This window comes from Glutamicibacter sp. HZAU (genome assembly GCF_004100365.1).
GTDB classification, from domain to species: Bacteria; Actinomycetota; Actinomycetes; order Actinomycetales; family Micrococcaceae; genus Glutamicibacter; species Glutamicibacter nicotianae.
The window spans coordinates 291,390-349,060 of sequence record NZ_SCKZ01000004.1 but is presented as its reverse complement, the minus strand read 5'-3'; the positions used below and the strand labels follow the sequence as shown (position 1 = coordinate 349,060).

The 57,671-nt window shown below is 54.4% G+C and carries 48 protein-coding genes and 2 tRNA genes (2 of these 50 cut by a window edge); 39 read left to right on the top strand and 11 right to left on the bottom strand.

All coding sequences use genetic code 11. The features are described 5' to 3' along the window. Together EKH49_RS08350 and EKH49_RS08345 are read right to left on the bottom strand one after the other, a co-directional pair. A protein-coding gene (locus EKH49_RS08350) for a response regulator (RefSeq protein WP_128470456.1) crosses the window boundary here: on the bottom strand, nucleotides 1–82 show its start. It extends 611 nt beyond the left edge of the window; only the first 82 of its 693 coding nucleotides appear in the window; it begins with the start codon at nucleotides 80–82; its stop codon lies beyond the left edge, outside the window. Nucleotides 83–89: 7 nt separating this feature from the next. Further along, nucleotides 90–1,325, bottom strand: coding sequence for a sensor histidine kinase (locus tag EKH49_RS08345; RefSeq protein WP_128470455.1), 1,236 nt, complete (start codon nucleotides 1,323–1,325; stop codon nucleotides 90–92). Between the two features lie 183 nt (nucleotides 1,326–1,508). Between EKH49_RS08345 and EKH49_RS08340 the strand changes: the two genes are divergently transcribed. The 11 genes from EKH49_RS08340 (at nucleotide 1,509) to thiL (ending at nucleotide 14,227) form a co-directional block, all read left to right on the top strand. Then, on the top strand, nucleotides 1,509–2,567 hold the full coding sequence (locus EKH49_RS08340; RefSeq protein ID WP_128470454.1) for a 3-isopropylmalate dehydrogenase: 1,059 nt from the start codon (nucleotides 1,509–1,511) through the stop codon (nucleotides 2,565–2,567). Between the two features lie 114 nt (nucleotides 2,568–2,681). Continuing rightward, the gene (locus tag EKH49_RS08335) at nucleotides 2,682–3,776 is read left to right on the top strand and encodes a branched-chain amino acid aminotransferase (protein ID WP_128470453.1); all 1,095 of its coding nucleotides are present in this window, start codon (nucleotides 2,682–2,684) and stop codon (nucleotides 3,774–3,776) included. Nucleotides 3,777–3,981: 205 nt separating this feature from the next. Then, a complete protein-coding gene (locus tag EKH49_RS08330; protein ID WP_128470452.1) occupies nucleotides 3,982–6,195 on the top strand; it encodes a hypothetical protein in 2,214 nt (737 codons plus the stop codon). Nucleotides 6,196–6,233: 38 nt separating this feature from the next. Continuing rightward, nucleotides 6,234–6,998 (top strand): fumarylacetoacetate hydrolase family protein, encoded by a 765-nt coding sequence (locus tag EKH49_RS08325; RefSeq protein ID WP_128470451.1) that lies wholly within the window; start codon nucleotides 6,234–6,236, stop codon nucleotides 6,996–6,998. Between the two features lie 98 nt (nucleotides 6,999–7,096). After that, nucleotides 7,097–8,602, top strand: a complete 1,506-nt coding sequence (gene gltX / locus EKH49_RS08320; protein WP_128470450.1) for a glutamate--tRNA ligase — start codon at nucleotides 7,097–7,099, stop codon at nucleotides 8,600–8,602. A gap of 18 nt (nucleotides 8,603–8,620) precedes the next feature. Further along, nucleotides 8,621–9,325 carry an HAD family hydrolase gene (locus EKH49_RS08315; protein WP_128470449.1) on the top strand — a complete coding sequence of 235 codons (705 nt, stop codon included), beginning with the start codon at nucleotides 8,621–8,623 and terminating at the stop codon, nucleotides 9,323–9,325. A gap of 173 nt (nucleotides 9,326–9,498) precedes the next feature. Further along, nucleotides 9,499–9,570: transfer RNA gene (locus tag EKH49_RS08310), tRNA-Gln, on the top strand. Between the two features lie 48 nt (nucleotides 9,571–9,618). Continuing rightward, nucleotides 9,619–9,694, top strand: a tRNA-Glu gene (locus EKH49_RS08305). Nucleotides 9,695–9,794: 100 nt separating this feature from the next. Beyond that, nucleotides 9,795–11,561: a GTPase gene (locus tag EKH49_RS08300; protein ID WP_128470448.1), complete on the top strand. Its 1,767-nt coding sequence runs from the start codon at nucleotides 9,795–9,797 to the stop codon at nucleotides 11,559–11,561. Then, nucleotides 11,561–13,204: a GTPase gene (locus tag EKH49_RS08295; RefSeq protein WP_128470447.1), complete on the top strand. Its 1,644-nt coding sequence runs from the start codon at nucleotides 11,561–11,563 to the stop codon at nucleotides 13,202–13,204. The genes EKH49_RS08300 and EKH49_RS08295 overlap by 1 nt, the downstream gene beginning before the upstream one ends. A 6-nt stretch (nucleotides 13,205–13,210) precedes the next feature. After that, nucleotides 13,211–14,227, top strand: coding sequence for a thiamine-phosphate kinase (gene thiL / locus EKH49_RS08290; RefSeq protein ID WP_128470446.1), 1,017 nt, complete (start codon nucleotides 13,211–13,213; stop codon nucleotides 14,225–14,227). A 27-nt stretch (nucleotides 14,228–14,254) separates the two neighbouring features. Here the strand turns inward: thiL and EKH49_RS08285 are convergent, their stop codons facing one another. Beyond that, nucleotides 14,255–14,980 (bottom strand): IclR family transcriptional regulator, encoded by a 726-nt coding sequence (locus EKH49_RS08285; RefSeq protein ID WP_038991426.1) that lies wholly within the window; start codon nucleotides 14,978–14,980, stop codon nucleotides 14,255–14,257. Between the two features lie 122 nt (nucleotides 14,981–15,102). On the opposite strand from EKH49_RS08285, the gene leuC reads away from it, so the two are divergent. From leuC to EKH49_RS08255, 6 genes are all read left to right on the top strand, one after another. Then, the gene (leuC, locus tag EKH49_RS08280) at nucleotides 15,103–16,542 is read left to right on the top strand and encodes a 3-isopropylmalate dehydratase large subunit (protein WP_066138945.1); all 1,440 of its coding nucleotides are present in this window, start codon (nucleotides 15,103–15,105) and stop codon (nucleotides 16,540–16,542) included. Nucleotides 16,543–16,556: 14 nt separating this feature from the next. Next, nucleotides 16,557–17,162, top strand: a complete 606-nt coding sequence (leuD, locus tag EKH49_RS08275; RefSeq protein WP_066137887.1) for a 3-isopropylmalate dehydratase small subunit — start codon at nucleotides 16,557–16,559, stop codon at nucleotides 17,160–17,162. Nucleotides 17,163–17,418: 256 nt separating this feature from the next. Continuing rightward, nucleotides 17,419–18,738, top strand: a complete 1,320-nt coding sequence (murA, locus tag EKH49_RS08270) for a UDP-N-acetylglucosamine 1-carboxyvinyltransferase (RefSeq protein ID WP_128470445.1) — start codon at nucleotides 17,419–17,421, stop codon at nucleotides 18,736–18,738. Nucleotides 18,739–18,833: 95 nt separating this feature from the next. Further along, nucleotides 18,834–19,517, top strand: coding sequence for a lysophospholipid acyltransferase family protein (locus EKH49_RS08265; RefSeq protein ID WP_233125279.1), 684 nt, complete (start codon nucleotides 18,834–18,836; stop codon nucleotides 19,515–19,517). Between the two features lie 27 nt (nucleotides 19,518–19,544). Continuing rightward, complete coding sequence (locus tag EKH49_RS08260; protein WP_269088430.1) at nucleotides 19,545–20,585, top strand: NAD(P)H-dependent glycerol-3-phosphate dehydrogenase; 1,041 nt, start codon at nucleotides 19,545–19,547, stop codon at nucleotides 20,583–20,585. Then, complete coding sequence (locus tag EKH49_RS08255; protein WP_128470443.1) at nucleotides 20,585–21,697, top strand: D-alanine--D-alanine ligase family protein; 1,113 nt, start codon at nucleotides 20,585–20,587, stop codon at nucleotides 21,695–21,697. The genes EKH49_RS08260 and EKH49_RS08255 overlap by 1 nt, the downstream gene beginning before the upstream one ends. Nucleotides 21,698–21,771: 74 nt before the next feature. On the opposite strand, the gene EKH49_RS08250 is transcribed toward EKH49_RS08255, so the two are convergent. Further along, a complete protein-coding gene (locus EKH49_RS08250; RefSeq protein ID WP_128470486.1) occupies nucleotides 21,772–22,221 on the bottom strand; it encodes a DUF3515 domain-containing protein in 450 nt (149 codons plus the stop codon). A 141-nt stretch (nucleotides 22,222–22,362) separates the two neighbouring features. On the opposite strand from EKH49_RS08250, the gene EKH49_RS08245 reads away from it, so the two are divergent. From EKH49_RS08245 to rsmD, 4 genes are read left to right on the top strand one after another with little or no spacing between them, the layout of a single operon-like run. Continuing rightward, the gene (locus EKH49_RS08245) at nucleotides 22,363–23,406 is read left to right on the top strand and encodes an LCP family protein (protein ID WP_128470442.1); all 1,044 of its coding nucleotides are present in this window, start codon (nucleotides 22,363–22,365) and stop codon (nucleotides 23,404–23,406) included. Between the two features lie 23 nt (nucleotides 23,407–23,429). Continuing rightward, a complete protein-coding gene (locus tag EKH49_RS08240; protein ID WP_128470441.1) occupies nucleotides 23,430–24,398 on the top strand; it encodes a DAK2 domain-containing protein in 969 nt (322 codons plus the stop codon). Then, a complete protein-coding gene (locus EKH49_RS08235; RefSeq protein WP_128470440.1) occupies nucleotides 24,391–26,577 on the top strand; it encodes an ATP-dependent DNA helicase RecG in 2,187 nt (728 codons plus the stop codon). Before EKH49_RS08240 ends, EKH49_RS08235 begins: the two co-directional genes overlap by 8 nt. 19 nt (nucleotides 26,578–26,596) lie before the next feature. After that, nucleotides 26,597–27,181 carry a 16S rRNA (guanine(966)-N(2))-methyltransferase RsmD gene (rsmD, locus tag EKH49_RS08230; RefSeq protein WP_128470439.1) on the top strand — a complete coding sequence of 195 codons (585 nt, stop codon included), beginning with the start codon at nucleotides 26,597–26,599 and terminating at the stop codon, nucleotides 27,179–27,181. On the opposite strand, the gene EKH49_RS08225 is transcribed toward rsmD, so the two are convergent. Together EKH49_RS08225 and EKH49_RS08220 are read right to left on the bottom strand one after the other, a co-directional pair. After that, nucleotides 27,158–27,940, bottom strand: coding sequence for a spermidine synthase (locus EKH49_RS08225; RefSeq protein WP_128470438.1), 783 nt, complete (start codon nucleotides 27,938–27,940; stop codon nucleotides 27,158–27,160). The genes rsmD and EKH49_RS08225 overlap by 24 nt on opposite strands. Then, nucleotides 27,937–29,148 (bottom strand): aminotransferase class I/II-fold pyridoxal phosphate-dependent enzyme, encoded by a 1,212-nt coding sequence (locus EKH49_RS08220; protein ID WP_128470437.1) that lies wholly within the window; start codon nucleotides 29,146–29,148, stop codon nucleotides 27,937–27,939. The genes EKH49_RS08225 and EKH49_RS08220 overlap by 4 nt, the downstream gene beginning before the upstream one ends. 112 nt (nucleotides 29,149–29,260) lie before the next feature. Here EKH49_RS08220 and coaD point away from each other — a divergent pair, with 112 nt between their 5' ends. From coaD to EKH49_RS08205, 3 genes are all read left to right on the top strand, one after another. Next, nucleotides 29,261–29,731, top strand: coding sequence for a pantetheine-phosphate adenylyltransferase (coaD, locus tag EKH49_RS08215; protein ID WP_128470436.1), 471 nt, complete (start codon nucleotides 29,261–29,263; stop codon nucleotides 29,729–29,731). A 55-nt stretch (nucleotides 29,732–29,786) separates the two neighbouring features. Beyond that, nucleotides 29,787–30,683, top strand: coding sequence for a UTP--glucose-1-phosphate uridylyltransferase GalU (galU, locus tag EKH49_RS08210; protein ID WP_128470435.1), 897 nt, complete (start codon nucleotides 29,787–29,789; stop codon nucleotides 30,681–30,683). A gap of 969 nt (nucleotides 30,684–31,652) precedes the next feature. Next, nucleotides 31,653–32,366, top strand: coding sequence for a DUF6270 domain-containing protein (locus EKH49_RS08205; protein WP_128470434.1), 714 nt, complete (start codon nucleotides 31,653–31,655; stop codon nucleotides 32,364–32,366). A 444-nt stretch (nucleotides 32,367–32,810) separates the two neighbouring features. Here EKH49_RS08205 and EKH49_RS16880 read toward each other — a convergent pair whose 3' ends face one another. Continuing rightward, nucleotides 32,811–33,218 (bottom strand): integrase catalytic domain-containing protein, encoded by a 408-nt coding sequence (locus EKH49_RS16880; RefSeq protein WP_236641089.1) that lies wholly within the window; start codon nucleotides 33,216–33,218, stop codon nucleotides 32,811–32,813. A gap of 288 nt (nucleotides 33,219–33,506) precedes the next feature. Continuing rightward, nucleotides 33,507–33,650 carry a hypothetical protein gene (locus EKH49_RS16875; RefSeq protein ID WP_236641088.1) on the bottom strand — a complete coding sequence of 48 codons (144 nt, stop codon included), beginning with the start codon at nucleotides 33,648–33,650 and terminating at the stop codon, nucleotides 33,507–33,509. 380 nt (nucleotides 33,651–34,030) lie between these two features. Between EKH49_RS16875 and EKH49_RS08195 the strand changes: the two genes are divergently transcribed. From EKH49_RS08195 to EKH49_RS08155, 9 genes are all read left to right on the top strand, one after another. Continuing rightward, on the top strand, nucleotides 34,031–35,161 hold the full coding sequence (locus EKH49_RS08195) for an LCP family protein (RefSeq protein WP_236641087.1): 1,131 nt from the start codon (nucleotides 34,031–34,033) through the stop codon (nucleotides 35,159–35,161). Nucleotides 35,162–35,297: 136 nt separating this feature from the next. Continuing rightward, complete coding sequence (locus tag EKH49_RS08190; RefSeq protein WP_128470433.1) at nucleotides 35,298–36,146, top strand: ABC transporter permease; 849 nt, start codon at nucleotides 35,298–35,300, stop codon at nucleotides 36,144–36,146. Beyond that, complete coding sequence (locus tag EKH49_RS08185) at nucleotides 36,136–37,023, top strand: ABC transporter ATP-binding protein (protein ID WP_236641086.1); 888 nt, start codon at nucleotides 36,136–36,138, stop codon at nucleotides 37,021–37,023. Before EKH49_RS08190 ends, EKH49_RS08185 begins: the two co-directional genes overlap by 11 nt. Before the next feature lie 7 nt (nucleotides 37,024–37,030). Continuing rightward, nucleotides 37,031–38,068: a glycosyltransferase family 2 protein gene (locus EKH49_RS08180; RefSeq protein WP_128470432.1), complete on the top strand. Its 1,038-nt coding sequence runs from the start codon at nucleotides 37,031–37,033 to the stop codon at nucleotides 38,066–38,068. A gap of 2 nt (nucleotides 38,069–38,070) precedes the next feature. Beyond that, nucleotides 38,071–38,889: a CDP-alcohol phosphatidyltransferase family protein gene (locus EKH49_RS08175; RefSeq protein WP_128470431.1), complete on the top strand. Its 819-nt coding sequence runs from the start codon at nucleotides 38,071–38,073 to the stop codon at nucleotides 38,887–38,889. Between the two features lie 40 nt (nucleotides 38,890–38,929). After that, nucleotides 38,930–39,820 (top strand): glycosyltransferase family 2 protein, encoded by an 891-nt coding sequence (locus EKH49_RS08170; RefSeq protein ID WP_128470430.1) that lies wholly within the window; start codon nucleotides 38,930–38,932, stop codon nucleotides 39,818–39,820. A gap of 66 nt (nucleotides 39,821–39,886) precedes the next feature. Then, the gene (locus EKH49_RS08165) at nucleotides 39,887–40,348 is read left to right on the top strand and encodes an adenylyltransferase/cytidyltransferase family protein (RefSeq protein ID WP_128470429.1); all 462 of its coding nucleotides are present in this window, start codon (nucleotides 39,887–39,889) and stop codon (nucleotides 40,346–40,348) included. Nucleotides 40,349–40,396: 48 nt separating this feature from the next. Then, a complete protein-coding gene (locus EKH49_RS08160; RefSeq protein ID WP_128470428.1) occupies nucleotides 40,397–41,674 on the top strand; it encodes a CDP-glycerol glycerophosphotransferase family protein in 1,278 nt (425 codons plus the stop codon). A 299-nt stretch (nucleotides 41,675–41,973) separates the two neighbouring features. Beyond that, nucleotides 41,974–45,486: a CDP-glycerol glycerophosphotransferase family protein gene (locus EKH49_RS08155; protein WP_236641085.1), complete on the top strand. Its 3,513-nt coding sequence runs from the start codon at nucleotides 41,974–41,976 to the stop codon at nucleotides 45,484–45,486. A 76-nt stretch (nucleotides 45,487–45,562) separates the two neighbouring features. On the opposite strand, the gene EKH49_RS08150 is transcribed toward EKH49_RS08155, so the two are convergent. Further along, on the bottom strand, nucleotides 45,563–46,450 hold the full coding sequence (locus tag EKH49_RS08150) for a CDP-glycerol glycerophosphotransferase family protein (RefSeq protein ID WP_161567478.1): 888 nt from the start codon (nucleotides 46,448–46,450) through the stop codon (nucleotides 45,563–45,565). A 749-nt stretch (nucleotides 46,451–47,199) separates the two neighbouring features. Between EKH49_RS08150 and EKH49_RS08145 the strand changes: the two genes are divergently transcribed. Genes EKH49_RS08145 through mutM form a run of 4 tightly spaced genes read left to right on the top strand, consistent with a single transcriptional unit; the run spans nucleotide 47,200 to nucleotide 49,569 of the window. Next, nucleotides 47,200–47,721 carry a YceD family protein gene (locus EKH49_RS08145; RefSeq protein ID WP_174787660.1) on the top strand — a complete coding sequence of 174 codons (522 nt, stop codon included), beginning with the start codon at nucleotides 47,200–47,202 and terminating at the stop codon, nucleotides 47,719–47,721. Nucleotides 47,722–47,723: 2 nt separating this feature from the next. Continuing rightward, nucleotides 47,724–47,927: a 50S ribosomal protein L32 gene (gene rpmF, locus EKH49_RS08140; RefSeq protein WP_013348816.1), complete on the top strand. Its 204-nt coding sequence runs from the start codon at nucleotides 47,724–47,726 to the stop codon at nucleotides 47,925–47,927. A 3-nt stretch (nucleotides 47,928–47,930) separates the two neighbouring features. Beyond that, nucleotides 47,931–48,629, top strand: coding sequence for a ribonuclease III (gene rnc, locus EKH49_RS08135; protein WP_128470426.1), 699 nt, complete (start codon nucleotides 47,931–47,933; stop codon nucleotides 48,627–48,629). Nucleotides 48,630–48,639: 10 nt separating this feature from the next. Beyond that, on the top strand, nucleotides 48,640–49,569 hold the full coding sequence (gene mutM / locus EKH49_RS08130) for a bifunctional DNA-formamidopyrimidine glycosylase/DNA-(apurinic or apyrimidinic site) lyase (protein WP_128470425.1): 930 nt from the start codon (nucleotides 48,640–48,642) through the stop codon (nucleotides 49,567–49,569). Nucleotides 49,570–49,595: 26 nt separating this feature from the next. Here the strand turns inward: mutM and EKH49_RS08125 are convergent, their stop codons facing one another. After that, nucleotides 49,596–50,411 carry a serine hydrolase domain-containing protein gene (locus EKH49_RS08125; RefSeq protein WP_128470424.1) on the bottom strand — a complete coding sequence of 272 codons (816 nt, stop codon included), beginning with the start codon at nucleotides 50,409–50,411 and terminating at the stop codon, nucleotides 49,596–49,598. 149 nt (nucleotides 50,412–50,560) lie between these two features. Here EKH49_RS08125 and smc point away from each other — a divergent pair, with 149 nt between their 5' ends. Continuing rightward, nucleotides 50,561–54,133 (top strand): chromosome segregation protein SMC, encoded by a 3,573-nt coding sequence (gene smc / locus EKH49_RS08120; RefSeq protein WP_128470423.1) that lies wholly within the window; start codon nucleotides 50,561–50,563, stop codon nucleotides 54,131–54,133. Between the two features lie 74 nt (nucleotides 54,134–54,207). Further along, entirely contained in the window at nucleotides 54,208–55,653 is a 1,446-nt protein-coding gene (locus EKH49_RS08115; RefSeq protein ID WP_128470422.1) for a glycosyltransferase family 2 protein, read from the top strand. A gap of 132 nt (nucleotides 55,654–55,785) precedes the next feature. Here EKH49_RS08115 and EKH49_RS08110 read toward each other — a convergent pair whose 3' ends face one another. Further along, nucleotides 55,786–57,671 carry the 3' portion of a cell wall-binding repeat-containing protein gene (locus EKH49_RS08110; protein ID WP_161567477.1) on the bottom strand. Its footprint extends 94 nt past the window's final position, so 1,886 of the gene's 1,980 nt are visible here — the last part of the coding sequence; the start codon falls outside the window, past its right edge; it ends in the stop codon at nucleotides 55,786–55,788.

Genomic DNA, 57,671 nt, shown 5'->3' with positions numbered 1-57,671 from the left:
AATTGATAAGCATTCTGAAACCACTGCGAACCAGTAGTTGATCATCGACCAAGGCAACCTTGATGGCTTCGGGTTTAGGCATTTGAATATTAGTCCTCGGTGTATGGGATGGAAACATTAACAGCGAAACCGCCCCCAGCCCGGGGGAGCGCAGTACAGGTACCTTCATATAAGGCTACGCGTTCTTTCATCCCCTGCAGGCCCTGGCCCGTGCCTTCGAGGACGATGGATCCAGCACCTCGCCCGTCGTCATTGACGGTCAAATTCAAGCCCCGGGAAGTCCATTCGATATGGACTAGGGTCTGAGTGTCCGGGCCAGCATGCTTAATGACATTCGTGAGCGATTCTTGAATGCATCGATAAATAGTGAGCTCCGCACCTGCAGGCAGTTCTTTCCGTGGGTTTCCCGAAGTATCCAGCTGGACATTCAGCCCGGACACGGCAACGCTTTCTACAAGTTCAGGTATGTTTGCCAAAGACGGAAGAGGGCGATTCTCCAGCTCCTCATCTTTTCGCAGAACGCCCAGGAGCCTGCGCATCTCTTTCAGTGATGCGCGGCCAGTATCTGAAACTGTCTTTAGAGTCTCGATGGCGATCTCCGGGTCTTTGGCTGCGGCATATCGTGCCCCGTTTGCCTGGGTGATGATGACGGAGAGTGAATGCGCGACGATGTCATGCATCTCGCGAGCAATGTGGTTTCGTTCATCTGATGCAGCCAGAGCACGCTCTATGAGACGCTCCTTTTCCAGCCGCTCGGCATGCTCACGCAATGATTTCATTGCCAGTCGTCTCGTGCGGGCCAGATCACCGAAGGTCCACGACAGGGTGACAACTAATGCAAGGCCCACGAAGGAAATCATCTTGTCGAAAGTGATGGCAGGCGTCGGATCAGGTGAATTCCTTGACGCGCCGAACATGCTGAACGTTGCCAGTAACGCGCCAATTAAACCAAGCCCCAGAGTACTGAAAGATTGCCAGCGTTTCCCGTACACAGCCATGGTGTAGACCAGAATCGGCACCGAGACCTGAGAGAACAGAATGAGCCCATCAAACGCAAGCTGCATAAGGTGGCCGGAGGCTACGACGAGGGTGACGGCCCATGGAAATCGACGCCTCAACATCAGCGGCGCGGATTGTACGACCGACAGCGTTAGCACAGCTACAAAGGATGCAGGAGTCGACATTGATGATGCCAAGCCGAGAGCTGTCGGCATGCAAAGTAGCGTATACAACAGACCGGTGATGAAATCGACTCGTCCGGGATTCTCGCGGATCCAACCATCGATACGACGGTGGGGATTGGCAAAGATCAAGTTTTCCTGCAATTCAACGTGTTAGTAACAGCCGATCCTGGTAGTGAAGCCATGGACCTTTGTATCCAAGGTTATCGGTAGCGAAGGCTGCGCGACCTCATGCCCAGGGAGGAAATTTGTCGTTTCAAATCGAAGCAATCTCATTATATGAGATGAACTCTCAAATAGCGGACGCTAGTCGATAGAATCTTTGCCATGGGAAATGTAATTGATATTGCGGTCATTCCGGGTGACGGTATTGGCCCAGAAGTTGTTGCTGAAGCCGTCAAGGTTCTGAAATTCGTCACTAACGGAGGCAAGACCGAGGTCAAGCTGACTGACTACAAGCTTGGTGCGGAGCATTGGTTGGAGACCGGGGAAACTCTGCCGGAAGAGACCTTGGAAGCTATCAAGAAGCATGATGCAATTCTCTTCGGTGCTGTTGGCGCAGCTCCCGGGGATACCCGAATTCCGTCCGGCATCATCGAGCGCGAGATGCTATTGAAGCTCCGCTTCTCGCTGGACCATTTCGTGAACCTGCGTCCGGCGAAGCTGTATCCAGGAATTGAAAGCCCTCTGGCTAACCCGGGTGAAATCGACTTCGTAGTAGTTCGTGAAGGCACCGAAGGACCGTATGTCGGCAATGGTGGCTCGGTTCGCACGGGCACCGCGCATGAAATCGCTACCGAAGTATCCGTGAATACAGCCTATGGCGTAGAACGTGTTGTCCGGGACGCATTCCGTCGCGCAGCGGAGCGTGAACGCAAGCATGTCACGCTGGTCCATAAGCACAACGTGCTGGTGCACGCTGGACACTTGTGGAAGCGCACCGTCGAAATGGTTGCGCAGGAATTCCCCGAGGTTACCCATGACTACCTGCACGTGGATGCGGCAACCATTTTCTTGACTACGGACCCTTCGCGCTTCGACGTGATTGTCACCGATAACCTCTTCGGCGACATCCTTACGGACCAAGCCGGCGCCATCACCGGTGGTATCGGCTTGGCTGCCAGTGGCAACATCAACATGGACCGCACCTACCCTTCGATGTTTGAACCAGTTCATGGTTCTGCACCGGATATTGCGGGGCAGCAGAAGGCGGACCCAACGGCAGCAATCTTGTCGGTGGCGCTGATGCTTGACCATCTCGGATTGGCAGACGAAGCGCGGACAGTTGAGCAAGCTGTTGAAAAAGAGATCACTTCACGTCAAGAATTGACCGATAATCGCACCACCAGTGAAATTGGCGATGCAATTGTCGCGTTACTGGCATAAGCTGAAAGTGACGTTTCTGGTTAGCCACTAACCAGTAGCAAATCCACGAACGGATGTTCCGCAGAGGCGTGGAGCATCCGTTCTTTGTTTATTGAACTAGGAAGTCCAGGGTAGATGGAATTCACCGAAAATCTCTCAACGAATCGCAAGAGCGAGCAGGAGCGAGCTGACGTCTTGGCTAATCCTGGGTTCGGAGACTTCTTCACTGATCACACCGCAGTCATTGACTGGTCGGCGGACGAAAGCGGACGTAACGGTGAATGGCATGACGCTCGCATCGAGCCATACGGCCCAATCGCCATGGATCCAGCCGCTTCGGTACTGCATTACGGCCAGGAAATCTTCGAAGGTCTCAAGGCTTACCGCCATGCAGACGGTACAGTGTGGACATTCCGTCCGCACGCCAATGCTGCCCGCTTGAACAAGTCCGCACAGCGCCTTGCACTCCCGCAGCTGGATGAAGAAGTTTTCGTCGAGTCGCTGCGTAAGCTGGTGGCGACTGATATCGATTGGGTTCCGACCGGTGACGGGGAAGCCCTGTATCTGCGTCCGTTCATGATTGCTACCGAAGCATTCCTCGGGGTGCGCGCGGCCCGTGAGGTTTCCTACCGAGTCATCGCATCGCCTGCAGGCAATTACTTCGGCGGCGAACTCAAACCGGTTGCCATCTGGGTCTCGAAGAACTATGCGCGTGCAGGCCGAGGCGGTACCGGTTCGGCCAAGTGTGGTGGCAACTATGCCGCTTCGCTCGTGGCCCAGCTGGAAGCTGAGGAAAATGGCTGCAAGCAGGTCCTGTTCCTCGACTCTTTCAACGACAATGCCGTTGAAGAACTCGGCGGGATGAATGTCTTCTTCGTCACCAGGGACAACAAGTTGGTGACTCCGGCGTTGACCGGAACCATTCTGCAAGGAGTGACCCGTTCATCGGTCATCCAGCTAGCGAAGGACCGCGGCATGGAAGTTGAAGAACGCAAGATCACCCTGGATGAATGGCGTGAAGGGATCGCCTCGGGCGATATCGCAGAAGTTTTCGCTTGCGGTACTGCAGCTGTGATCACCCCAATTGGTGTGCTGAAGAACGGCGAAGAGCTTATCGGCGATGAGAACGCTGCCGCCGGCGAAGTGACTATGTCCATCCGCGAAGAACTGCTGGGAATCCAGCTGGGCACCGTGGAAGACCGTCATGGATGGCTGGAACGACTGGCATAGGAATTTAATGATCTGCGACTGCGCCCGTTTCAATGTTTGACGCAGTCGCAGATCGTTTTGCATTAAACTCGAGTGCGCCATTAGTGTCACAGTGTGAGCAAATGAATTTCACTCATCATCAAGACGCAATTTAAGCGATGGTCATTCGGAGAGCAGTCCAATGTGTGCCAAGGTGATAGGCCATCGCTGAGTTGAGGACTATAGGTTGTCGGAGAGTTCATCAAATTCAGCACGAACGATTTCTCGTAGAGCTTTCTTGGCGACGGTTTTGGCGTCTGCTGCAACGATCAGTAGTACGGCAGAAGTCGACGAGGGCACATTCGTATCATCGAGAAATGCGCTGCGCGGTGTTCACAAGCACGGAGTAGCGTGGAGCAACGAAGAAATCGATCTCTTAGGTGACCTTGAGCAGACGAGCGATACCGGGGGAGTACTACGACAACATGAGGACGCTTTCCCTGTTACAAAGCTGGATGACGTTTTAGAACTGCCTGGATACGATGAATCTGCAGGCTCGTGGTTCGCGGTCACAATCTCTGGAGTGTCGAACCAACTGCAAATCATCGCCCCGGAACAAGGCCGCCCTCAACATACTATTGATATTCCAACCGGTCACAATGGCGGAATTGGGTCATTGGCATGGGATCCATCTGAGCGGCACATCTTGCTAACGAGCGCCAACCACGTCTACATATGGGAAGTCGCGAAGCCGAATGAGCTCCGGAAAGTTCTGACTATTGAGGAAGCTGAATATCTGTATGGCCTGACCCTGGATTCCAAAGGTACCGCATGGGTTGGAAGTTTTCCTACAGGGTCCGTCTTCGGACTTGATATCAAGAGCAAATCCATGAAAACCACGGGTTTGCTTGCCGAAGACACTGAGTACGCGCGAAAAATTGCGATCGACGATGAAGACAATATTTGGGTTGGTACTGGGGCACAAAAACCGAGACTATTTGTGTTTCCATCCGAAGATGTTGAGCAAATAACTGAGATCAATCTAGGCATTGAGGCAGATACCGGATTTATCAGTAGCTTGCATGCATTCGGTTCTAGAATCTTCGTAAGCGTCAGCGGCTTGTCTGAACAGCTTGTTTTCCACCGCAAATCCCACAGGCCGATTCGCAGGCTTCGTCGTGTTTGGTCGAGAAGAATTGCTTCAAACGTAGTCAGATCAGAGGAAAACTCGGTTTTCTATACCGTTACAGACGGATCACTGTTTGAAACCGATGTGCGTACACTCAAAGACGTTGAGCTCGGCTCAATCCCCGAGGGCGGGTTCGATGCGTTAATTGCTCGTGAAGACAGGGTACTTGTAGTTCAAGGCACCTCGTCAGGTGTCTGTATAACCAGTATTGATTTAGCGACGAGGATGCCTGCTGCACCGTATGAGGTGAAGCTTCAAAGCGGTAGTTTTGCCATTCAATCATTGTTGGGCGCGACTTCAGGTGAGGTGTACGTAGGGGGATTTATGGGAAGAGGGATAGCTTCAGTCAATGCCGATACGGGCGCACGTTGGACGTCACCCTCTGAACAAAGTGTTGTGCATCAAATTGAGCAAATGATTGAAGTGAAGCCATCGAAGCTATATCTGGGGTCCTATGGGCATGCCGATATTGTGAAAGTTGACTTGGAAGATCGAGACTCGAGTGATTCATACGACCTGCTGGAGCGTCTATCAAGGAAGTACCGGCAGTCACGTCCCTTTGGTTGGGCGGCGAACGCTACCTCTGTATTCTTCGGCACGGTTCCAGACTATGGTCGATCGGGTGGGGCCCTTGGCATGATTTCTCTGCGAAGCGATAAAATTTCATGGGTCCTTGACGGCGATGGCAAAGGGTTCATTAAAGGTCACTCGATCATTGGTTTGGTCGCCGATGAGCAATACCTATACGGGACAACGTCTGTACGAAACGGGTATGGAATTGCTGATACGGATGGGCCGGCAACGGCGTTTAAATTCGATATTGAAGCTAAGGAATTAGTTTGGGTTACGAAGCCAGTCGCAGACACGGGGGCCTTGTACTCTCCGAAATTGCTTAGTGGAATGCTCGTGGTTGCTGACATCGAAGGAATCAATATCGTAGATCCTGCGGATGGAACACTGCTCAGAAAACATCACTTGAGCGGAATTAAAAACAAATATCGCCGTGCAGGGTGGGCAAACGCAGATCTCGCTATTGCTGCGGGGAACCGACTTGTCCATAGTTCGTCTGGGGCCGCGACTGTTATTGATTTCGTGGCAAGGACTAAGGCGACCATAGCTAGCAAAGACGGTGAGTTCAGACTAGGAAGCCGCCTCACGTCGTTACCAGACGGAAGAGTATTCGGTGTATCGGGGGACTCAAGTTTGGCAGAACTGGATTTGAAACCTCGCGGAGTAGGGTTTTCCGCGAGAACCGATCGCCAGGATTTTTGAGCGCTGAATTGCAAGGGTCATGCCTTAGGCTTGTACTCATGCGCATTGCACGATTTGTAGTAGATGGCGACCCGATATATGGCGTCGTCGACGGTAACGATATTCATGTTCTGACCGGAGACCCATTTTTCCAGGGGATCAAGACGACTGGTGCTACGCACTCCTTGGACGATGTTCGGTTGGTAGCACCGATCATCCCTCGTTCAAAGGTTGTTGGCTTTGGCCGCACCTACCGTGAGCACGCCAAAGAGCTTGGCAATGAAGTTCCAGCCGAGCCGTTGATGTTCTTGAAACCTAATACCTCTGTGGTGGGTCATGGAGATCCTGTCACATTGCCAGCGTTTTCGAATGAAGTCTCCTTTGAAGGCGAACTTGCCGTAGTCATTGGCCGTATTTGCAAGGATGTTCCGGCCGACAAGGCGCAGGATGTCATTTTCGGCTACACGGTAGCCAACGACCTGACCGCTCGTGATGCCCAGCGCACTGATCCACAGTGGGCTCGCGCCAAGGGCTTTGACGGATCTTGCCCCCTCGGTCCGTGGATTGAAACTGAAATCGAAGATGCCGACGACCTGACCATCGTCAGCCGCGTCAATGGCGAGGTTCGCCAAGATGGAACTACCAACGACATGATCTGGCCAGTCAACGAACTGGTGGCCCGAGCTTCCGAAGCGTTTACCTTGCTGCCTGGAGATGTCATCATGACTGGCACCCCTGCGGGCGTCGGGCTGGTTACCGAAGGAGACGTTGTGGAAGTGGAAGTCCAGGGAATCGGCTCGCTGCGGACCGTCTTCCGCCGTTAGGAAACAATGCTGGAGACTGTGAGGCTCTTGATAATGTGATCGGGAGCCTCGCGGTTTAACTGCAAGTTTCCCTGCACAAGGCATAGAATGAAAGCATCATGACTGATCTATCGTTGATTCCCCTTGTTACCGAAGATACTCCGGTACGCGTTCGCTTTTGCCCATCCCCAACCGGAACCCCTCACGTAGGCTTGATCCGCACGGCCCTGTTCAACTGGGCTTATGCACGTCATACCGGCGGCAAGATGATCTTCCGCATTGAAGACACCGATGCCAAGCGCGACTCCGAGGAAAGCTACAACCAGCTTCTGGATGCCCTGGCGTGGCTGGGCATTGATTGGGACGAGGGCGTCAACGCGGGCGGTCCTCATGAGCCATACCGCCAGTCGCAGCGTGGTGACATCTACCAGGATGTCATTGAGAAGCTTCGTGCAGCTGGCCATCTCTACGAGTCCTACTCGACTCCAGAAGAAGTCGAAGCTCGCCACAGGGCGGCTGGGCGTGATCCGAAGCTGGGTTATGACAACTTCGATCGCGAGTTGACCGAACAGCAGAAAGCCGCGTTCAAGGCCGAAGGCCGCGAACCGGTATTGCGTGTTCGCATGCCGGATCACGACATCACCTTCAATGACTTGGTGCGTGGCGAGATCACCTTCAAGGCGGGATCCGTTCCCGACTACGTTGTCGTGCGCGCGAACGGCAAACCTTTGTATACCCTGGTCAACCCAATTGATGATGCTCTGATGGGAATTACCCATGTGCTTCGTGGCGAGGACCTGCTGTCCTCGACTCCGCGCCAGGTAGTCTTGTACGCATTGCTGCATGACATCGGCGTTGCCCAGTACATGCCACGCTTCGGCCACCTGCCGTACGTCATGGGCCAGGGCAACAAGAAGCTTTCCAAGCGTGATCCGGAATCCAGCCTGTTCCTCCACCGCGACAATGGTTTCATCCCGGAAGGCCTGCTGAACTATCTGGCGCTGCTGGGTTGGTCGCTGAGCGCTGATGAAGATATCTTCTCGCGTGAACAGCTGGTTGAAGCCTTCGACGTAAAGGACGTGCTGTCCAACCCTGCCCGCTTCGATGTGAAGAAGGCAGAAGCAATCAACGGCACTCACGTGCGCATGCTGGAGCCACAGGACTTCCGCGATCGTTTGGTCCCATACCTGCAGGCCGCTGGCCTAGTGGGCGAAGTGCTTACAGAACGCGAAAACGCGATCTTGGATCAGGCGGCGCCATTGGTTCAGGAACGCATTGCGCTGTTGGGCGAAGCAACCGACATGCTTGAGTTCCTCTTCAAGGCTGATGACGAAATTGCCATCGAAGAAAAAGCACTCAAGGGAATGCCTGCAAACCTGGTTGAAGTGATCAACGCTAGTGTCCAGAGCCTTGAAGGCCTTGCCGAATGGAACGCTGAAACCATTCAGGCAGCCCTGCGCACGAAACTTGTAGACGAACTGGAACTGAAGCCTCGTCAGGCCTTCGGTCCAGCCCGCGTTGGAATCTCCGGGAAGCGCGTTTCGCCACCGCTCTTCGAGTCCATGGAAATTCTTGGACGCGAGTCGAGCCTAAAACGACTTCGTGCATTCGGCGAGTCCCGCTAGAGAATCTCCAATAACTCGATGAGAAGCGCTTTGAACGCCTCGGATGGAACCAGTCCTGCAACTGTTCCAATCCGGGGCGTTCTCTTCGATATCGATGAGACCCTCGTGGATTTGCGCTCCGCCGCTATCCAAGGCTTCTCATCCTTGTCTGCTCCGGCGTTGGCGCACCTGAATGCTGAACGAATAGCTGCGATCGCAGCTGATTTCGCAGACGATGGCGCGCAGGCCTATGACAGGTACATGGCAGGCGAGCTGACTTTCCTTGGTCAGCGAGAAGTGCGGCTGCAGCGCGCGTACAGGTTGGCAGGGGCCACCGCCCCCAGCGGCCAAGCATATGCACGTTGGGCTCATGAATATGAGACGAAAGTTCGCGAGTCGTGGAAGCCCTTTGGTGACGTGCCGACATTCTTGGACCAGCTGGAGTCTCTGGGGATCCCGTATGGCGCGGTTAGCAACAATGTAGAGTCATACCAACGTGACAAGCTGCAGGCCGCAGGGCTCGCCGGATTCCAATGCGTCATTGGTTCCGATTCCGCTGGGGCACCAAAACCACACTCGGCCCCGTTCCTGGCCGGGTGTTCTGCATTGAAGAGCCTGCCGGCTCACACGCTGTACATAGGGATAACCCGATTAATGACCATCAAGGGGCCATTGACGCTGGACTCCAATCAGTGCTCCTGGACCGTGCTTCATTTCACAAGAATTTTCCTGGATGGCGGGTGAAGGATTTGGCGTTGCTCACGACTGTTCTGTCCTGATTTTCCGCGGATCGCTGGTGGAAAACGGGCCGCGGTGCTCGATTTGTGTGCTGGTCATTTGGCCGGTATAGTTTTATCTCGTGCTACGGCAGTGGCCGGAATGATAATTAGCTGAATTCCTGAAACGCCAAGTCACAATGGGATATGGTGTAATTGGCAACACAACGGTTTCTGGTTCCGTCATTCTAGGTTCGAGTCCTGGTATCCCAGCGCTTCATCAAAGAAATTTGATGAGTTGAAGGTAGCTCTTCAACATACGGCCCCATCGTATAGCGGCCTAGTACTCTGCCCTCTCACGGCAGCAACACGGGTTCGAATCCCGTTGGGGTCACCAATGGAAAACCGCGGAGAAATCCGCGGTTTTCGTGTTTTCCCGGACAAAATCAGTACTGGGCTAGCGAAATTACCTGTTGGCATGAGGCAAGATAGTTCTCATGGAGTCGAATTCAGATCTGGATAAGAGCTCAGGGCAGGAAACCGCTTCGCCAGCCGGAACCGGCAGCGAAGCCGTGAAGCATTTAAACGAGCTTCAGGATCTGCTCAGTGAGCTGTCCTTTGTTAACCCTCAGCCACGAGATGCATCCGGATTCGAAGTGCTGCGCAACAAGGTATTGCACCAAATTTCGGACTACCTGATACCTCGAATTTCGAACCTAGGCGCACCGCTATTGGTGGTTGTCGGCGGATCTACGGGCTCAGGAAAATCGACTCTTGTAAATTCCCTGCTAGGGGAACAGGTAAGCCTTTCCGGCGCGGTACGCCCGACGACGCGAACTCCGGTTTTGGCGTTCAACCCGGTTGACCAACCCTTCTTTGAATCTGACCGGATTCTTCCCGAACTTAAACGTGTAGCTGGTGGTGGATTCAATGCGCAGTGCGGAGCATCCACCAACCAAGCACTATTGATGACACCCCGCCAACAAGTACCTCAAGGGTTGGCAATACTTGATGCCCCGGATATCGACTCGGTTTCCGACGAGAACAGGGAATTAGCTGGCCAGCTTCTGAACGCAGCGGACCTCTGGATTTTCGTCACGACGGCCAATAGATACGCTGACGCTCTTCCCTGGGATCTGCTAACAGAGGCTGGCGCACGCAAAATAACCGTCTGCGTCGTATTGAACAGGGTTCCTCCTGGAGCCGAGAACGACATCGTTCCGGACCTGAAACGCCTATTGCTTGAAAAGGATTTGGATCCCTCACTGCTGCATGTGCTCAATGAGACGCAACTCGGTGAAGAAAAATTGATTCCCAGTGAGCATGTGGAACCGTTGCTTGCGTGGCTGCACTCACTGGCAGCGGATTCCGCTCAACGTCAGCGAATCGCGGCCCAAACCCTTGATGGAGCGTTGCGCCGCACCGCCGCCGATGTCAGTGAACTAATCGCTGAACTGCAAGAGCAGGAAAACCAGCTCGGTGAACTACGCACGTTGACCGACGAACGCTTCGCACAAGCCTTGGCCAGGATCAACGATTCGCTCAATGACGGCTCATTGCTGCGTGGCGAAATCCTGGCACGATGGCAGGACTTCGTCGGAGCCGGCGAGCTGCTGCGCGGAATCGAAGGTGCCATCGGACGGGTGAGAGATCGTGTAGGCGCGTTCCTCACGGGGAAGCCTCCAGCGACCCACAGGGTTGAACAAGCCATTGAATCAGGCCTGCATACAGTCTTCATTGCAGAAGTCACCAAGGCCTGCCATGACATCGACAGGTCGTGGCAGAACACGTCGTTCGGCCAGGCGCTACGGGCAAATTTGCCAACGCCGCGTCCGCCGCAGGATCTCAACGAGCAAGCATCAGAAAGCATCCGGCTCTGGCAAAAAGACGTCCTGGACATGATCCGCCAGGAAGGCGCTGGAAAGCGCAAAACCGCCCGGATGGCCGCATTCGGCGTCAACGGTGTGGCCGTGATCTTGATGGTTGTGGTCTTTGCATCAACGGCAGGTCTCACTGGATTGGAAATCGGTATTGCCGGGGGCTCGGCATTGGTGGGGCAGAAACTGCTGGAAGCAATATTCGGAGAGGACGCGGTACGCCGTATGGCCACCCGGGCACGAAAGATGCTTGATTCCAGAGCACGCGATCTCTTGGCGAAGAGCTCCTCAATCTATCTGGATGAGCTCTCTGCCACTTCGCAACCGGAGCTTGCTGAACGGCTGGGCAAGATTACCGCAGGCTTGAACGGCAAGGGGGCTCACTGATGTCCGAACGCAAGATCCTGCGGGCCGTCAGCGGCCTCAACTCGCAAATCAACAGCATCGTGGAAGCGATGCAGCTTGCCGAGCCATACCTGGAACCAGAAACCATCGATTTGGCCGCAGACGTTATCGCCCGCGCTGAATCTCGACGCCAGCTTTCCGCGGAGCATGTCGTGGTGGGACTTTTCGGTGCCACCGGCAGCGGAAAGTCAACATTGTTCAACGCGCTGATTGGCCAGGAACTTGCCACCACGGGTGTCATCCGCCCGACGACTACCGACACTGTTGCTGCCATTTGGGAACCGGATGGCGCTGGCGAACTGCTGGACTGGCTGGAAGTGTCAACTCGCCACGTCATTGAGGATCGGGACGGCCAAGCGGACTCTGCAAAGAAAAGAACGTTCGACTCCGGGCTCCTGCTGTTGGACTTGCCCGACATGGACTCGACAGCAGTTGATCACCATAAAATTGCTGCCCGGTTGGTGGGCCAGGTGGATTATCTGGTGTGGGTGCTTGATCCCCAGAAATATGCCGATGCTTCAATCCACCACGGGTATCTCAATTCCCTGCGTAGCCAGCAAGGCAACCTGTTGATCGTCCTGAACCAAATAGACACGATTGCCGAGCGCGAGCGAAAACAAGTTGTCGATTCATTGCGCGGCATCTTGGCCACCTCTGGGTTGGAGAATCTGCCCATCATCTGCGCCTCGGCCGCTACGGGTGAAGGAGTCGCGGACGTGCAGGCCAAGATTGCGGCCGCGGCCAAGAATAAGGCACTTTCCACGCGTCGACTCCGCGCAGATGTTGATCAGGTCATCCAGCACTTGAGCGAGGAACTCCAAGTAGAGAAAGTGCGCTTGCCCAGCCAGCTGCACCAAGCCGAGCTGGAGCGCGTGATCGCCAAAGCGCACGGTGCCCATTACATTGCTGATGCAGTGGAAACCTCTTACTTGCTTCGTGGCGCTTCGCGCACGGGATGGCCGTTGACCACCTGGCTGGTCAAGCTGCGCAACGATCCGCTCAAGAGGATGAATCTTGGACGGCAGCATGAAGACCCGGAATTGTCATTGACTTCTCGTCCAGAGCTGTCCATCGCAGAAACTGCGGCTATAGAACATGGCATCAATCAGTATGTCTCCGAAGCTTCTGCAGATCTTCCGGAAAGCTGGAAAGAGCCGCTCCGGGAGAAAGTGCACGCAAATACGGCGGTGCTGGATGACGGCATTGATGCGGCGATTGCCGGCACTCCGTTAGGTGTTGAACGCTCTTCATGGTGGTGGCCCGTAGTCAAGGTCATCCAATGGATGGCACTTGTTGCGGCCTTGGGTGGTGCTTTGTGGCTCGCCGGATATCCGGTTGCCGGATACTTCCAATTTCAGCTTCCGGAGGCTCCGCGAGTCGAAGGTATCGCTGTACCAACGCTGCTGGTTTTCATTGGAATACTGCTGGGCATTGTCCTGGGATTGGCGTGCTCGTTTGTCAACCGAATAGTCGCTAAAGTTAAGCGAAGGAAAGCGTTGAAGAATATTGAACGCTCGGTATCCCAGCTGGTGAGGCAGGCAGTCATTGAGCCCGTTGACCAGCGTCTGGACACCTACAACAGCTACTCAGCATTGATCACCTCAGCAGCCAAGAAAGCCGATTAGAACTCTGTGACTACAAACCAACCAAAAGTCGATGCAACAGTGGGTGACCTAGGCGAGCAAGGCATCCTGGACGCGATCTTGCCGCTGCTTGATTCAGCGCAGGCAAGTCTCGGGCCGGGCGACGACGCAGGTGCGTTGAGGGTGAGCGGGAACGAAGTTCTCGTCTCGGTAGATACCCTGGTTGAAAACCAGGATTTTCGGCTCCTCTGGCCCAGCGGTTTGGAACACAATGCTTATGACATCGGATGGAAGTCCATTGCCCAAAATGTTTCAGATATTAATGCGATGGGTGGACACGCCACTGGCGCTGTGATTTCGCTGTCCCTGCCGAAGTCCACGTCCCTAGAATGGGTGAGGGACTTCAGCCGTGGCGTTGCCGAGGCTATCGCGGAGCTTGGCGCCAAGGAACTGACGATTCTCGGGGGAGACCTCGGGAAGTCGCAAGAAATTTCCGTTACCACGACCGTTCTTGGCGAATGCGAGCATGGGAAGGTGCTGAGGAGCGGAGTCCGAGCCGGAGACCGCATAGCGGTGGCCGGACGTGTTGGCGCCGCCGGGGCAGGACTCTCTGTGCTTGAACACGAGCATGACAATGAAAGTTGGAGCAGAGCGGTACGCCGTCTGGTCCAGGCACAGTGCCGTCCCGTGCCGCCGCTGGAATCTGGCCCACGCGCTGCCGAAGCGGGCGCGACAGCCATGATGGATCTATCCGATGGGCTGATCCGCGACGCCGGACGCATGGCCAAAGCCAGCCATGTCAATCTCGAGTTGGAATCTTCCGCTCTCCAGGACTTCGCGATTCGGCTGGAGGCTGCCTCAGAACTGACGGGCACCGATCCGATGTCATGGGTACTCTATGGCGGTGAGGATTTCGGACTCCTGGCAGCCTTCCCTCAGGGAGTTGAAATCCCCGGAGAATTTAATGTTATCGGTGTTGCCAAGCCGGCCAATGGGCGTCGCGCAGTGGTGAAAGTTGATGGCAAGGTCGCAAAGCCCGAGACGGGCTTTGACCACTTCGCTTAGCTCCTTGGCTGCTGATTCGTGTGCTGGCTACGCACGGTCATTTTGAACGCGCAGCAGTTCAGAAAGTTCGTGGGCGGCGCTCGTCACGGCTTCATGGTGGATCTTGCCTGGTTGGCGGGTGAGGCGTTCAATCGGGCCCGATAAGGACAGAGCCGCGATGACGCGTCCGGACTGCCCTCGAACTGGTGCGGAAACGGAAGCAACACCCGGCTCGCGTTCTCCCAGCGACTGAGCCCAACCGCGTCGGCGGACTCCGGCCAGGATTGTCGGTGTGAAGCGCGCATGGTGCAATCCTTCCACCATGCGCTCATTGTCTTCCCACGCGAGCAGGATCTGGGCTGCTGAACCGGCCTTCATTGACAGCTGGGTTCCCACAGGAATGGTGTCGCGCAGGCCGATTGGACGCTCGGCGCTGGCAATGCACACACGGTAGTCACCCTGCTTGCGGAAAATCTGCGTGCTTTCACCGGTGAGGTCGCGAAGCTTGATGAGCACCGGCCCGGCTGCGCTGACCAACCGGTCTTCGCCCGCTGCGCTGGCGAGCTCCACCAGACGGTTTCCCAGCTCAAAGCGGCCATGCATGTCGCGTCCAACTAATCCATGATGGACCAAAGACTGGGCAATGCGGTGCACCGTGGGGCGCGAAATTTCGGTGAGTTCCACCAACTGGGAAAGGGAAGTGGGGCCATTCTCCAATGCATTGAGAATGGCTGCTGCCTTATCCAGTACGCCTACGCCGCTGCCTGTTGTCATAGTCCAAGTATCACGTCTCAGTATTTGAGATTCAAGTCCGCATACTGGAAAAGTCGCTCTGTGAAGTGTCAAAGTTGGAGTATCAATTGTTCGTAGCTTGAGGAGTGTGTCGCATGTCCGCCATGCAGTCGCCCCAGACGTTGGCAGAAAAAGTCTGGAATGCACATGTTGTGCGTCGAGGAGAAGGCGAAGGCGAAGCCCGCCAGCCGGACTTGATTTACATTGATCTCCACCTGCTGCATGAGGTGACCTCTCCGCAGGCCTTCGAAGGGCTGCGCCTCGCTGGCCGTCCACTGCGCCGCCCGGACCTGACCATTGCGACAGAGGATCACAACACTCCGACGCTGGACATCGACAAGCCCATTGCCGACTTGACCAGCCGCACCCAGATCCACACCCTGCGCGACAACTGCAAGGAATTCGGCGTCCGACTGCACTCCTTGGGCGACAAGGAACAGGGCATTGTCCACGTCGTCGGTCCGCAGCTGGGACTGACTCAGCCGGGCATGACCGTTGTCTGCGGCGACTCGCACACTTCGACCCATGGCGCCTTCGGCGCCCTGGCCTTTGGCATCGGCACCTCGGAGGTCGAACATGTCATGGCCACCCAGTCTCTGAGCCTGAAGCCGTTCAAGACCATGGCCATCAACGTCGAGGGCACCTTGAAGCCAGGCGTTACCTCCAAGGACATCATCCTGGCCGTGATTGCCAAGATCGGTACCGGTGGCGGCCAGGGTTACGTGCTGGAGTACCGCGGCTCAGCGATTCGCTCGCTGTCCATGGATGCCCGCATGACCATCTGCAACATGTCCATCGAAGCCGGTGCCCGCGCCGGCATGATTGCACCGGACGAAACGACGTTCGAATATGTCAAGGGCCGCCCGCATGCTCCGGAGGGCGAAGACTGGGATGCCGCTGTTGCAGACTGGAAGCAGCTGCACACCGATGAGGGTGCACGCTTCGACGCCGAAGTCTTCTTGAACGCTGATGAACTCGAACCTTTTGTCACCTGGGGCACTAACCCTGGCCAGGGCGTCTCGCTGTCCGAGAATGTGCCTTCGCCAGAAGACTTCGAAGACGAAAATGACCGCAAGGCCTGCGAGCGAGCATTGACTTACATGGGACTTGAGGGCGGTACACCAATGAAGGATATCCGGGTGGATACCGTGTTCCTGGGATCCTGCACCAACTCCCGCATGGAAGACCTGCGTGCGGCTGCCCAGGTCATCAAGGGCAAGGAAAAAGACCCTAATGTCCGCATGATCGTGGTCCCGGGCTCGGCGCGAGTTCGCTTGGAAGCCGAAGCAGAAGGACTGGACCAGATTTTCAAGGACTTCGGTGCTGAATGGCGCTTCGCGGGCTGCTCCATGTGCCTGGGCATGAACCCGGACCAGCTGGCCGAGGGGGAGCGCTGCGCATCAACCTCGAACCGCAACTTCGAAGGACGCCAAGGCAAGGGCGGACGCACCCACCTGGTCTCGCCACTGGTTGCCGCGGCTACCGCAATCCGTGGAACCCTCTCGTCGCCTAGCGACCTCGTCAACGCACCGGTTTCGGTCTAGGAAGGATCACCGTCATGGAAAAGATTGTCAGCCACACCGGCATTGGTGTTCCACTGCGGCAGAGCAATGTGGATACGGACCAGATTATTCCCGCCGTATACCTCAAGCGCATCACCCGCACCGGTTTTGAGGACGCGTTGTTTGCAGGTTGGCGACGGGATGAGAACTTCATCCTGAACCAGGAACCATTCAACACCGGCTCCGTACTGGTGGCGGGCCCCGACTTCGGCACCGGTTCCTCGCGCGAGCACGCTGTCTGGGCGTTGAAGGATTATGGATTCAAGGCCGTGATCTCGTCGCGCTTTGCCGATATCTTCCGTGGCAACTCGGGCAAGCAGGGACTGGTCGCCGCCGAAGTAGCCCAGAGCGACATCGAACTGATCTGGAAGGAACTGGAAAACAATCCAGGCACCACGGTGACCGTGGACTTGGAATCGCGTACGGTTCACTGCGGTTCCATCTCGGCCCCGTTCCAAATTGACGACTACACCCGCTGGCGCTTGATGGAAGGCCTGGATGACATCGGCCTGACCTTGCAGCACGAGGAAGATATCACCGCATACGAGGCCAAGCGCCCTGCACACAAGCCGAGAACTTTGCCCGCACGTACTGCGGGCTAGCACCGAGTTCAAGGTAAATGGAATGGTCCGCTCATCCCTGGCGTTGTTAGGGGTGAGCGGACCATTGCGTTCCCAACGCAATGTTTTTCTGCAGGGCATCATGGTTCTGTCTGAAAGCATGCTCACAATGTGTGCGCCACGAGATGATCTGGGCGTACTGGCAGGTATAGAGGCGGTATGCTTACTTAGTCCTGCCAGTTCGAAAGCCTTGATGCTTCGGCGGGCGATAACGACTACGCGATGAGGTAATTCATACATGGGTAAGATCCTGACGATCCATGGTGGTGTTCCGCTAAAGGGCACCGTACGAGTCGGCGGAGCGAAGAACCTAGTGCCAAAAGCCATGGTCGCGGCTCTGCTGGGCGACAGCCCTTCGGTACTGCGCAACGTACCGGAGATCAAGGACGTAGCTGTTGTCCGCAGCCTGCTTGAAATCCACGGCGTCAAGGTGGACCAGGATCCCGAGACTGGTGATCTCACCATGGACCCTACCCAGGTCAAGACCGCCTCGAACCAGGCCATCGATGCCCACGCCGGCGACTCGCGTATTCCCATTCTTTTCTGCGGACCGCTGATCCACTCCCTGGGCGAAGCCTTCATCCCGGATCTGGGTGGCTGCCGCATCGGTGACCGCCCAATCGACTTCCACCTTGAAGTATTGCGCGACTTTGGTGCCATCGTGGACAAGGCAGCCGACGGTATCCGCATTTCTGCCCCAAACGGGCTGACCGGAGCCAAGCTCGAACTGCAGTACCCAAGCGTTGGCACCACCGAGCAGGTGCTGCTCTCGGCCGTCCGCGCCAAGGGCGTCACGGAAGTCAGCAATGCAGCCATTGAGCCGGAAATCCTGGACCTGATCTCGCTGCTGCAGAAGATGGGCGCCATCATCTCGGTGCACCGCGACCGCGTGATCCGCATCCAGGGTGTCGAGAAGCTCTCGGGCTTCGACCACTCGGCTCTGCCGGACCGCAATGAAGCCGCATCTTGGGCCTCTGCCGCTCTGGTCACCAAGGGCGATATCTTCGTCCAGGACGCCACCCAGCGTGACTTGACTGCTTTCCTGCATGTCTACCGCCAGATTGGCGGCGAATTCGAAGTCAAGAGCGATGGCATCCGCTTTTACCACCCAGGTGGAGATCTTAATCCGCTGATCCTCGAAACCGATGTGCACCCGGGCTTCATGACCGACTGGCAGCAGCCGCTGGTGGTTGCCTTGACCCAGGCCAAGGGCGTCTCGGTCATTCACGAAACCGTGTATGAGAATCGCTTCGGATTCACCGATGCACTGGTCCGAATGGGCTCCACTGTCCAGGTGCACACCGACTGCCTCGGATCCACCCCTTGCCGCTTCGGGCAGCGCAACTTCAAGCATTCAGCTGTTGTGGTGGGCCCCGCCAAGCTCACCGGTGCCGACATCGATGTTCCGGATCTTCGTGGTGGTTTCTCCCACCTGATTGCCGCACTGGCTGCCGAAGGCACCAGCAAGGTCACCGGAATCGAGATCATCAACCGTGGCTACGAGCACTTCATGGAAAAGCTGCAGGCCCTGGGCGCAAACGTCGAGCTGAGCAACTAAAGGGGATCAGATTCGTGGTAAAGATTCTGGCCCCTGGCGAATCCGCAAGGACCAAGCGGGTTTTCTCAGTATTGGCGGGCGTTGTCCGTACTTCCATGAACGCTTTGATTGGCAAGACGTGGAAGGGTTTCGAGACGCTTCCGCAGGGCGGGTACATCCTCTGCCCCAATCACCTCACGGAAATTGATCCGCTGGTTGTAGGCCACGCTATTTACAGCAACGGCCGGCTGCCACGCTGGCTGGCCAAAGAGTCCTTGTTCAAGATTCCAGTGCTTGGCTGGCTGCTGCGCGAGACCGGCCAGGTCCCGGTATCACGCAGCGCATCCAATGCCGGCGAATCGCTGTCCGCGGCCAAGAAAGTGCTGGATGCCGGCGGTGTCATTGTCATTTACCCGGAGGGCACACTGACCCGCGACCCCAATTTGTGGCCAATGGTTGGACGGACTGGCGCCGCACGGTTGGCCTTGCAAACCGGTGCACCAGTGGTGCCGATGGCACACTGGGGCGACCAGGAACTGCTGCCTCGCTATTCCAAGAAGATGTACCTGTTCCCGCGGAAGCACGTCACCGTGTCCGTCGGCCAGCCAGTGGATCTCGACGATCTGCGTGGAGGCCCGCGCACTCGTGCAGTGCTGCAGGAAGCCACAGATCGCATCATGGACGGAATTACTGCACTGACCGCGGAGCTGCGCCAAGAAGAAGCGCCGGCTGTGCGTTGGGATCCCAGCAAGCACGGCCAGTCGAAGACTGGACGCAATTTCGATACCCCGGAAAATTAATTACTTTCATCATCACCTTCCAGAGGACTGACTTTGACTAAGCCGCTACCACGAAAAATCGCCGTCATGGGCGCTGGCAGCTGGGGGACCACCTTCGCCAAGGTGCTTGCCGATTCAGTTGCAGACAAGGGACTCGCGGTTCAGATTTGGGCACGTCGCGAAGACGCAGCCAATGAAATCAACGAACGCCATACCAATTCACGCTACCTGCGCGAAACCAAGCTTCCTGCCAACGTCACGGCATCATCGGATCCGCAGACCGTGCTTACCGGCGCCGACCTTGTGGTCTTGGCAATTCCGTCGCAGTCCTTGCGCCAGGAATTGGGGAAATTCAAGGAATTCTTTGAACCAGATGCCGTGCTGCTTTCCCTGATGAAGGGCCTTGAACGCGGAACTGACCTGCGCATGAGCCAAGTGATCGCTGAAGTGACCGGGATGCCCGCTGAGCAAATTGCCGTGCTGTCCGGGCCGAATCTGGCCATGGAGATTGCGCGCGAGCAGCCCACCGCCTCTGTTGTTGCCTGTACAGATTCCGATACTGCACAGTGGATTGCTGAATTGTGCTCCGCGCCGTACTTCCGTCCCTACACAAATGATGATGTCCTGGGCGTGGAACTTGGCGGTATCGTCAAGAACATCATCGCGCTTGCCGTCGGCATGTGCGACGGCATGGGGATGGGCGACAATACCAAGTCCACCGTGATCACTCGCGGTTTGGCCGAGACGACTCGCTTGGTCCTTGCCCTGGGCGGCCGTTTGGATACCTTGGCCGGCCTTTCTGGTTTGGGTGACCTTGTCGCTACCTGTTCTTCCTCGCTCTCCCGCAACAATACCGCCGGACGTCTGCTTGGCCAGGGGCTCTTCTTGGAAGAGGTCAATGACCGCATGTCGCAGACCGCGGAAGGCATCAAATCAGCACGTGCCGTATTCGACCTTTCCCGTGCCCATAACGTGGAAATGCCGATTACCGAAGCAGTGGTGATGGTGCTCGAAGGCACCTTGAGCGTTGAGAACATGGCCGCACGCCTGTTGTCGCGTGAATTGAAATCCGAAGGAGAACGTCACTAATGACTGAACGCAAATTACGCGTCCTCTTGCTCTTCGGCGGCCGATCCTCAGAACACTCCGTTTCTTGCGTGACTGCTGCCGGAGTCATGCACGCTATCGACCGTGAACGCTTTGAAATCGTTCCGGTGGGGATCACCCGCGACGGAGGCTGGACCCTGCTGGATGAAGATCCGGAAGGCTGGGCTCTGAACACCGGCAAGCTGCCGGAGATTTCCTCGGTGGATCATCCGGTGCACCTGTCTACCGATGCGCAGAAGACATCATTGCTGTCCTACTCGGATTCCGCTGTGGCGGACCTGGGCGAGATTGACGTGGTCTTCCCGTTGCTTCATGGTCCATTCGGTGAAGACGGGTCAATCCAGGGCATGCTTGAAATGGCAGGTGTGTCCTATGTTGGCTCCGGTATCGCAGCCAGCGCCATGGGCATGGACAAGCACTACATGAAGGTGGTTTTCGAAGGGGCCGGCTTCAAGGTGGGCCCGTACGAAGTCATCACCAACAAGCAGTGGCTGCGTGATAGCGAAGCTGCCATGAAGCGTTGCGAAAACCTGCAATACCCGTTGTTCGTTAAGCCGGCCCGCGCAGGGTCTTCGGTAGGCATCACGAAGGTTGCTGATCCTTCCGAGCTGCGTGCTGCTATTGAAATCGCCCGGGCCGAAGATCCCAAGGTGATCATCGAGCAGGGGATCGTCGGGCGGGAAATCGAATGCGGCGTTCTTGAAGGCCGCGGCAGCGGACCATCGCGCGCTTCATTGCCAGGAGAAATTGCGGTGGCGGACGCTCAGCACACCTTCTATGATTTCGAAGCCAAGTACGTTGATGGAGCCGCAGCTGAGCTCAGCTGCCCTGCAAACTTAAGCGATGAAGCCACGCGCGAAATCCGTGAGCTGGCAGTCAAGGCCTTTGACGCCATCGACGCAGAAGGCCTATCCCGAGTTGATTTCTTCTACACTCCCGAAGGTGAGTGGATCATCAATGAAATCAACACAATGCCCGGCTTTACTCCGTCCAGCATGTACCCGCAAATGTGGGCGAAGACGGGAATTGAGTACCGTGAACTCATTGATGAGCTGATTGCCCTGGCGACCGAGCGGAACATCGGTTTGCGCTAGGCCAACGAGCATTGGTGGAACCTCGGGGTGTGTTGAAAATTCAGCACACCCCGAAACTTTTGTCGACGAGTTGTTTACAAGTCCACCGATTTGTCAACGCTGACGCACTTCTTGGAAGCTGGGATCTTTTGCGCAGCATCTGAAAGTGTAGCCAGAACTGTGCTTGACGGGATCACGTTAGGGTCGAGAATGACTTCGGTTGCCGGAGTCCGGCCATAAGTGGTCAAAGTCCAGATGCTCGTTGCTTCGTCCTCATGCGCTACCCAGTCAACGTTATTCACCGACACGCAAGGGTCCGTTGTCGGCCCGGGGACTTCTACACCGCAACGCAGAACGACCTTTGACGGGTCGCCCCAGGCTGCCGTTGCTTGGGACGTGGTGGAACGGCGTTCCGCATCATCGATGGCTTCGGGCAGGACAACCATCATTTCCGCACACAGCGGGTTTGCCGCATCTGGGGCAGCATCCACGGAAGCAACTGAAGAACAACCTGCAAGTACTGGAAGCAAAAGAGCACCGCTCATCACCAAGGCCGAACTTTGGACAAGTTTTCGGTTAAGTTTTGGTGACGGTCGGGCTTTCGAACTGATTTTAGACACGTTATAAGCCTACATGGGCAGTCTGAAAGATAAGATGTACAGAGTTGAAACTGTGAAAGGTAGCAAATGTCATTTGAAGAGCATCCAGTGCGACCGCGAAAGAAGAAGCGCACGGGTCGAGCCATCGTCTTGAGTGTGCTTGCCCTTGTGGTGGTCGCTGGACTAGTCGCCGGCGGTTACCTCTGGAACCTTGGCCGAACTTTCGATTCCGAAAGCCAGACGATTACCAACGCTTTCCCTGCGGAAGAAACTCGTCCTGAGGTCAAGGAAGAGTCCAAAGACGCGGTGAACATCTTGCTGCTTGGCAGTGATACTCGAGCAACGCGTGACACGGACGAAGACAGCGAGGAATTCGGTACCTTGCCCAATGGCGGTCGCTCGGACACCATGATGCTGGTCCACATCCCTGCAGACCGCAAAAACGTGTTTGTCACCTCCGTCATGCGTGACACCTGGCTTGATATTCCGGGCGTAGGCACGGCAAAAATCAACCGTGCATTCGCCAGCGGTGGAGTGCCGAAGGCCGTTGAGACCCTCGAGGGTCTCTTTGGCGTTCGCATTAATCACGTGGCCTCCATCGATTTTGAAGGATTCAAGGGACTGACCGATGCTGTAGGGGGAGTGACAGTCAATAACCCTCGTGCCTTCAAGCAGTCGATCGTTAATGGCATGTACTTCCCAGAAGGTGTGCAGACACTGAATGGCGAACAGGCACTGGCTTTCGTCCGCGAACGCAAGTCCTTCCCGGGAAGCGACTATGAGCGCGTCAAGAATCAGCAGCTTTTCGTCAAGGCGCTGCTGGGACAGTTGATGTCCAAGGAAACCCTGACCAACCCCGGCAAGGTTTCCGAAGTCGTTTCCCAAATCGCCCCGTTCATCGCAGTTGACGAAACACTGGACGCTGCCAAGGTTGCTTCCTACGCCTCTTCAATGCTCGACTTGCGTCCAAGCGACATGGAATTCTTCACACTTCCAAACAAGGGCCCGGGACGCTCCGCCGACGGCCAGTCCATTGTTATTCCTGACATGGACGTGATCGAGAAGTTTGGCCAAGCACTGCAAGAAGACAAGATGGCAGAGTTCGTAGAAACTACTGACTTGTCTCGCTAATTCCACCGAAGGACCGACTTTCCATGACTCCCCAAAAACTCGATACCTCAGTGCGTGCCATCAGGGAATGGCTAGCACGGAGCGTCAAGAGTCTCGGGAACCACTCCGACCGGCTGAACGCTATCAATGTTTTCCCCGTTGCTGACGGCGATACAGGCAGCAACCTCTACCTGACGGCACGGGCCGGGCATGATGCGGTGAGCAAATTGGAAAGCGACGACATCGGTGGCTTCTTGGAAGTTGCCGCGCGCGCTTCCATGGAATCGGCGCGCGGCAATTCCGGAACCCTGTTGGCTGTTTTCCTCAGCGGACTGAGCGAACCATGGAACGGATGCGAACGGCTTACTGCGCCACTTTTGGCGCTGGGACTTGAACGTGCCAAGGTGCGCTCCTGGTCAGCGTTGAGCGAACCGGTCGAGGGCACCATGCTTTCGGTGATCAATGCCATTGCTTTGGCCGCAGGATCGACTCTTGCACACCTGAAGAGCGATTTGGAAAGCCGCGCAGCTTTGGATTCGGTTTTGACCCAGATGAGCCAAGCGGCCCGATTGGCAGTGAAGGGAACCGAAACGGAGCTACCGTCCCTCGTGGAAGCTGGTGTGGTAGATGCTGGTGCAGTGGGCATGTTGATCATCATCGATGAACTCTGTGCTGCCATTCGAAGCGACGCCACTGATTTTGATTCCTACGAGAATTTCCATGGCTATCAGGTTCAAGATCCCCATATTCACCTGAATAAGGACAATGAGACTGGTGTAGAAGTGATGTGCACCGTAGCTCTGGATGCCTTGGGTGCCGCTACTCTGCGCGGACAACTGGATTCAATGGGCAATTCAGTGATCATGTCGCCAGTTAATCAGTTGGAGGAAGACACCTACAGATGGCGCGTTCACGTCCACGTTCCTGATGCCGAACCGGCACTGGAACTCATCAGAAAACACGGTGACCCGGTGAATATCAGTGTCACTGATCTGTGCACCCACGATGGCTGAAACAACGCTTAGTTCGTTTGAGAGTTCAGAGCTCTCAGCATTCCTGGGAAAGAAGAACTCCACCGCGCTGGAAAAGGCATTCGGCTATACGACGGTGGGGGAGTTCTTATGGCATTTTCCGCGTCGGTATGTTGAGGTAGGTGAGCTCACTCCAATTTCAGAGCTTCCCTTCGATGAGCATGTTACAGTTGTCGCCCAGGTTGTCAACGTCAGCCAGCGGCAGATGCACTCGCGACGCGGTTTCATTCTTGAAGTGACCGTCAGTGATGAGCTCAGCGCAGGCGGCCAAGAGCTGAAGATGACCTTCTTCAATGGCTATCAAGCACGGACAGATCTGCACATTGGAACTATCGCGATGTTTAGCGGCAAGGTCGGTTGGTACCAGGACCACCTGCAGCTGAGCCAGCCTGAGTACGCGATCCTGGACGAGGCAGCCCAAGCAGATCCGCGTCCAATTCCGATCTATCCTGCTTCGGCAAAGATGCCCAACAAGCGCATCCGGGATCTGATGGGGCTGTTGCTGGAGCACTTCACAGATCAGAAGCTTCCTGAGTTTCTTCCAAGGGAACTTCTTCGCACGCATCATTATCCACAACGCCATCAAGCGTTCTTGGATCGCCATTTCCCCAAGGAAATTAAGCACGCCTACGTCGCTCGACAGCGCTTTGCCTTTGAAGAAGCATTTATGCTGCAGTTGGCGTTAGGCGAACGCGGGCGCCAGCTGGGCGCGCAGAAAGCAATTGCACGCCCACCGGTGCCGGGCCGCTTAGCTGACAAATTCGATGCCCAGCTGCCGTTTAGCTTGACCGAAGACCAGCTTGTCGTCGGCGAGCAAATTTCCAAGGACCTGGACCAGTCGCATCCAATGCATCGCTTGCTGCAGGGCGAAGTCGGCTCCGGCAAGACCGTTGTCGCGCTACGAGCCATCTTGCAGGTGATTGATGCCGGAGGACAAGCGGCACTCCTAGCGCCAACAGAAGTCCTGGCCGCACAGCACTACGCCTCGATCAAGAAGATGCTTGGCAAGCTCGCTGAACCTGGGCTTTTCGGCGAAGACGAAGGAACAGGCGTCGCGCTTCTAACCGGGTCGGCAAAAAGTGCCCATCGCCGTGAAGCATTGCTGGGTATTGCCAGCGGTGAGACTGGACTGATTATTGGTACGCATGCCCTCTTGAGCGACCATGTGCAGTTTGCAGATCTCGGCCTCGTCGTCGTGGACGAACAACATCGATTTGGTGTTGAGCAGCGCGACGCCTTGAGGTCTAAAGCAGTCGACTCGGTTCCTCATACCCTGGTCATGACTGCTACTCCGATACCGAGAACCGTCGCCATGACCGTCTTTGGTGATTTGGACACCTCCACAATTAAACGCTTGCCCGCCGGCCGCGCCGCGATCCACACGCATATCGTGCCAATGCAGCTGACCGGTTTCCGCAACAGGCTATTCACCAGAATTGTTGAAGAAGTGGAGAAGGGCCACCAAGCATATTTGGTGTGCCCAAGAATTTCGGACACTGCCGCGGAACAAGGCGTTCTTCTGGCGTCCTATGAAGAATCCTCCGGTCAGCCCATGAGTGTAGAAGCCATGCAGGAGATGCTCGCTGGGATGCCTGAATTCGCTGGGATACGTACCGAGGCGTTGCACTCGCAATTAGATGTGGCAGACAAGCAGGCAACCATGGATTCCTTTGCCCGTGGTGAAATTGACGTGCTGATTTCCACGACAGTCATTGAGGTTGGAGTTGACGTCCATAATGCGACCTTGATGGTGATCATGGATGCTGAGCGCTTCGGCATCTCGCAGCTCCATCAGCTGCGCGGTCGAGTAGGCCGTGGCGGACTGCCTGGTACGTGCCTCATGACGACATGGTTGGACGCGGATCATCCGTCGGTTGGACGCTTGAAGACCATCGAGTCAACCATCGACGGTTTTGAGCTAGCCGAGGCAGACTTGGCTGAACGCAAAGAAGGAAATATCTTGGGTGTTCAGCAATCAGGCAGCCGGTCGACGTTGCGGGAACTGAGCATCATCAAGGATCGCTCGCTCATTGAGCAGGCGAGAACCGATGTGGGCAGGCTTCTTGCCGATGCCAACTGGGGAAGCAACTACCCGGGGCTTCTGAGCGCAGCCGGGAATTGGCTTGATGAGTCCACTAAAGAATTTTTGAATAAGAACTGATTGAAGGTATTGCTAGGCAATGAGCCGTATTATCGCTGGAGCTGCCGGTGGGCATCCACTGAAGTCCGTACCAGGCGATGCAACGCGCCCGACAACGGATCGTGTCAAGGAGGCTCTCTTCTCCCGTTTGGATAGCTGGGATATTCTTGCCGGCGCCCGAGTGCTGGATCTCTTCGCCGGTTCGGGGTCGCTGGGAATCGAGACGGCCAGTCGCGGTGCGCGGCAGGTTGTTCTGGTAGAAAAAGCCCCTAAAGCGGTTTCTGTTTGCCAGCAAAACGCGTCCCTGGTGAACAAGGTGTTGAAGGACAATACGGTGACGGTACAGCGTGGAACTGTTGATAGTGTCCTAGACGGCTATTACAACGCAATTTCGGGCGTGCCCAGCAAGACCTTTGACATTGTCTTGCTGGATCCTCCCTACCCGCTGACTGAAGAAGAACTGGCTGTCACCCTCGAGAAAATATCCAGAATCCTGGCTGAGGATGCCACAGTCATTGTGGAGCGTTCCGGACGCTCACCGGAACCTACATGGCCAAGCAACATGGAGAAGTTCGCCGACAAGAAATACGGCGAAACGCACCTATGGTTTGCAGAACCCATCTAGATCCATCGAATGGCGAACTTCTGACGGGTACGGTCCGGCTGCCTGGCACTGGACTATTTGGTCTTCGCTAAAGTGTTGGCGCGACGCTGTGAGAATCAAATTCCCGGGGAAGCGGTTGGTAAACATTTCCGGACTCGAACTCAGCATCACGAACTCAAAGCTGGAGTTCGCCGCCTCGACTTGGGTGCAAGTGAAATTCAAGGGCGGATCATCTCCAATATTCACGAAGAGCAATCCGTCATTGGCCAAAGAGTTCTTGAGTTCGGCGTAATAGTCCTCCGTAGTCAGGTGTTCAGGGGCTTCCGGGCCAGAGAAAATATCCAAGACAATGACGTCAAACTTCTCACCGGCCAGTTGTTCGGCAAGTACACTCCTCGCATCGGCGACAATCGGTGACAAGTGGCAGTCATCCGGCAAAGGAAGATGCGTGAGAACGAAATCAAGAAGTTCGCGCTCAATGTCTACAGCCACGTGGGTACTCGATGGGTAAACGACACTCGCCCAACGGGCCAAGGTCAATGCACCTGCACCTAGATGCAGCATCTTCAATGGGCGAATTTCTGGGCGCAAGACCTTCAGATGGTTAGCTATGCGTGCGAGATACTCGTAGAACACTTCTTCCGGATGGGAAAGATTCACATGGGATTGAGGCGCATCGCCGATCGCTAGTATTTTTGACCCGGGAATCAAATCATCGTCGTAAATAGTGGCGTGTTCCTGGATGAATCCGAGCCACCGTTTAGCAGGCTTGCGCGTCATTGGGAAAGCAACCTTGGCAGGAGGCGCAAGTGCTCGACGGCATCGGCAATAACCTCACGCTTCTTGCAGAAAGCGAAACGCAACAGTCCTTGGTAGTCTTGCTGATTCTCGGGATGGACAAAGGCAGACATCGGAATCGCAGCTACGCCTACGCGCTCGGGCATCATGCGCGCTACTTCAGCAGCGTCGTTCAGATCAAAGCTGCGTACGTCAGCAACCAAGAAGTAGGTGCCCTTTGGACGTATAACCGGGATCCCAGCTTGTTCCAGGCCTGATGCGAGAATTTCTCCCTGCTGTCCTAAATCAGCAGCGAAGCGTTCGAAAAAGGCATCAGGAAGATTCAAGGCTTGTGCGACAGCAGGTTGGAACGCAGGGCCCGAGGAATAGGTAAGGAACTGTTTTACCGTACGGATGGCAGTGATCAGTTCGCGGGGGCCGGTTGCCCATCCAACTTTCCAGCCGGTAAAGGAGAAGGACTTGCCTGCCGAAGAAATGGTGATGGTTCGCTCGAATCCACCTGGCAAGCTCGCGATCGGAACATGCCGTATGCCAAAAGTGAGGTGTTCGTAGACCTCGTCGGCGACGATGATGCAGTCATGCTGATGTGCTAAAGCAATGATTTCCTGGAGCACCGAGACATCTAGAACTGTGCCCGTTGGATTGTGGGGATTGTTCACGACGATTACTCGGGTCTCATCGGTGACCGCACGTCGAAGGTCATCCATATCCGGCTCGAATTTCGGAGCCTTGAGCTGAACGACCTTATGCACTGCATTGGCCAACCCGATCATGGCCGCATATGAATCGTAATACGGTTCAAAGGTCACTACTTCATCGCCGGCTTCCAGGAAAGCAAGTAAAGAAGCAGCGATAGCTTCGGTTGCGCCGGTAGAAACAACGACCTCGGATTCGGGGTCGAGCTTCAATGAATAGAAGCGCTCCTGGTGGGCCACGATGGCTTCGCGGAGCATAGCAGTCCCTGAACCTGGGGCATACTGGTTAGCGCCATTTCGGATGGCATCGATGGCAATTTGCTTGATTTCTTCCGGCCCCTCGGAATCTGGGAATCCTTGTCCTAGATTAATCGCCTGATGACGATTGGCTAATCCGGTGATTTCTTCGAAGATGGTCACTCCCGGCCGGCCAGTGGAATCTAGTAGGTTGGCACCGTGGGCGGTCCGTTGCCATGGAGGGTATTCAATGCTCATGGTTCCATTATCGTCTTGTGTATAGGCGAGCATGGGCATTAAGTCATTGAATCTTTACGAGACATTCATACCAGTTCGCTGAATTGGCGAGAGTTCTTGATAGATTCAGATCATGCGAAGAGCGGTATGCCCGGGTTCTTTTGACCCAATTCACAATGGACACGTCGAGATCATTGCGCGCGCAGCGAGCCTTTTTGATGAGGTGATCGTGGCTGTGTCTACGAATTACTCCAAAAAGTACCGCTTCAGTGAAGAAGAACGCGTAGCGATGGTTGAGGAAACTGTTGGGGGACTGCGTGGGGTTTCCGCTGTTCCTATGGGGCAAGGCCTGCTGGCTGATTTCTGCAAGGAGCAGGGCGCCGAGGCAATCGTCAAGGGATTGCGCAGCACTGTTGACTACGCATACGAAATTCCCATGGCCACGATGAATCGGCATCTGACTGGAGTTGAAACTGTTTTCCTTCAGGCCGATACGCGCTACACGCATTTGTCATCTTCGTTGCTCAAGGAAGTTCAGGCACTTGGTGGGGACGTTGATGAATACTTCCCGCGGGCTGTTATCAAAAGACTTACTCATCCATAGGTCGTTGCGCATAGCTATCGCGAACGACTAATCCGAAGATAGGGAATTTACCTTTATGTCTACCTCTCGCTCCATTACCAAGGCAGTCATTCCGGCAGCCGGTTTAGGGACACGTTTCCTTCCTGCGACAAAAGCAATGCCCAAGGAGATGCTCCCAGTTGTAGACAAACCAGCGATTCAATACGTTGTCGCAGAAGCGGCTCGTGCAGGGCTGAATGATGTCTTGATGATCACTGGCCGAAACAAGCGCGCACTTGAAGACCACTTTGACCGTGTCCCGTCGCTTGAAGCGACCCTAGAAGCGAAAGGCGACGCGAAGAAGCTCGCTTTGGTGCAAGATGCTACCGCATTGGGGGATATCCATTACGTGCGGCAACGTGATCCGCGTGGTCTAGGACACGCAGTTTTGTGTGCTGAGCAACATGTGGGCGATGAGCCATTCGCAGTTCTTCTAGGGGACGACTTGATCCATGAAGATGATGATCTGCTTTCCTTCATGATTGATGTCCAGAAGCAGACTGGCGGTTCAGTAATTGCATTGATGGAAGTCGATCCAAACCAAATAAGTGCTTACGGATGTGCCGATGTAGCCCGAGTAGCGAATGCTGACTATGTCAAAGTGAATGGATTGGTGGAAAAACCGAGCATTGACGAAGCACCCAGCAACCTAGCTGTTATTGGCCGTTATTTACTGCATCCTCGTGTGTTCGAAATCTTGAGGCACACTGCTCCAGGACGGGGCAATGAAATTCAGTTAACGGACGCTCTCCAAGAATTGGCGACTGCCGACGCTGAGGGCTCTGGTGTCCACGCTGTAATTTTCAGAGGTCGACGTTACGACACAGGGGATAAATTGAGTTATCTGCAAGCGAATATTGCACTGGCCGTAGAGAATGAAGAACTGGGCGATAACTTTAGGGTTTGGTTGAAAGAATTTGTAAGTTCACTCTAAGAGCTTTACACCCGACTTTGGTAACGCAAACCGAATGATTGAGAATTTCTCCTATGTTGCGTTTGCTACGGAGTCTCGTGCTGGATCGGCGTCAGGCGCATCCTGAACCTGATTGGTGGTGTGCGCCTGCCGGTAGAACTCTCGTGCTTTGAGCCCGGGTAGAAGCATGGCCTGCGCGGAATCATACGAGAACCGTGGATTGTTGCTTCGAACACGAGTACTAGATTTCAACTTTTCACTCCTTAATCCCACGTCGGCACCAACGTCTGGAGTAAAAGATCATATTGGTAGGAAGTGAAGCGCGATGGAGCTCGTGCATGAGCGTGCTGCAGAAATCGACATCTCCTAGCGGGGCGCTAAAGTTGCCGTGTGGAAGCTGGGGCAGCGCCGCGGAACCTGCCGGACCGAGGTGAAGTCCTTCGCAGCCGCCACTACCCAGATCCGCGAACTTAGCGGCCACCTGAATGCGTTATGCGTTCCCTTTCAAGAACCACTTACAACCCCGATCCACGACGCTAACTATCCCAGAATTTGATTCTTGCCTGAAGCCTGGACGAGGGCTTGTTACCTGTTGACAGAATCGGAAAGAGCGGATCTTTTCGTTCTTACGTAGTAGAATTTAGTCAAGTGAGATCATGCCACAAGATGCTTGAGCAGCTGGTAAGAAATAACTGGTGAGGGATTGCCAGCTGTCTACAACAGGCTCTAGGTTCTCCGTTGATCCAAGAAATTAAAACGAATTTTTTGCCTTGAATGATTGTAAAAGTCTGAACTGATGTAACGCCATAAATGTTAGGAATCATTGACGATACGGTACGCTTGGAAAGTCAAAGAATTTTTCAATTCGTTACAATGATAAATTATTCCTTGTCTACGAAACCCATGAATCAGTAAGTATTAGTAGAGCTTACTATCTGAACCTGTGAATATTCGAATTAGTCCCTATCCAGTCAGATAAGGTGTATGATCATGACCCGAGTTTTCATTTACGGTAGCTGCGTCACACGAGATTCTGTCACGTGGTTCAAAGATTACGGGCTGGAAATGGTGGGCTATGTCGCTCGTCAATCGCTAATTTCTGCCTACAGACCATCTAATTCTTCTGAGTACGATTTCAGTGCGATTAAATCGAACTTTCAGAGCCGAATGTGCAAGGGGGACGTTGAGGGAAATCTTCGCTTTGAGATTCAGCGTTCTGCACCTGATGTCATTTTTTGGGATCTGTGCGACGAGAGGCTAGGCGTTCGCATCGTTAAGAGTGGTGGCATGGTGACCCAATCACGTAATCATGTTGCTGAAGGGCTACATCCAGGACCCTTTGGTCGCGCATTGTTGTTTGGGGCAGATGATCACTTCGAATTGTGGAATAGGGGCCTCAAACAATTCATGTCGACACTTGATCGCTTGGGTCTGTCTGATCGACTTTATCTCAACGCAACGCCGTGGGCGATGAAAGACGAATTTGGAAACGAACAAAGCGCCCTTGCGAAACGTGCTAAGGACTTTAATTCTAAGGCGGAACGGTACTTGAATCTTGCGGGAGAAAAGGGCGCTCAGGTAGTGAGAACTCGTCAAGATGATGCTGTTTCGCAATCCGTAGGGCATAAATGGGGCGCTGCCCCGTTCCACTACACAGAAGGCACATATAAGGCGATGCTGAGCAATCTGCGGGACGCGATGTAGGAGCTAAAATACTAATGACTGTGTGTTGGGTCTGTTGCTTCGTGTCAAAACTTCCGGGAACCTTGATACGTTGCCTCAAATGAAATCCTCCGCGAAATAACTGGTTCATTGCACTGCCTTCCTCGCCTGCCGGGCCGAAGACCCGGACTTCGCAACAGATAACTTCTCAAGACTTCCGGTCAGTTCCAGGATTTGCTGGGACAACGCCATGACCCGGATCTTCTTGAACGCCGCATTCATCCGGATCACCGGCATCTTCCGCACCGCAGGATGCGCCACCGCCCGCTGATGAGGCGTAGCCGGCCGATCATGGACCTTCGTGACCTTCGCGTCATGGCGGGTTTTGGAAACCAGCTTCTGCTGCGGCAGAAGATAGTTCGTGAAAATCCGGTCCAGCTCCCAGATCTGGTTGAGCAGCTCCAGTTCCTCGGGGCTGTCGTAGCGCTAGTAGCCAACCAGCTCACGGACCCGCGACCAGTTCTTCTGCTCCACGTGTGCGCCGTCATTCTTGTTCCCCGACCGGGACCGGGTGAACGTGATCTGCTGCTCTTGGCAGAAGCGCAACAGTTCCTGGTTGATGAACTCGCTGCCGTTGTCCGAATCAATGCCGATGATCGGGAACGGGAAGACCTCCATGACGTGCATCAACGCGGCGAAGACGTGCTTCTGGGCTTTGTTGCGCACCGACCGGTTCACCGTCCATCCGGTGCTGATATCTGTGACGGTCAAGGTGAAGCAGAACTCGCCGTGGCTATGGCCGCCTTCGTGGCCCACCAGATCGATCTCCACGAAGCCAGGAACCGCGTCATCCCATTCGGCCCAGGTCCGCACCGGGATCTGGGGCTTGAGCAAGGAACCGAGCTTGGTATGCTAACGACCCCGAAGAACCATCTTCTCCCGTTCGCCAGCCAGCCTCCGGTCAATAGTCGAGGCACTCATCCGCAGCAGCAAGGCGGCATGCTCGTCAGTGACGTCCAAGACCGTCTCGGCACGCAACATGGGCACGAGGTGGGGCATGGAAGCTACCAGCAGTTTGGAGGCAGGGCCACGCAGCACCGCCCAGCACAAGATCAGTGCTGGCTGCAGGTCTGCCGGGTAGGTCGGTATCCTGCGGCTCGCACGATGCGTGGCTTAGCTGGCTTAAGCGCTTCGCGCAGCGCGGGCGTAGTCGCGGTGCCAGCCGGTCAGCGCCGTCAGCTCATCCAAGATCCGTGATTTCGTTGCCTTGTCACCGAGCCGGTAACTATTGGCAAGTTTCTTGGTGACTTCTTTGCACGCACTCATTGTCAGTCTCAAGATGCTGAGCAGATGCCCGAAGAGACCGAGAATCAAGAGCTGCTGTGCCGGAGGTTTCTTATTAGCCGACGCGACGGGTTACTTTATGAAGTTCCGGAGCTGAAAATGGCTTGACTATGAATTTGGGTACCGCCGGAGATATCGACAAAAGGCAACAGGGTAAACCGAGCCAACTTACAAGACCTGTGGTTGCATCGATATCGCCGGTTGCTTACATCACTCCGTGTAGAGAGCCAACCAGCTAATGCACCATGAATACAATTGAATAGACCTTCGACTCTAACCTCACAGCGGCCGTGAGGAAGGATCTGAGGACCAAGGCCTAGGCTACTCAGGATAATCACATTTATCTTGGGTAGTCTTTTTCATTGCGCGAAGTCACCTCGGCTGCTGTTGGCTTTTGGGGATCGTTGCCCGGTGGAGTAGGAATGAGAAAAGTGCAAGACCAAGATTCAGTCTTTACGTCGCGGAGTGCGCGAACTAAATCTGAACGTCGGAAGAAGAAGCGAACCCAGGGCATCGTGGTGTCTGTGGTTGCAGTGCTACTGGTAGCAGTGCTCAGCGCCGGCTATGTGTTGTTTGATTTGCAACGACAGTTCAACGCAAAATCTAACACCGTAGCATTGGGTTTTTCAGATGCCGAGGAACAGGCCCGTCCCGTAAAGGATCCGGACGATAAGTCCCTGAATATTCTGTTGCTGGGTGTAGACCATGCCGATGAAGATACAGCTGAATCCGCAGCTTTGAATGAGGCGGTATCGCAGCGGAGCGATTCGATGATGCTTGTCCATATCCCGGAGGACCGCTCTCAGGTGTACGTGATGTCGATGGTTCGAGACATGTACGTGGAGATTCCCGGCCATGGAATGAACAAGCTGAACGCCGCGATATCGCTTGGCGGAGCTCCACTGTTGATGCAAACAATCGAAGGCATTTTTAAGACCAAGCTAGATCATGTAGCCATGGTTGATTTCGAAGGATTCCGTGAACTGTCAACGGCTTTGGGTGGAGTGACTTTAAACAACGAGATCCCTTTCACTGCGAATGATACTGACTACTTCTACCCTGTAGGTGACATAAAGCTGCAAGGCGACCGAGCGCTTCGGTATGTCCGAGAACGGAAGTCGTTCACCAATGGTGACTATCAACGTGTTGCGAATCAACGAAAATTCATCGCTGCAGCTGCCAACCAGGTGCTTTCATCAGAAACACTGGCAAACCCGGTTAAGCTTTACGATATCGTCGACAAAGTTTCTCCCTATCTCACTGTTGACGACAGCTTTGATGCTGCAACGCTGGTTGGATTAGGCTTGCAACTCAAAAACGTGGACACAGATAATATGGCGATGTTCACGATGCCAACTGCTGGCGCATCGATGAGCGCTGATGGGCAATCAATAGAATTGGCTAGCGAACTCGCCATCACTCAAATTAGCGAAGCGTTGCAAAGCGACAAGATGGCTGATTACCTTCGTGAAAACCCGCCCGAGGAACCGTAACCACGTGATGTGGGATGAACAACATCATGCTGATGAACGAAAGCCAGAAGAACAGCACTGCATCTACTAGACTTTGAACATCTATGCTTAGCCGATAATGCATCAAGTAGCATTCGAACAAGAGGACATAATTCGCATGACAGTTGCAGATGAAGCCGAAAAGTACGGCTTGCACCGAGTTGGTGCAAGACCTACTCTGGCTAACTATCTGAAACAGACTTGGCAGCGCAGGGAGTTCATTTATGAACTTGCGAAGGCTCGAGTCCAGTCGAGAAACCAAAAAAATCGTCTGGGGATGGTTTGGATTGTTCTCAAGCCAACTTTCAATGCGTTGATGTACGGAGCGATCTTTGGCGTCCTTATGGGTGGTAATCGCGGGCCGGATTATCCGGTGTTCGTCATTATTGGGGTTTTCCTTTTCGAATTCTTCAGCGCTTCGTTGACTAACGGCGCCAAGTCTATTACCGGAAATAAGTCACTGGTACAGTCTCTGGCGTTCCCTAGACTTTCGCTTCCGGTCGCCGAAGTGACCCAGAACTTTTTGACTTTGATGCCAATGTTGGGAGTTATGTTCGTATATGCCATGATTCTAGGGACAACGCCTAAATGGAGCTGGCTAGGCATAATTCCATTACTGGGAGTGTATGCCGTGTTGAATATGGGGTTGGCACTGATTTGTGCCAGGATTACCGTTCACATTCGAGACTTCTCCCAGATACTCCCGCTTTTTACACGTGTCATGTTCTACACATCGGGTGTGCTCTTCAGTGCTGATCGATTGTTGAGTCACTGGCCGGGTTTGATCGCCGTGTTTAACGTCCACCCGATTTACCAGACCTTGCAGATAGCGCGCGGTTTAGTTATGGACAATTACCAACATGATCCGTGGGCTTGGCAAGTAGTGTCATTGTGGGCATTGTGCATTTTTGTAATTGGAATGATTTACTTCTGGAAAGCAGAGGAGCGTTACGGTCGTGCGAATTAGTTTTGATGACCTGATCAATCCGGAGTTGCATCCCGAATACGAGCCGGCGCCGATTTTTTCCGACGACACTTCCTTTATCGATGTGGTTAAACCGGAAGATATTAAGACTTCGCAATTAGATATCGACAGCACTCGCAATCCGGTGGTGATAGTCGATAATCTACACGTGAAATATGAGGTATTTTCCAGTGGCAAAGCTGTTGGAAACGCTGGTGCACGTCGATTGTTGCGTCCCAAATTGAAAGGTGTTCGCACCGTCCACGCTCTCAAGGGAATTACGTTCGTAGCCTACGAGAATGAATCAATCGGAGTTATTGGTTCAAATGGTTCAGGGAAATCCACGTTGCTCAAGGCGATTACGGGTTTGACGCCACCTTCAAGTGGTGCCGTTTACGCACGTTCTCGCCCGAGTCTACTAGGCGTTGGAGCAGCTTTGATTCCTGACCTGTCGGGTGATAAGAACATCACCTTGGGGGGGCTTGCACTTGGATATAGCCGCGAAAAGGTTGAAGAAATGCGTGAAGATATTACGCAATTCGCAGAACTTCAAGAATTTATTGACTTGCCAATGAGCACTTATTCGTCGGGTATGAGCGCCCGACTTAAGTTTGCGATTGCCGCATCTAAAAAACACGATATTCTCATAGTTGACGAGGCTCTTGCGGTAGGCGACGCTAAGTTTAAGAAACGAAGTGAAGCTAAGATTCGAGAAATCCGCGACAGTGCGGGAACCATTTTCAATGTTTCCCACTCGATGAACTCCATTAAGCAAACTTGTGATCGCGTTATCTGGATCGAGAAGGGCGTTCAAATGATGGACGGTGATCCAACGACAGTGATTAGGGCCTATCAACAACATCTGAAGGCGAAGAAGTAAGGGTCGAATGTCTAATTTCCCGGGTGTCTCCTATGTAATGCCAGTGCTTAACGAGGCAGATTATCTGGATGAGGCTGTGACCTCGATCCTGGCGCAGGAGTACGAAGGTGACAAAGAGCTAGTACTAGCGTTAGGGCCTAGCACAGATAATACGAACGCGGTTGCCATGCGATTGGCCGAACGGGACAAGAGAATAATCCTAGTCAACAATCCCAAGGGTAGGACTCCTATTGCCCTGAACCTTGCCATTCGCGCTTCAACATTACCCATTGTGATCCGAGTAGATGCCCATAGCGAGCTACCTGTGGACTATACAAAACGGGGAATCGAAACGCTTTATCGAGCAAGCGCCCATAATGTCGGTGGTCTAATGGACGCCAAAGGGCGTACACCTATCCAGCGAGGAATTGCGGCGGCATACCATTCGAAATTTGGTTTTGGTGGGCCTGCTTATCACTCAGGCGCGCCCGAGGGACCAGCTGAATCGGCGTACCTCGGAATCTTCCGTCGCGAAGTATTCGACGAAGTCGGCTACTACAACGAGGAATTGTGGCGCGCTCAGGATTGGGAACTCTGTCTGCGCATTCGCCAAGCAGGCCATACCGTTTGGTTCGACCCAGAATTGAAAGTCGGCTACTATCCGCGTGATAACTTCAAATCTCTAATTAGTCAGTCAATGGCTTCGGGCACTTGGCGGGCAGAAATTGCTCGACGCTTCCCGGAAGGGAAATCGTTGCGTCATGATCTTCCACCTATTTTGCTTTTGGGTATCTTTGCCGGAGTGGCAGTGACGGTAACTGAGCCGCTCGTTCGCAAAGCAGTACCAACTCCAGCGCACATAGCTATAAATCTGGCGAAATTTATCCCTGCCATTTACGCAGTGATTGCATTGGTTGCTGGGATGGCGAGCAACGCTAGAGGCTTGAAAGACAAGCTGTTGGCAGCGTGTTCTTTTCCCGCGATCCATTTGCCTTGGGCCGTCGGATACCTCAAAGGTCGCATCTTCGGTGCATCCGGGACCGTCGACAAGGGCCGCGTGAAGTAGTCATGGCCGAACGTCCAAAGAACCCAACGCTTGACCATCTGCGAGAGGTCTGCCAACCTCCGGAAGTTCGTGCGCGAAAAAACGCCGAGCACTGGACCGCTGAACTGTACCTGCGTCATATCTCGATTTACCTCACCGCAGTACTGGTGCGTACGCGAATCAGCGCCAACGGCGTTACCGGGCTGATGATCCTTGCCGGTTGGGGGATGTCTCTAGCGCTATTGATCCCTGGCATCTGGGGGCCGCTGCTGGCAGTGCTCCTGTCTCAGGTCCAGTTGTATTTCGACTGCTCTGACGGAGAAGTCGCGCGCTGGAGGGGAACGCAATCTCCCCGCGGTATCTTCATCGACATGGTTGGACACCACACAACTGAGGCGTTGATTCCAATTGCCTTGGGGTACCGGGTCTTCACGGAACTCTCGACAGAGAATTCAACTGTCGAGCAGGCGTGGCCTACATTGTTCATGGCCGCTTGCCTGTCGGTGCTTCTGGTCCTGAATCGTTCGCAGTCGCTCATGGTTCATGCAGCCCGAGGCATGGCCGGGCTTGAAAAATTGCCGGATACGGCTGCCGCCAGATCTGTTCCAACAACGTCACTCGTTGGAAAATTGCGTTCGCTGGCTCGCTTCTTACCGTTCCATAAGCTCCTGCACGCTGTGGAACTGTCGCTGATCATCCTAGGATGCTCGACTATCTCCATGATTGCGGGTGCACCAGCAATTGCTGAAAAATGGATGATTTGGATCCTGCTGCCTGCATGCGTCCTTGTGAACATCGGGCATTTCCTGTCCAACATGGCTTCATCCCGCCTCAAAGCATAGTTTGACCGTATTGCCTGCACCCGACCGCCTTAGAGGACAAATGCCTGCAGAGATTAAACCGACTATCGGTGTAGTTGTGTTGACCATGGGTAATCGCCCGGTTGAGCTCCAGCGTGCCTTGGAATCTTTGCTAGCCCAACGATCAGTGTCGATTGATGCTGTTGTTGTCGGCAACGGATGGGATCCAACAGATATCCCGGAAGGCATCAAGACTCATTTTCTTCCGGAGAATTTGGGCATTCCGGCCGGCCGGAATGCTGGAGTGAAACAGGTGCAAGGTGAGTACCTGTGCTTCCTTGACGACGATTCATGGTTCATTGATGACGATTTCTTGATCACAGCTGTAGAGCGATTTAAACATTATCCCCGCATGGGGCTGTTGCAACCGCGCATCACAGACCCGGACAATGAAGAGCAGAATCCGAGACGCTGGATTCCTCGTTTGAAAAAGCGTACGGCAGTCGAACCAAGCAAGGTTTTCCATGTGGGGGAAACCTGCTTGGTTACCACCCGCGAAATCTTTGATGCCACAGGTGGCTGGGCAGGGGGTTTCTGGTATGCGCATGAAGGCATCGAGCTCGCCTGGCGCGTATGGGATACCGGTACTTACGTCTGGTATGCCGGTGATATGCAGATCGGCCATCCGATCGTGGACCCTCGACGCCATGAAGAATTTTATCGTTTGAATGCCCGAAACCGGGTATGGCTGGCCCGCCGTAATTTGCCGATGCCGCTGCGTTTGATTTATCCAACATCTTGGATGCTGATTGAGTGCTTGCGGCTCCGCCATAGCAAAAGTGCTGTGGCTCAGTATTTGGCAGGATGGCGTGCGGGATGGTCCGGCAGCCCCTGGTACCGGGAGCCACGGCCTAAACTGAGATGGAAAACAATTGTTCGCATGACCCTCGCCGGTCGTGCGCCAATTATCTAATGACAAATCCAAGTGAGCGCTACCGGTTGAGCGCAAAATACTTTTACCTTATTTCGAGAGGGATCCATGACTAGAACTGTGTTGACGTACGGAACTTTTGACCTGTTCCATATCGGTCACCTGAATATCCTGAAGCGTCTCAGGGAAAAGGGCGACCGCCTGATCGTTGGAGTATCCACGGATGAATTCAACGCCATCAAAGGCAAAAAGCCTGTAGTTCCATTCGAACAGCGCCTTGAGATTGTCCAGGCCATCAAGTATGTAGACCTCGCCATTGCTGAAGAGAACTGGGAACAGAAACGTACTGACATCAAGAAATATGATGCCAAGGTCTTCGGCATCGGAGAAGACTGGAAGGGCAAGTTTGACGACCTTGGCGATGAAGTCGAAGTTGTCTACCTTCCACGTACCTCCGGTATTTCGACAACCGAAATGAAGCGCGTCCTGAGCGAGTTCGATGAGCGACATGTCACGTCGTTAAAGAACACATTGGACACTTTAAGCCAGATCGTGAAGGAACTGAGCTAGTAGACTCATTTAGTTGTAAGTTTCTGTTTTCGAGGTTTCAAGGTAGTCATGGCTAGCGAGCACATCACAGACTCCATTAAGTCCAGCGTAAAAGACGCCCTGCGAAAAGTGGGTCGTCGTCCGGAAGCCAAACGGATTTCCCGCCTCATGGGATTATCTGGGCGTACTTCGGCCAACGTGAATGTTGGTGTGTCCAGTATTCCCTTACCAGGATCCGTCGCGGTCTACTTCGGCGACGGTGCGGACAAGATCTACCAAGTAGCTCAATGGTTGCCTGTGCTTGAAGAGCTGCACGAAAAAGAGGAAGTTCTCCTGGTCTTCCGTACATTGAGCGCATTCAAAGCGGCAGAGAGAATTACTGACCTGCCAAAGATCTATGTACGTCGGTTGACTGATTTGATGGATCTATATGATGACAATGATCTCAAGCTGGTCATCTACACCAATAATTCGCGAACGAACTTCCAATCACTGGACCACCCGAGACTTGTCCATGTGCATGTAAACCACGGTGAGAGCGATAAACTCTCCATGGTATCCAATAAGGCCAAGGCCTATGACAAGGTATTCGTCGCGGGTCCAGCAGCCATCAAGCGTCACGAGGCAATGCTGATTGACTTCGATTTCAAAAAATTGGAAGTCACTGGTCGTCCGCAGCTGGATATCGACTTCGAACTCGAACTGAATCCAAGCGACAAGCTCGATGTTATGTATGCGCCGACGTGGGAAGGCGAAAACGAGGACAACAACTACACCTCGTTGGACAAATATGGTGTAGCCATTGTCGAGTCTTTGCTGGAAAACCCAGCTTGGCGTGTCATCTACAAGCCTCACCCGCGGATCCAGACCAGCAATACACCTGGTGTTGCCGAGTCTCACGCACGTATATTGCAGATGATCGAATCTGCCAACGAGGCTGGCGGAGAGCACGTGATTTCGGAACAGGGCAATATCTTGGCCATGTTTGAATCGACCGATGCGCTAATCACCGATGTTTCCAGCGTGGGGTTGGACTACTTGTACCTTCACCCGGAGAATCCACTCGTCATTTCCGACCGACGTAGCAACCGTGAAATTCTTCACCGCGACGCTCCCGTTGCCCAGGCCTGTCATGTAGTGGACCGCGATAGCGTGATGAATATTCGAGCCTTACTCAACGATGCGTTGACGCGTGACAGCCACAAGGATCAGCGTATTGAAATGCGCCAATTCTACTTTGGAGACCTAAATCGGGGCGATTCGACCAAGAGGTTCCAGCATGTAATTCAGCAGTTAATTGCCGAGCGCGAAGGAAAACTGGAGAATTTCCGGGGCTGGCACAGCTAGAGTTCCGTAAATTCCTTGATCCCAATTCGTACCTTGCGAATTGGGATCGATTGCTTTTAGGCACAAGTTGCTGACACGACAGCATTGCAGGACCGCTGTGACCTTTTGCAAGCGACTGCGGTGGTTTCAAACCGATTTGTGAGCATTCGGGCGGTAATCTTTACTTTGGATCACATGAAGGCGTGGACACTGCATGTTGGTGCTGGTGTCCTTTCATGTTGTACTCGCGTGATGTCCAGGCTGATCCGCTGAAAGTCTCATGCGGTGCAATGCAGCTAGAACATTGAAGGACTCTTTTCGTGGCAGTTGAAATTCGATCTATGCAAGACCTAGCGCAGTCCGGATTGCAGACTTTGCGCACCCAACGGTTGAAGCGTAAGAGGTATCGCTATTACAGCGGCTACCATGAATTGAATCTTGAGATTCGTGATGACGTACTGCACCTGGAAGCCTGCGTTGCCCAGTCCGTTCAATCTGTTTCGGTATTGCACGGAAGCCACATAGTTCTTGCAGTGACGCCACTTGAACCTGAACCGCTAAAGAGCGGCAACGCTGAACGCCGTCGGTTCCAGGCACAGATCTCACTCGATTCATTTCTGGATCAGTGGCATGAGTACCGGGAACTTGCTTCAAATGATGAAGAGCAGGAATTCAGCTCTGTTGATTCGGATGAGGTAGATGAAGACCATGTCACTTTGGACGATGAGCAGTACTCCGGTACCGTACGTCTCGCGCTAACGTTCATTTCCGATTTTAATGAATTGCCTTCCGGCATTGCATGGTTGCAACTTGCTGAAGGTGGCGAATTGCTCCGGCGAAAAGAAGTCCGGGAGCGCATAGAGGCAGGGGAACTAATCCTCGATGGACCCGTAATTGCCCACCGCATTTTGGGACGCTTTTCTTCAACAGCCTTCAGCAGCAACACGGTCTACCATTCGGGCGATCGAAGCGTAGGACTGTATATCAATAAAAAGGCCGAAGTTGCACTGGCCATTAATCGACCATTGCGATTCAAGTACCGGATACGTACGGATATCACCCAGATTCATGATGGAAAGCTGTCCTTAGGCGGCGTTCTGGAAACGCAAAGCGATCGGTTGTCCTCAGCCACATTGCAACTTGTTGGACGTAAGTCCGAGTTCAGGCTTGACGTTCCAGTCGAGCTGAACTTTGATGAGAAAGATGCAGAAAAACGTTTCGGACGTGCTAGCTACGCCTGGTCGGCATCCCTTGACTTCAAATCTGCAGACTGGACGGCGATAGATCGTGGCGATAACTACGATCTCTATTTACTGGCTGCCCCGTATTTCGGAGGCGAACCCGCTCGGGTTCGGGTGAGTCGCACTCCATTCGCCGTGCGTAGTACTACGCGAGCCGGTACAGTGACCATCGGTGATAAGACTCTAGCGATCTCTCCGTACTTCACCTTTAAAGCGAAATCTACATCGCTGATCCTGGAAGTGTTCGACAAAGAAGCCTTTGCCGTCCTTGCGGACGCTAGGCAGCGCAGTTTCCCGATTAGCCAGCCATCCGATTCCAAGCCGATCTGGATCATTGGCGAACTATCCTATAAAGCCCAGGACAATGGGTTGCACCTGTTCAATTACCTGCGGCAGGAACGTCCAGATATTGATGCCTACTACGTCATCGATGAAAACGCTCCGGACTTGCGGAATTTCGACTCCATGGATCACGTCGTTTTCCATGGCAGCAAAGAGCATTTTGAATTGGCTATTCGTGCGCAACGTGTCATCGGTACTCACCACGCAGACTACCTGTACCCGACGAGGCACCATAGCTTTTCATCGCGCTGCCGTGCTACCAGAGTATTCTTGCAGCACGGCGTCATGGGAACCAAATGGATGGTTCCCAATTACGGCAAGAACTCGCCTGGCTTTGCTACAGACCTATTCATGGTGTCGTCAGAGCGCGAGAAGCAATACATCGTTAAAGACTTCCTTTACTCGCCGGAAGAAGTAAAGGTCACAGGGCTATCCAGGTTCGATTCCTTGCTGGCAAAGGATCTTCCCGTGAACGAGAACTTGCTGCTGATCATCCCGACGTGGCGGGACTGGTTGCAGAACGAGGACGTGTTCCTTGAATCGGACTACCTTGAGCAATGGAAGAATCTGCTAAATTCGGTGGAGCTGGCAGACCTGGTGCAGAAGCACGGCTTGGAAGTAGTTTTCTGTCTACACCCCAACATGATGCAATTCAGGGATCATTTTGCTGGAGCGCCGGCCCGGCTGATTGTCCAGGGTGAAATTGATGTCCAAGAACTCATCAAGACCGCTGCGATCATGATCACCGATTACTCTTCGGTGAACTTCGACTTCAGCTTCCTGCATAAGCCTGTTCATTACTATCAGTTCGACCGTGCTCGATTCTTGGGTCCCAACGGTTCGCATTTGAACCTCGATGATGAATTGCCCGGTCGCATTGCTTTCGACAGCGAAACGTTGTTGAAGGATCTATCTCATACACTGGATCGTGGCAAGGCCATGGAGCCGAAGTTCCGTCAACGGGCTGACGTCTTCATGACGCATCGGGACCAGAACAATTCACGACGTATTGTCGCAGAAATTGAACGAGCCGAATTGCGTGGCAAACCCAACGTTGGTTGGCGCGCAGAACTCCCAGTTAAGCTGAAGAACAAGTTCCGAGGGCATAAGCGGTACTTTGATGTCATGCGCAAGCTCTACAAGTTGTACAAGCTGGCACCAATGGATGAAGACCTCATCGTATTCGAATCCGGTCTTGGACGTCAGTACGGAGATTCTCCTCGATATATCTACGAGGAATTGCTGCGACAGGGAGATACGCGACGCAAGGTTTGGGTTTACTCAGGCAAGCACCGCTTCACCGATCCGTTGACGTCTACTGTGAAGCGGTTGTCGCCGGAATACTTTTGGTACCTTGCACGGGCGAAATTCTGGGTCAATAACCAGAGCTTCCCTCACTACGTGAAGCGTCGTGCAAAGGGCGTGTTCCTGCAGACATGGCATGGGACGCCTTTGAAGCAGATGGCTCTCGATATCCGAGAAGTCCAAGGCCGCGATGAGGGCTATCTGGACCGAGTTACTCGAGCTACGCGTCAATGGACGCATCTGATTTCGCCATCTCGCTACACCAGTGAGATTATGCGGTCTGCGTACGCATTCTCGGGTGAAGCTGTGGAACTCGGATATCCACGAAACGATATCTTGACGGGTCCTGGTGTTGCCGATCAAGAACAGCGCGTGCGTGATGAGCTTGCGATTCCCCCGGGAATCAAAACGGTTCTCTACGCGCCGACATTCCGTGATGATGCTGCCTCAAGCCGAGGCAAATTCAGATTCGATCTGCCAATGGACCTGGACGAGTTCGACCGTCGTTTCGGTGAAGACACCATCCTGATGCTGCGCATGCATGTGCTGATTTCAAATGCAGTGTCAATTCCGGAGAGCCTGCGGCATCGCATAATCGACGTGTCCAGTCATCCAGACATCCAGGAACTGTATCTCGCCTCAGATGTATTGATTACCGATTACTCTTCTGTGTTCTTCGACTACTCACTGTTGCGTCGTCCGATTATCTTCTATGCATATGACCTGGAGAACTACCGCGATAACCTTCGTGGTTTCTACTTGGACTACGAGAGCGCGCTGCCTGGCCCGATTGTCGAAGAAGAGAGTGACCTCTGGGATGCACTCGCGTCAGCCCTTGCGGGGGAACAACTTCATGGTGTGAACCGTGACGACTTCATCAAAAAGTTTGCACCACATGATGATGGGCAGGCCGCACGACGCGTTGTTGAACGCTTCTTTAAATAGGCGAAGTCCTCACTGGCAGTTGAGAAGGTGTTGCCGGAACAGTCCTAGTTACGGCAACACCATTCTGGCAAGCGGACTAGCGATCAGCGATGCTATCCTCGTGCACAAGGGAAAGAGTTTCGGCAATGAACCGCTGCATGCTGGCACCTCGAGAAATGTCGCCAAAGTAGTATTCGACCAATTCGCGCAACTGGCGGTCGTTGCTATTGAGCGCGTCATGGGCGAGGCGAACTATTTCGTCAGCCTGCTGGGCCGACAACGCAGGGACCTGTCGAAGGGCAGGTGAGTCATCAATAGTGGCGTCGCCTGACACCGGTGCGGTCACGAACAGTGGTTTTCCCGTTGCCAGGAAGTCGTAGGCAACGGCGGAAATATCAGTGACACAAAAGTCAGCGATTGACCATTGCCAACCCCAATGCGCGGAATCGTCGAAAATGAATCGTGCGTTGGAAGTATCGTCGTGAGCATCTAGCCGTTTGCGGATTCGTTCTACAGCCTGCCCATATGGTTTTGCACTCATCCCCGAACGCGGATGCGGACGAAAAATGATGTTGAAACCGCCATCCTTGATCAGTGCGTTGATCAATAGCTCACCGTGCGATAGTGCTGATCCGTAATTCATTGAAGGCCTGTCACCTTCCCACGTAGGAGCGTAGAGTAGCGTAGGCAGTTCATTATTGACTGTAACGGGCGGCGTGTAGTTCACATCTATTTGAGGACGACCTATGAGGCGGCAGCGCTCCGAAGGATCGAAGTTGCGTAGGTGCTTTGCCAGACGATCCTTGGCTGCTTCACCGGCAGAGAATACGTAATCATAGGCCTTGAGCTGATTGGACCACATGTAGGCTTTCTCGCTTTCACCGTGGCAGATGAAAACATGGTTAGGCCCATTGAACCGAAGAGCTTGGAAGTTGCGAATATTCTGGTTCACATAGAACACCACGCGCAGATCCTGAGTATGCATGAGCCGCTCCATGTCGTCCACAGCAGGGGCGTAGTGGACCGGTAGCGGGCATTCCTCGCGCAAGGACAGTGCAGTTTCGGGACTTCGTACGAGAATTACCACAGGCACGAATTCTGCCAAGGCTACGAGTGGCTCATACCATTGCCTGAGCTGGTAGGCATTGTCCATTTCATCGGGAAAGTGGAGCGCCACCCTGTACCGGCCAGCCCCGACGGGCAGCTCGCGGAGTTCTGTGGCATGCTTCCGAATGAACTCAATGCGTCGTCGAGTCGCTATGCGCTTCCGAATCTTTTCGACGACTCTATCGACGGTATGTATTACATTCATGAACTATCCCTCAGCACTTAAATCGATGCATGACTAAGCATAATTCTTCATACTGCCATTATCCGGGATGTTTGCTAGTAAGCCATTTGCGTCGGGTGGCCCTTAGTGTGGTCTTGCCTTATCGAGTACGTTGGACGCCGTTGAAAACTGTTCAGCATTTGTCTCAACCACTCAAATGGACCGTGCAGAAACTGATCCGCTTCCTGCGCTATACTGTGGTGAGTGCAACACCGATATCGAACGCGAAAATTGGTTTCAGTTTGGGAACTTGGCCTACGGCAAGCTAAGATGAAATGTCGGACTATGTTTCTATAGGAGTCATCATTAGCGAAAAGCGTTCTGATCGATCGCCACACGGCGAACTCGATCGCAACTCGCCTCTGGTTTTTTCAACCAGGGAGCTCGGCCGTTCGCCTGGCTCGATGAAAACTCTCAAAGAGCAGGTTCCGGCGCCCACGGATGTGGGAAATGCACTCATCGGTATTCGTGGAGGATCTGAGCTTGACTTAGATCTTCGCTTTGAAGCCGTGCATGAGGGAATTCTGGTATCGGGTACCGCTACAGCGCAGATTGCTGGGGAATGTGGACGATGCCTGGAGCCTATCGAGTACGATTTCGAGGCTGATATTCAAGAGCTCTTCTACTATGAAGAGAGCGAAGAATTCGAAGACGATGATGATATGGATCAGTATTGGGTGGTCGGTGACTTGATTGACATCGATCCGGTACTACGGAGCGCAGTGGTTACCGCCCTGCCGTTCCAACCGGTTTGCCGGGAAGATTGCTTGGGGCTCTGCAGCGAATGCGGAATCAGCCTCAACGATGACCCCCAGCATGATCATGAGATCCTGGATCCACGTTGGGCAGCGCTAGCGCAGCTGTCCGACATTGTCGCAGAGGATGCGACAAACGATAAAACGTCAGACAAGAGAGAAGAGAAGTAGTCGTGGCTGTTCCAAAGCGGAAGATGTCCCGTGCGAATACTCGTGCCCGCCGTTCTCAGTGGAAGGCTACCGCACCGAACCTGGTGAAGACCGTTGAAAACGGTCGCGTAACCTACAGCCTGCCTCACCAGGCTAAGGTTGTCACCGACTCGGCTGGTACCGAACTGTTCCTTGAGTACAAGGGTCGCAAGGTCGCAGACGTCTAAGACATGTCTTCTAAAGAAGAACTTATGAAGCGTCTCGGAATCAACATTGATTCCGAGACGTTTCGTCTTGCATTCACCCACCGCTCCTATTCATATGAGAACGGTGGCATTCCAACAAATGAACGCCTCGAGTTCCTGGGCGATTCAATTCTTGGCTTCTGCGTTGCAGAATACCTATACGCAACTTTCCCGCTTCTGCCAGAAGGCGATCTCGCGAAACGGCGCGCGGCTATCGTCAGCACCCGCGCCTTGGCAATGATTGCCCGTGATCTGGAAGTGGGGGAGCACTTGCTCCTGGGTCGTGGTGAATCGCAGTCCAACGGCTCAAACAAGTCATCCATTCTCGCAGACACCATGGAAGCCATCCTTGGAGCAACCTACCTGGTACAAGGTATGGAAGCCGCCCGCTCATTTGTACTTCGTTTCGTTACTCCGCTGCTGGAGGATCCTCGACTGCTAGGCGCAACCACTGACTGGAAAACTGTAATCCAGGAGGAAGTAGCCTCCCAAAAGCTAGGAGAGATGCACTACGAGGTCACCGGTTCTGGTCCCGACCATGCACGTACCTACCTCGCTGAACTCCGCATCGGTGACAAGGTATTTGGCGAAGGGCATGGGCCGTCCAAGAAAGAAGCCGAGCAGGAAGCGGCACACAAGACTTGGCTCATGCTGCATCCTGGTGAGCAGCTACCCAAGGGATAGCATTTAGCGCATGCCAGAATTGCCAGAAGTTGAAGTCGTCCGCGAAGGGCTGGACAGGTGGGTTCGCACTCGAACGGTGCAAACCGTTCAGGTGCTGGACCCTCGTTCTGTCCGCCGTCATACCGATGGCGTTGATGACTTCGAGCAGACCCTGAGCGGCTGTTCAATTGCTTCTGTTGTTCGCCGGGGCAAGTTCCTCTGGATGGACTTGGAAGGCTTGCCTACTCCGGCCGCCTTGGTAGCTCACCTGGGAATGAGCGGGCAACTTCTTGTTGAAGAGCCTGACGCACCCGATGAGAAGCATTTAAAAGTACGCCTGTCACTGAGCAATAGATCTGGCTACCCAGGCGAACTGCGCTTCGTTGACCAGCGAATCTTCGGCGGAATGTTCCTGTCGCCTGTCATAGCAACACCAGATGGGTTACCTGCGGGCGCAGGTTCGTTACACGCATCGATCCCACTAGCGGCTGCACACATCGCCAGGGACGTCATGGATCCTCACCGCAATCCCGCGGATCTGTATGTCGCGCTTCGCAAAAAGAATACAGAATTGAAGCGGGCCATTCTGGACCAGGGGATCATTTCAGGCGTCGGCAACATCTATGCGGATGAGGCACTATGGCAAGCACGCCTGTCCGGATTACGCAGTACCGCAACAATTAGGCGTCCTGAGGTTCAACGCCTTAACGATGCCCTGGTGGATGTGATGACGCGCGCCCTTGCAGCTGGCGGTACCAGCTTTGATTCCCTCTATGTAAATGTGAACGGTGCCAGCGGTTATTTCGCCAGGTCATTGAACGCCTATGGGCGTGAAGGCAAAGGCTGTTTGCGGTGCGAGGAGAACGGACGAGAATCGTTGATTCGGCGGGACCCGTTTATGGGCCGTTCCTCATACAGCTGTCCCGTGTGCCAACCACGTCCACGCCGCACACGACGCTAGCTGGCACATCGAGAACTTATATCAGGCTATGCAGTCTGAGAATTGAGCACCTGTTCATTGAATGGTGCCCAAGCGTCAACGGCCCACTGTCCAAAGTCCCTATCGGTGAGCGTCACACAGGCTAGACGATGCTCTGGATCCACCCAGAGGAATGTGCCAGACTGCCCAAAGTGCCCAAATGTCGATGCCGGATGGCTTACACCTGTCCAGTGCGGCGATTTGGATGATCGGATTTCAAAGCCGAGGCCCCAGTCATTCGGATTCTGCCGTCCATAGCCAGGCAAAATTCCAGCAAGGTTGTCAAAATGAACACGCGTTGCGTCACGCAATGTTTCTTGCGCCACGATAGTTGGGTTCAATAGCTCAGCCGCGAATTTTGCCAAGTCCGCGGCCGTGGAACGCCCATCCTTCGCGCAGCTGCCGGCAATCTCAGTGCTAGCCATGGCCAGGGGGGCGAAGACAGCCTCTTGCGCATACTCCGACATGCTGATTCCAGTCTGTTGCTCCAAATGCTCTGCGAGCTTCTCGAATCCGAAATTCGAGTAGCCGCGTTTGGTCCCTACGGCAAAGCGGATCGTTTCGGAATCGAAGTCATAGCCGGCTGTATGCGCCAAGAGGTGGTGCACCGTGGAACCCTCTGGCCCTGCAGGGTCTTCGAGGGTGATGGCTTCTTCTTCTAGCGCTACCAAGAACGTGTAGGCACTGAGCAATTTCGTCACCGAGGCCAAGGGATAAACGCGTGCAGTATCACCGTACTGGTCAATGATTGCCCCGTTGCCGTTGACTACCACGGAAACCGCATTGTCGCTTGGCCACTGGTCAATCTGCGTCAGAATGCTCATAGAATGATCTATCCCTCGATTTTCGTCCTTGGATTTTGCGAGCACAACCAGAAAATCCCTACTGCGCTTCGCTAGAATTGCCACAAGGATTGGGTTTGGATGCCCAACCCAACTTTAGCCATTCGACCCAAACTTAGGAACTTCACGCCGTGCATCTCAAGACTCTCACCGTTCGCGGATTCAAGTCTTTTGCGTCGGCGACAACCTTTGAATTCGAACCCGGTGTCACTGCTGTTGTCGGGCCTAACGGCTCGGGCAAATCCAATGTAGTGGATGCGCTGTCTTGGGTCATGGGGGAGCAGGGTGCCAAGACACTTCGCGGCGGCAAGATGGAAGACGTGATCTTTGCTGGCACGTCGGGTCGCCCTCCGCTTGGACGTGCCCACGTTTCCTTGACCATCGATAACGCAGATGGCCAGCTGCCAATCGACTATGCAGAAGTCACTATCTCCCGCACGTTATTCCGTACCGGCGGATCCGAGTATGCGATTAATGGAAGCTCGTGTCGTCTCCTAGACATCCAAGAGCTGCTGTCGGACTCCGGCTTGGGTCGGGAAATGCATGTCATTGTCGGGCAGGGGCAGCTGGATCGCATTCTGCACGCGACAGCCGAAGACCGACGTGGGTTCATTGAAGAGGCGGCCGGCGTGCTCAAGCACCGTCGGCGCAAAGAGAAAACTCTGCGTAAGCTGCAGGCAATGCAGGGAAACCTGGATCGCCTTGAAGATTTGAGCGCTGAGGTGCGGCGCCAATTGGCCCCGTTGGGACGGCAGGCGAAAATTGCTCGCCGCGCGCAGACGGTCCAGCTCGACGTCAGGGACGCAAAGTCGCGGCTGCTCGCTGATGATTTGGTCACGCTGAATAACAAGCTTGCACAAGATATTGATGACGAATCAAAGATCCAAGCCCAGCAGGAAGAGGCTGCTGCACGCCTGGAACGCGTCAAGAAGCATATCGAAGAATTCGCTTCCCAGATGGAAACCATTACCCCGCGTCTTGGGCAGATTCAGGAAACATGGGTTGCGCTGAGTACCCAGGCAGAAAGGTACCGTTCGCTTGCCGCGTTGGCTCGTGAACGAGCGAAATTGCTGGAGAGCAACGAAACTCATTTCGATTCCAGCCGAGATCCCGAGCGGTTGGAAGCCCAAGCTGAGCGAATGAGCTCAGAACTTGAGGAACTGGAAGAAGCTCTTGAAGACCGCCATGAGATCCTGGCTGAAGCCGTCGAAGCCAAGGAGCAGGCCGAGGAAGCTTCACGGGCTGAACAACAACGAATGGCTGCCATGCTTCGTGCCGCAGCGGATCGCCGCGAGGGGATGTCCCGGCTAGCCTCCCAGGTGGCTTCCGCACGTAGCCGTGTCGATGTAACTCGGGCTGAGATATCTCGCCTTCAGGAAAGTATCCGTTCCTTCGACTCGGATCTTGAATTGGATTCGCGCTCTCACGCCGAAGTCGCCACCGATCTTGAAAAACAGCTAGCTGGCGAAGCGCAGCTGAATCTGGATTTCGAGAGTGCGGATCAAGAACATTCAGCTTTGTCAGAAGCACACAACGCCGATAGCCAGCGGGAACGTGAACTATCTGTGCGTGTTTCCGGACTGCGCGCACGCCTTGATGCCCTGAAGCTGAACTCAAAACCAGATGATCAGTCCGCTCAGCTTCTTCGTTCGGCTGCTGGCAAGCTCCTGGGGCGTTTGGGCGAGCTGATTACGGTCAACCCCGGATACGAACAGGCCATCGCCGCGATATTGCGTGAGAACGCCGAAGCCTTGGTAGCCAAGAACCTTGGCAACGCGCTGGAGCTCATCGAAGAGCTGCAACAGCAAGAGGCCAGCCAGGTTTTCCTGCACGCAGAGCTGTCTTCACAGGTTGCTACTGCGGATGGCGTGGCTAACGCCGTGAGCGCTCGTGAAGTTGTCGCTGCCGATAGTGCCCTGGACAGTTTGCTTGATCAGCTTTTTGCTGGCCACTACATCATTGATGAGATGAGCCAAGCGCCGGCAGTATTGGCGCAGCACCCGTCGGCTTTGCTCACCACCTTGGACGGCATAACTGTTTCCGCGTTGCGCAGCTCTGTGGGGGATTCAGCGGGCGCTTCCTTGATCGCTCAACAGTCATTGGTAGAACAGACGGAAACCGAACTATCCCAGTGCCAAGAAGAACTTTCATCAGTTGAACAAAGACTGGCCCAACGAGGTCCAGAGCTCTCTGTCGCCCAGCAACAGCGAGAGGACGCCCTATCCGCTTTAACGGAATCAGACGCGACCATTGATGAACTGTCGTCGTATCTGGCACGTCTCGGGCAGAAGTTGCGCAGCGCGCAATCGGATAAATCCGCGTTGGAGGGAAAACTCGAAGCAACGCTTGAGAAGCTGGAAATTGAGCAGGACTCCCTGGAAGAGATTACCGAGCGCATGGAACTTGCTTCGACCGATCAAGACGAAGAAACCGTGGACGATGCGGCCCGGGCAGCACTGGCCGATGCCGCGGCCGCCGCACGCCAGCAGGAATTGGAAGCCCGTTTGGCCTTGCGCAGCAGCGAAGAGCGCGTTTCTGCGTTGCGCTCACGCATCGAAGGGTTGCGCCGCACTGCGGCCGCCGAGCGAAATCACCGTGAAGTCGCCGCCCGACGCGCTGAACAGCGCAAGGCCCAGGCCGCCAATGCGAACCGCATTGAGCAAGCAGCTGAACGCGTCCTGCGTTTCATTGAAGTATCGGTATCCATGGCTGGCCAAGAACGCGAAGAACTCGACGGCAAGAAAACTGAACTTGAAACCATGCTGGGTAGCCAGCGCAGGGAAGCGGAACAGCTCTCCGCAGAGCTCGCCCGGCTTGCGGATGCCGTGCATCGCGACGAGATGGCCCGTGCAGAACTGCGGATGCGTATTGAGAACCTTGAGACCAAGGCACTGGAAGAACTGGGATTCACCCCCGATCATCTGATTGCCAACTATGGTCCAGACCAGCTGATTCCGGAAGCTGTAGATGAAGATGACAAGTGGGGTGCGCTGCGGCAGAGCGTTGACGAAGACGGGAACCCTGTCGGCACCCGAGCTTATGATCGCGTGGAGCAGGAAAAGCGGCTAAAGAAAGCGGAACGCGACCTGGCGGCCTTGGGCAAGGTCAATCCGCTGGCACTTGAAGAATTCGCCGCCTTGGAAGAGCGCCATAAATTCCTGTCCGGCCAGCTAGAGGATTTGAAGAAGTCCCGTGGGGATTTGCAGCAGATCATTGCTGACGTTGATTCCCACGTCGAACGAGTGTTCACCGAGGCCTACAACGACACAGCCGTGCAGTTCAAGCGGATCTTCGACCGCCTGTTCCCGGGCGGCGAGGGCCAGCTCGTGCTCACTGATCCGGAGAATATGCTCACCACGGGCATCGAGGTGGAAGCGCGTCCAGCCGGCAAGAAGATCAAACGGCTCTCGCTGCTCTCCGGTGGCGAGCGTTCGCTGACTGCCGTCGCCTTACTGGTCGCCATCTTCAAGGCCCGGCCATCGCCGTTCTATGTAATGGACGAGGTCGAGGCTGCCTTGGACGATATGAACTTGGGTCGCCTGATCACGATCTTTGAGGAGTTGCGCGAGTCCTCCCAGCTGATCGTGATTACCCACCAGAAAAAGACCATGGAAGTGGCTGATGCGCTGTACGGCGTCACCATGCGCGGAGACGGAGTTTCCAAGGTCATCAGCCAGAAAATGGAAAGAGCTGTAACGCCGTAGCCATTGCGGTACAGTTGGAATTTATAGGTACGAGCAAATTCGTTCTGTAACTCATTATCTCTACTTAGGCTGGCATGGCATTTTTCCGTAAACGCAGCAAAGATAACTCTGAAGTGCCCTTACTTTCTGTCCGTCGGGGAGCTGAGGAGAAGTCTATTGTCGCCGCGGCGCAAAAGAGCCTAGAACCTGCTCCATTAGTGAGCGTGGTTATTCCTGTTTACAACGCAATGCCATACCTGACGGAACTGCTTAATTCACTTGAAGCCCAAGACTTGAAATCAGAAGATTTCGAAGTCATTGCAGTAGATGACGGCTCTACGGATTTTGGCGGAGAGATCTTGGACATCTATGCGAAGCGAAATTCGAACTTCAACGTTGTGCATCAAGAAAACAGCGGGTGGCCCGGTAAGCCGCGCAATGTGGGAATCGACCATGCGCGAGGAGAATATGTCTTCTTCATCGACAGTGATGATCGGCTCGGTATCGAAGCGCTCAGGCGCATGACGTCTTTCGCCCTGAAACATGACGTGGATGTTCTTGTCCCGAAAATGGTGGGCTTGGACGGCCGAAGAGTTCAAGCGAAATTATTCGGGAAAACAATTCTCGATGTTGACTACGACTTTATTTTGCGGACCCTGTCGCCGCAAAAGATGATTCGTCGCAGTCTGCTCAATTCGCATGGTATCCGCTTTGTCGAAGAGAAAGTCAGGCTGGAAGATGGCATCGCCATGGTCGAGACTTATTCCGTTGCTCAGCGAATAAGCATCCTGGGCGACTACAACTACTACGAGATCCGGCTGAGATCCGACGGCCAGAATATTAGTACGCAGCGGATCGATCCTGCCGGTTACGTTGATTCCTTGTCCAAGATCGCCCAAACAATAGCGGACTACACAGGAACGGATCTGGCGTTGGCCCGGAAGCGCATCGCCGGATTGTTCGTTCGCAAAGGCTTGCGCTTCTACGACGGCCAACGTTTCCTGCGCTTCACTGCCGAACAGCGTGAGGCGTGGGTATCAAATCATAAGGGTTTCTTGGAATCTTTCCACCTGGACAACCCTGCAGAGTTCTTCAAGCCGCAGGACGCTCGGCTGGTCGAAGCCATCCTAGACAGCGATATCGAGTACTTGGAAGAGCATGCACGAAAGAAGATCGAAGCGGAACAACCGCCAGCGGTTGTCTCGATTGAGAATACTGCTGAAAATGTTTCGTTGATTGTCGATTTGCCCGCTACAGGTCCGGCGCCGAAAGGCATCCATATCAGGGATCGGGATACCGAAATCCTGGCAATGGGTGAAATCGCAGTTGACGACAGCGGATCACGAATGACCGCATCTTTTTCGCGAGATTGCGTGCTTGAGTCTGTCTCCCGATTGGGCAACATCTTCATCGAGTACCATGGAGTTCCTGCAAAACGGATCAAGATGGGGAACAATGTTGCGAACCAGGAATTCGACGGCTTGCTGGTCTATGCAACCTCTAACGGATATTTGAGCATAGATACTCGCCAAGCGAGGTAGCACATCGGCTCATGGAGCCGTGCCGGCTGGCTGCAAATTGCCTTGCGACGCCGTGCGGAAGCAAAAAAGCTCGTAGTTGCCACTAGCGGCAACTACGAGCTTCTTTACTGTGCGACGGCTAATTCGCCATGCCTACGAGCACGTATTGAGCTTTCCGTCATTCCGGTAAGCAACTGTTGAATCCAGAGCCAGCGGTCCGCCAATGAGGACGTTGGTCCAGCCTTCCATGCTGGTCAGGGCAGAGCCGATTGATTTAGGCAGGCAGGTCTTCTTGGCCAGCAGCATTGGTGCCCCGTTATAGCCTGCCGCAACAGCACCGCTGAGACCGTCCGGGAAGTTCTTGCCGTTGGCAATGAACTGCCGCTGTGAACCATTCGGCCAGAAGGCCTTGGCGATGACAGCACTGGTGTCATATCGCGTTGCTCCGCCATAGCGGGCGATACGGGCATTCGGAACCGCCTTGCGGATCTGATTTTCCGCAGTCTTGGAAACCGCCAGTGGTCCACCAGCCAAATACACGGTGGAAGGATTCAAGCGCTTCAGCTGCTTCAAGATGGCGCTCGGCACGTACTTCTTGCTGCTCAACAACAACGGAGCCTCACGGTTCGCCGCGACTGCCGCCATGGAAAGCGCATCGGGGAACGAACGTCCCGAAGCAACAAACACGTTCTTCGCAGAGGACCAATTCGTAGCGATCTCGGCACTGGTTCCATAACGAGTGCTTCCCGCTTCACGCGACACCGGTGCGTACTTCTTCAATTGAGTAAACGTCTTGCTGCTGACTGCGGTCGGGCCACCTGCAATGATGATGCGCGAAGGATTCAGCCGCTTGATTTCAGCAGCCACCTCGCTGGGCAGATACGCCTGCTTGGTCAACAGCAAAGGAGCATTGTGGCGGTTGGCCAGCGAGGTGACCGACAGCGCATCGGCGAAGTGCTCGCCGGAAGCGACAACAACAGTCTTCGCGCCATAGGGGAAGGTACGCTTGGAGATCGCAACAGGAGTTCCGTAGCGGTTGGCACCAGACATCCGCGTTGGGCCTAAGCGGGTTGGCCACACATCCGCATTGCCGAAGTAGCTGGTGGTCAACTTGTAGGCGGTGCTGCGGCGGTTCTTCGCGAAGTCGCGCAATGAGGTCAGGTCGCCATTCCACACGTTGGCATCCACGTTATTGGTCGAGCCCAGCATGTTGGAGTTGGAAGAATACTGCCAGACGTTGAACGTGGTCCAGCCTTCGGGAAGCTCTCGGGGGTTCTTCGCGACGTCAGCGGTCGGGAAAATGGACACATGCAGTGGCCAGGACTTGAAGGCCACGGAATCACCCGTGCACTCGTCCCACCATGACTGGGCGGTGTAGATCATCGGCAGGCGGCCGGTCTTGGCCCTGACGGTGTTGCCGAAGTCCTTGATCCACGTGACCATTGCCGAAGGAGACATGCCGTAGCACATATCGCCCTTGCCCTGAGGGTAAGCGGTCTTGCTGTACGGGTTCCACTCGATATCCAGCAGTGGAGGCATCGTGTACCCGTCGTTGGTCCAACCGCCGCCGTTGGCCATGAATTCCTTGGCCTGTGCAGCGCCGGACGAATGGGCAGGCATTGCGAAATGGTACGCACCGCGGATCAGGCCGGCATTGCGCGAGTTGGTGTAGTTCTGGCTGAACTTCGGGTCCTTGTACAAGGACGAAGGCCATGACTGGGTGGCCTTGATGTAGGCGAAGCGTGCTCCGTTTGCCTTGGCGGTGGACCAGTTCACGGTGCCTTGATGGCGGGAAACATCGATTCCGAGGGTGCCCGGCGGACGCCAAGTGCGCAGCTCATCCAGAGAAGCGGGCGCACCGACCTCGAACGGAATGGAAGCGGCAGCATCATCCGAGGCCAGCTGCGCGAGATCCGCCAGCTCGGCCACGGTGGGGACGGTGGCGTCTCCGGTTTCCGCGATTCGCTTGGCGCCCTGCCCCAGTTGGGCATCTAGGTGCTCCATATCCAGTTCGGCCAGCGCTTTGTCGGCCAGCTTCA

Bases quoted from the DNA above. Each gene is read 5' to 3' on its own strand.
- EKH49_RS08340 (WP_128470454.1), top strand. From the start codon at position 1,509: ATGGGAAATGTAATTGATATTGCGGTCATTCCGGGTGACGGTATTGGC.
- EKH49_RS08335 (WP_128470453.1), top strand. From the start codon at position 2,682: ATGGAATTCACCGAAAATCTCTCAACGAATCGCAAGAGCGAGCAGGAG.
- EKH49_RS08325 (WP_128470451.1), top strand. From the start codon at position 6,234: ATGCGCATTGCACGATTTGTAGTAGATGGCGACCCGATATATGGCGTC.
- gltX (WP_128470450.1), top strand. From the start codon at position 7,097: ATGACTGATCTATCGTTGATTCCCCTTGTTACCGAAGATACTCCGGTA.
- EKH49_RS08315 (WP_128470449.1), top strand. From the start codon at position 8,621: ATGAGAAGCGCTTTGAACGCCTCGGATGGAACCAGTCCTGCAACTGTT.
- EKH49_RS08300 (WP_128470448.1), top strand. From the start codon at position 9,795: ATGGAGTCGAATTCAGATCTGGATAAGAGCTCAGGGCAGGAAACCGCT.
- EKH49_RS08295 (WP_128470447.1), top strand. From the start codon at position 11,561: ATGTCCGAACGCAAGATCCTGCGGGCCGTCAGCGGCCTCAACTCGCAA.
- EKH49_RS08285 (WP_038991426.1), bottom strand. From the start codon at position 14,980: ATGACAACAGGCAGCGGCGTAGGCGTACTGGATAAGGCAGCAGCCATT.
- leuC (WP_066138945.1), top strand. From the start codon at position 15,103: ATGCAGTCGCCCCAGACGTTGGCAGAAAAAGTCTGGAATGCACATGTT.
- leuD (WP_066137887.1), top strand. From the start codon at position 16,557: ATGGAAAAGATTGTCAGCCACACCGGCATTGGTGTTCCACTGCGGCAG.
- murA (WP_128470445.1), top strand. From the start codon at position 17,419: ATGGGTAAGATCCTGACGATCCATGGTGGTGTTCCGCTAAAGGGCACC.
- EKH49_RS08265 (WP_233125279.1), top strand. From the start codon at position 18,834: ATGAACGCTTTGATTGGCAAGACGTGGAAGGGTTTCGAGACGCTTCCG.
- EKH49_RS08255 (WP_128470443.1), top strand. From the start codon at position 20,585: ATGACTGAACGCAAATTACGCGTCCTCTTGCTCTTCGGCGGCCGATCC.
- EKH49_RS08250 (WP_128470486.1), bottom strand. From the start codon at position 22,221: ATGAGCGGTGCTCTTTTGCTTCCAGTACTTGCAGGTTGTTCTTCAGTT.
- EKH49_RS08245 (WP_128470442.1), top strand. From the start codon at position 22,363: ATGTCATTTGAAGAGCATCCAGTGCGACCGCGAAAGAAGAAGCGCACG.
- EKH49_RS08240 (WP_128470441.1), top strand. From the start codon at position 23,430: ATGACTCCCCAAAAACTCGATACCTCAGTGCGTGCCATCAGGGAATGG.
- EKH49_RS08235 (WP_128470440.1), top strand. From the start codon at position 24,391: ATGGCTGAAACAACGCTTAGTTCGTTTGAGAGTTCAGAGCTCTCAGCA.
- rsmD (WP_128470439.1), top strand. From the start codon at position 26,597: ATGAGCCGTATTATCGCTGGAGCTGCCGGTGGGCATCCACTGAAGTCC.
- EKH49_RS08225 (WP_128470438.1), bottom strand. From the start codon at position 27,940: ATGACGCGCAAGCCTGCTAAACGGTGGCTCGGATTCATCCAGGAACAC.
- EKH49_RS08220 (WP_128470437.1), bottom strand. From the start codon at position 29,148: ATGAGCATTGAATACCCTCCATGGCAACGGACCGCCCACGGTGCCAAC.
- coaD (WP_128470436.1), top strand. From the start codon at position 29,261: ATGCGAAGAGCGGTATGCCCGGGTTCTTTTGACCCAATTCACAATGGA.
- galU (WP_128470435.1), top strand. From the start codon at position 29,787: ATGTCTACCTCTCGCTCCATTACCAAGGCAGTCATTCCGGCAGCCGGT.
- EKH49_RS08205 (WP_128470434.1), top strand. From the start codon at position 31,653: ATGACCCGAGTTTTCATTTACGGTAGCTGCGTCACACGAGATTCTGTC.
- EKH49_RS16875 (WP_236641088.1), bottom strand. From the start codon at position 33,650: ATGAGTGCGTGCAAAGAAGTCACCAAGAAACTTGCCAATAGTTACCGG.
- EKH49_RS08190 (WP_128470433.1), top strand. From the start codon at position 35,298: ATGACAGTTGCAGATGAAGCCGAAAAGTACGGCTTGCACCGAGTTGGT.
- EKH49_RS08180 (WP_128470432.1), top strand. From the start codon at position 37,031: ATGTCTAATTTCCCGGGTGTCTCCTATGTAATGCCAGTGCTTAACGAG.
- EKH49_RS08175 (WP_128470431.1), top strand. From the start codon at position 38,071: ATGGCCGAACGTCCAAAGAACCCAACGCTTGACCATCTGCGAGAGGTC.
- EKH49_RS08170 (WP_128470430.1), top strand. From the start codon at position 38,930: ATGCCTGCAGAGATTAAACCGACTATCGGTGTAGTTGTGTTGACCATG.
- EKH49_RS08165 (WP_128470429.1), top strand. From the start codon at position 39,887: ATGACTAGAACTGTGTTGACGTACGGAACTTTTGACCTGTTCCATATC.
- EKH49_RS08160 (WP_128470428.1), top strand. From the start codon at position 40,397: ATGGCTAGCGAGCACATCACAGACTCCATTAAGTCCAGCGTAAAAGAC.
- EKH49_RS08150 (WP_161567478.1), bottom strand. From the start codon at position 46,450: ATGCATACTCAGGATCTGCGCGTGGTGTTCTATGTGAACCAGAATATT.
- EKH49_RS08145 (WP_174787660.1), top strand. From the start codon at position 47,200: ATGAAAACTCTCAAAGAGCAGGTTCCGGCGCCCACGGATGTGGGAAAT.
- rnc (WP_128470426.1), top strand. From the start codon at position 47,931: ATGTCTTCTAAAGAAGAACTTATGAAGCGTCTCGGAATCAACATTGAT.
- mutM (WP_128470425.1), top strand. From the start codon at position 48,640: ATGCCAGAATTGCCAGAAGTTGAAGTCGTCCGCGAAGGGCTGGACAGG.
- EKH49_RS08125 (WP_128470424.1), bottom strand. From the start codon at position 50,411: ATGAGCATTCTGACGCAGATTGACCAGTGGCCAAGCGACAATGCGGTT.
- EKH49_RS08115 (WP_128470422.1), top strand. From the start codon at position 54,208: ATGGCATTTTTCCGTAAACGCAGCAAAGATAACTCTGAAGTGCCCTTA.